Here is a 57,671-nt window from a genome sequence, read left to right as displayed (position 1 = left end):
CCGGTCCTACTTTTTTAAGTATGTATATCATCATCATTGCCTACTATTTCCTGCGCTTTCATGCACAAAGACAGGTTTTGGCAGAGGTCAGGAAAATCGTTCCGGATGCTACAGATATTATCATTGCTCCGACGATGAGATTTCATAAATGGCGGATTGCTGCGATGAATGAGGAGCAATTCTTTGTTGGCAAAGCGTTGAAAACAAAAGTTGAAATTTTAGATCGCTTTAACCGGGTCCCAGTACCAGAAACACCTGTCATTGAAGCAGCCAAAAAAGACAAAAATCTTTCGGCATTCCTTTCCTTTTCTCCTGTTTACCGCTGGGAAGTGGATGAATACAATGACTTTTATGAAGTCAGGTTTATTGATTTACGTTATCGAAGCAATGGCCACTATCCATTTGTTGCCGTTGTCCAGCTTGACTGCGACTTAAAGCGAATCAGTTCGTATACCGGATGGGTATTTAGTGAAAAGAAACTTCGGAAAAAATTAAGCATTCTGCCAGGGTAATCAAAAGGGTCAGACCCCACAACATCAATTAGATATTGTGGGGTCTGACCCTTTCTTATAAAGCAGCCTCATTAAATTGCCATTTTCTTATAACATAACAGCATCGTATTTGTCGAATACTAAAGTTACGTGGTAAGCATTGAGGATGATTTGCTTCTCACGGTTTCTTCTCATTTCTTTTACTGGAGGGCATACAGCATGAGAAATAAAGAAACAGGGTTTCCAAACCAAAACAATAACAAGCTTGAAGGCGAGCCAAGAGCCAAAGCAGAATATGCTTCAAAAAGGGCTAATGGCACAATCAATACACACCCACAAGAAAGAATGCGCGCTTCTGGTCAGCGTGAAAATGATACTCCAGAGTTATTTTAAATTTAAGGAGGGCATCTCATGGGATACCAAAAGTTTTTTCAAAATAAACCTTTTTCCACACCATGGGCTAGTGCAAAACATCAGCATTCTCAAATAAATGGTGAGACACAGCAAACCCAAGACCTCATCATTTTAAAACGCCAGACCAGAAAGCAGTCTTAGAAGAAATGACAAACCAGAGAAAACTCAATTCTCTGGTTTGTTTTTATTCATTAACATTGATATTGGTAAAGCTTCTTCCTTGCCATCGCCCTTTAGACGATAGCCCCATGCAAAAACCCCATTGATGTAATCAATTTTAAAATATTGGCCAGGATCTCCCTCAAGCTCGTAAATTGCTCCCGGGGAAAAGGATTCAGGGTTCAAAAGGTACGCTTTCGCCATAACCGCCTTCCTTTCCAGAACTGCAAATTCATTCACCATTCCTAATTGCTCCGCTTTTCTTGCCTGCTCTTTAAGCTTAGCAATTTCCTGTCTTAATTCATGCTCTGTCATGGCACTATAGCGCTTCTCCTGTTGCATATAACCCACTCCCATTGTTTCGTTATCCTCTTTATTTTAGTATAGTTATTTTTGAAGGATTAATAAAGGAAGAACTTTTAGAAGGGATAAGTCCACAATGAAAACAATTATGATTACCGGAGCTGGTTCGGGGCTTGGAAAAGAATTAGCGGTTCTATTTTCACAACAAGGTTTTCACCTTCTTTTAATAGGGAGATCTATTGAAAAATTAACTGCAGCCAAGGAGGAAATTGAGTCCATTGGCGGAAAGGCAGATATTGTCTCATTAGATATACAAAATGCTATCGACCTTAAGGAAAAAATAAAACAAATTTGTAATTCCTATTCCATATTTGCCTTAATAAACAATGCAGGTGTCGGGCATTTCGGCCCATTCATTGATATGGATGAACAGCAAATTACCGAAATGTTGAATACAAATGTGTTGGGGACGATTCTACTGACCAAAGCATTGTTACCGCATTTATTAAAAAAAGCGGAGGGACGTATCATCAATATTGTTTCTACTGCTGGCTTACGCGGAAAAGTAAACGAGGCTGTATACGTGGCCAGCAAATTTGCCGTTCGAGGATTTACAGAAAGCCTGCAGAAGGAATTTGAAAACAGTGGAATTGCGATAACTGCCGTTTATATGGGCGGTATGGATACACCTTTTTGGAGGAATAGTGATCACATTAAAGATCCTACACGTCTTAGGTCGCCAAGGGAGGTTGCTGAAATCATTCTTGAACAACTCGATCAGCAGTCGATTATCATCGAAAGCAAAAAATCATGACGGCCTTCGTCATGATTTTTCTATTTCTTCTAAGTAATTTTCGATAACATCCATGGAAAATCCTTTTCGGTACAATGCCTGCTTAACCTTCATGACATATTCATATCCACTAAATTGGCGATACTTCCGTTGGATTTTTTCACCCTGATATCGAATGGCGTCCATTTCCTCATTCACATCTTTATGCTCATCAGCTTCAGCTAGGGCGATATTAATTATGTCAAAGGAGTAACCTTTCCTTAACAGCATACCTTCAAGCTTTTGCTGCATGATCCGCTTTGAATCCTTTGAATTTCTTTCGAAAAATTTTTTGGCCAGATTTGTGGCCTTCTCAACCTGGTTGTCAAACGGATACTCTGAAAGTGACAGCTTGAGGAGCTCTTCGCTAATTCCTTTTTCCTTCAACTCCATTCGGATTAAATCCGGGCCTTTATCAGTTGTATTTACCTGTGTTCGTACATAGGAGAAGGCGTAATCATGATCATTGATATATTTTTGAGCACTTAATTTATGGAGGACTTCATGGATAATCGGCTCCTCCATTTCTTTTTGTTGTAAATAGTCTTTGATTTCTTTTTCTGATCTCATTCTTTTCGCTAAATAATGGATAGCTAGATTATAGGCTTTTCGGATGTCATCTTGAAACTGGATTTCCAAGAAGGAAAAATCATCAAGTTCCATCCCCTTTTTTAATTGAAATTTAATGAAAACATCCTGATCCACACTAAAGGCAAATTCTTCACCTTTTCCATAGTCCATAAAGATATTATAGCGATCCTGATTTTTCTGCTGCGTGGTGATTTTTGTAATGATGGCCATTTCCTTCACCTCAACACTACTTTACCATGATTTTCAATAAATATCTTAAAAATTTAGTATCATTCTTTTCTTAAAAGGTAAAAATGGAAATAAGTACATAAGTGCTTTGTTTTTTACCACTTAAGCTTGATGACGATTAACTAAAAAAGTTGAAAGGAATGAGCAAAAATGGCGGATAAGAAGAAAAAAGACAAGGATAGAGGTAAATATCCTCTAACTAGTATGCAAGAAGTTACATATCAGCGTGAATTTAGAATGGCGGACCGTGCTGGAGGCTATACTGACAGAAAGACAAAACTGTAAGAGAAGTATTTTCCATTCATGGACCCTTTCTTTTTTGCAAAAATTAATAAAGGGAGCAAAGGGCTCCTGGCAAGTTAACATGGAAAGGGGTTTTAGGGAATGGGCCGTTCACGCGGATCGAATAATCGTGATAAAAATAAAGCATCACTTCCACAAGTACCTAAGAATTTAAAATCAGACGGAATCGATGAAGAGTATTCAGCTGAGCTCGCAGATCAAGCGGATCTGGAAGCGCAAGCACGCGCCAATGCAGCCAATCAGCGCGCAAAAACGAATCGAAATAAATAATCATTAAAAAATGAAGAAGCGGAATTTTTTCTGCTTCTTTATTTTTTGCACAGACAAACTGTGGATAATGTGGATAATGTGAATAAGCTGTGCTATGGGTCTTAAACATTGATTTACAGAATATTCCGTATTGTTAGCAACTACTTGTGGATAATTTCGGTTTTTTCTGTGGATAATGTGGATATGTCTGTGGAATACTTGATTTTATGGGACTTTTGATGTGGATATATTTATGAATAAGTAAATTTTCATTAAATTGAAATAAAGCAGCAATTCTTAGTAAAGAATTGCTGCCTTTTTTAACGGAATAGTTATCGAATCCTTATTATGATTGGTGGATTTTTCAAAACTTCCTTCTATTTCAAAATAATGTATTCCTTGATTGCGTTCAGCAAGATTACGAACTTCCCCTTTTCCAGCTTCAATTAAATAGATATCATTTGATAATTGCTCTACAGGGACGATTGTTGAATGGAATACATTCTTTTGAACACCTTGGATTAACCAAAAATTTTTCTCTGAGCTATTTTCAATATCTACATCTACATTTGCTTGAGTGGTATTCTGATAATGGTGTTTGTTTTGACAGACATAAACTAAATCTTCGATCACCGCACTGGCGGTTGGAAACATTCCTGCACCAGGCCCTTGTAACGTAATTCTGCCTACGATGTCAGTATGAACATTTAAGGCATTTTCAACACCTTCTACCGGGAAGAAAGGATGCGCCTTCCCCACTAGTACAGGCCTTACTGTTCCTTTTAACAGAGATCCCTCATTGCTAATACTCGCAATATGCTTGAACCGTAATCCAAGTTTTTCAGCTGCCTCAATGAGCTCACTTGTAATAGAGGTAATCCCTTCCCGCTCAACCTCCTGCCAATCCGGTTCTGCCCCAAAGGCAATGCGGCTTAAGATCATTAATTTATAAAAAGCATCGAAGCCCTCTACGTCATTTGTTGGATCGGCTTCTGCAAAACCGTTTTGTTGCGCTAATGCTAGAGCATCTGCAAATGATTGCTTTTTCTCGCGCATTTCTGTCAGAATAAAATTTGAGGTTCCATTAATAATCCCTTGAATTTGATTTACTCGATTTATTTTTAAAAGCTGCCTTACGGTTTGAATGATCGGGATTCCACCGCCGACGGTTGCTTCAAAACCGACGGATACGTTATGTTCTTTTGCAAGCTCCAATAGGTTTTTTCCATAGTGAGCAAACATTTCTTTATTAGCTGAAATAATATGACAGCCCTTTTGAATGGCCCTTTGTAAAAAGCTAAAGGTAGGATCCTTTCCAACAATGGCTTCTACAACCACATCAAGCTGTGGCAGGCGCAATATTTCTTCAAAATCAGTCGTGATGAGAACATCCTCGGCGATATTCCTTTCTTTCTGATTGTTCTTGATCAGAACCGCAGCCACTTCTACTTTCTTTCCTAAAATGGCTCTCAGCTGCTCTTCATGTGTTTGAATCGTACGATAGACTCCCTCTCCCACTGTTCCAAAGCCTAAAATGGCCACTCTAATTGTCACCTTCAACCACTCCTTTAGTTAGATTTTTATTGTGAAGTTTGTTTTAATTTGGCCAAATCATTTGTTCGTTGTTTCACTTTTACGGCATGTAGGCCCTTCTACCTTACCGGGTGCTTTGCCTGATTGCCTTTTCGGGCACATAGAACCTTTCTAGATGACCGGGGGCTTTACTGATTGCCTTTTCGGGCACGTAGAACCTTTCTAGGTGACCGGGGGCATTGACTGTTTGCCTTTTCGGGCACGTAGAACCTTTCTAGGTGACCGGGGGCATTGACTGTTTGCCTTTTCGGGCACGTAGAGCCTTTCTAGGTGACCGGAGGCATTGACTGTTTGCCTTTTCGGGCACGTAGAACCTTTCTAGGTGACCGCTTGCTTTGACTGTTTGCCTTTTCGGGCACGTAGAACCTTTCTACGTGACCGCTTGCTTTGACTGTTTGTCTTTTCGGGCACGTAGAACCCTTCTACATGACCGGGGGCTTTGATTGATTGCCTTTTCGGGCACTTAGAGCCTTTCTAGATGACCGCTTGCTTACTTGATTACCATTTCGGTCACATAGGAACCAGAACAACTTGGCAACTGTTATACATTCACTATTTCTAACCTAATTTCCATAATGGCTAGAAAAAAGAAAAACCCTCTTCAGATAAGAAGAGGGTGCGGTCCTCCTCTTATCTTTCAGGTTAAAAATAACCTGCAGGAATTAGCACCTTTTCAAGGAATACCTTGAAGGTTGCCGGGCTTCATCGGGCCTAGTCCCTCCGCCGCTCTGGATAAGAGTATTTATTAAATTCTTGTTATCATTTTCCATGTTATGAATGAATTTTAGATGAAAAACTTTGAACTGTCAATATATTTTAAAAATTCGCCACAATGATGGTAGTTCTATTTTTAAAAAAACAGAACCATTTCTCAAAAATGGTTCTGTTAATCTTTCTATTTTCCCAATTTTTCTTTTGCGAGTTTAATTTGCAGCAGCACCTGCTCCGGTGCGGTTCCACCGAAACTGTTACGAACAGCTACAACATGTTCCGGAGCTAAAACCTCATAAATATCTTCTTCAAATAACGGGCTAAACTCCTTATATTCTTCAAAGCTCAAATCCAACAAATATTTTTGTTGTCCAATGGCATATAATACAATTTTTCCAATGACCTCATGGGCATCGCGGAATGGCAGACCTTTGCGTACTAAATAGTCGGCAATATCGGTGGCATTGGAGAAATCATGATTAATCGCTTTGCGCATGACCGCTTTATTGACCGTCATCGTTTCGACCATCGGCGCCAATAATTTCAAGGATCCCTCTAATGTTTCGACCGTATCAAACATACCTTCTTTATCTTCCTGCAGGTCTTTATTATAAGCGAGTGGCAAACCTTTCAATACCGTTAGCAGCCCAATCAAATTTCCATATGTGCGCCCTGTTTTCCCTCTCAGCAATTCCGGCACATCCGGATTTTTCTTCTGTGGCATAATGCTTGAGCCGGTGCAAAAGGAATCATCCAATTCAATAAACTGGAATTCCTGGCTTGACCAAATCACAAGCTCTTCAGAAAAACGGGAAATATGGGTCATGATAATTGAGCCGATTGAGAGAAACTCTAAAATAAAATCGCGGTCACTTACCGCATCCATGCTGTTTGGATAAATGGTTTCAAAGCCTAATAGCTCTGCAACCCGTTCACGATTGATTGGAAACGTAGTTCCCGCCAGAGCACCGGCACCGAGCGGCAGCCAATTCACTCTTTTTAAACTATCGATTAATCTTTCTTTATCGCGCTCAAACATCCAAAAGTAGGCCATTAGATGATGAGCGAATGAAACCGGCTGGGCACGCTGCAGATGTGTATAGCCAGGGATTAATGTTTCAACATGCTCCATTGCCTGACCAAGCAAAGCATTTTGTACATGCTCCACAAGGTTAATTAACTCCGTTGTTTTCGTGCGCAAATATATATGCATATCGGTGGCAACTTGGTCGTTTCGGCTGCGTCCTGTATGCAGCTTCCCGCCCACTGGTCCAATTTTTTCAATTAACAGCTTTTCAATATTCATATGAATATCTTCATCTTCAACTAAAAACTCTACTTCCCCAGCTTCGACCATTTGTTTAATGGATAGAAGGCCCTGTTTAATCGTATCGGCATCATCAACAGGAATAATCCCGCATTCCCCTAACATTTGAACATGCGCCATACTCCCGGCAATATCCTCTAAAGCCAGTTTCTGGTCAAATGAAATCGATGCGGTAAACTCCTCGACTAGTTTATTGGTTTCCTTTGTAAAACGCCCGCCCCAAAGCTTAGACATTTGCTGCTCCCCCTTAAGAACAATGGCCCCCGAAAATTTTTCAGGGGCGCTCGCATTTATTTTAAAATCGTTTCCTTTTGATTGACTTCAGAATATACCTTTGTAGGCAGTCCCCAAAGCTTGATAAAGCCGACAGCAGCGTTGTGATCAAATGCATCGCCCTTTGCATAGGTCGCTAATTCTTCGTTATACAAGCTATGTGGTGATTTGCGGCCGACAACGGTATGATTACCTTTATGAAGCTTCACGCGAATCGTTCCAGAAACGACTTTCTGGGTCTCTTCAATAAAAGCATCAAGAGCTGGCTTCAATGGAGAATACCATAGTCCTTCATAAATAATTTTAGCCATTTGCTGATCAATTTGTGTTTTAAATTGCGTCACTTCACGAGGCAGCGTTAAAAATTCTAATTCTTTATGTGCATTGATTAAAATTAAAGCAGCAGGATTTTCATAGACTTCGCGTGACTTGATTCCTACTAATCTATTTTCAATATGATCGATGCGGCCAACGCCGTGCTTGCCGCCAAGAGCATTTAATGCTTCGATCAATTGAACTAAAGGCAGCTTTTCACCGTTTAGGGCAACAGGGACACCTTGTTCAAATTCGATTTCGACATACTCGGCCGCATCCGGTGTTAACTCAATTGGATTCGTCCAGTCGTATGCTGCTTCCGGTGCCTCTGCCCATGGATCTTCTAATACACCGGCTTCACAGGCACGACCCCAGATATTGGCGTCAATTGAAAATGGATTGTCTAAATCAACCGGAATCGGAATCCCATTTTCCTCTGCATACTTAATCTCTTCGTCGCGTGTCATACCCCATTCACGAACAGGGGCAACCACTTTAAGATTTGGATTTAACGCCTGGACCGATACTTCAAAACGGACTTGATCATTCCCTTTCCCCGTACAGCCATGTGCAACTGCCGCAGCTCCTTCTTTTTCCGCCGTTTCAACCAATAATTTAGAGATTAGCGGGCGGGAAAGTGCTGAAGACAGCGGGTACTTTCCTTCATATAAACAATTTGCTTTTAAAGCTGGTAAAATATAATCCTTTGCCAGCAATTCTTTTGCGTCAACCATTATGGCTTTGATTGCTCCAACATTCAGTGCTTTTGTTTTAATAGCTTCCAGATCTTTTCCTTCCCCAACATCAAGACCTAGAGCGATCACATCATAGCCATATTTCTCCTGTATCCATTTCACTGATACCGATGTATCTAAACCGCCTGAATAGGCTAAAACGATTTTTTCCTTTGCCATGTATACTCTCCTCGCAAATATATGAATTAAAATTCAACTTATAGTATTATTATACATTAATATTCAAAAAAATAAAGACTATTTTTTAAAGAAAACTCACCGATTGGCAAGCCGTTAGGCGCAGACAGAGGTGTAGTTGCACTTATGCGTTCAGAATTTTTGTATAAAAATTCTGATTAGCCTAGTAAAACCTTTAAAATCGCCTTTTGTGCATGAAGACGGTTTTCTGCTTCATCAAAAACTACTGAATGAGGACCATCAATGATTTCACCGGTCACTTCTTCCTCGCGATGGGCTGGCAGACAGTGTAAGAAAATAAAATCACTTTTAGCAAGCTTACATAGTTCTTGATTGACTTGAAAACCTTGGAACGCTTGCAGGCGCTTAGCTGTTTCGTCTTCCTGCCCCATGCTGGTCCAAACATCTGTGATGACCACGTCTGCGTCTTTAATCGCTTCCTGTGGATCATTGGAAATCAATAGGTTACTCCCCATTTGTTCAGCAACCTTTTTCACTTGGTTCACGATGCTTTGATTTGGCATATATCCTGCAGGGCTGGCAATGCTGATATCCATTCCTACTTTAATCGCACCTTCCATTAAGGAATGGGCCATATTATTATTTCCATCGCCGATATAACAAAGCTTTAAGCCGGACAACTTCCCTTTATGTTCAAGGATGGTTAGTAAATCGGCCAATACTTGTGTCGGGTGCTGCAAATCCGTTAAGCCGTTAATAACAGGCACTGTAGCATGCTGGGCAAACTCCTCAATCGATTCATGCGAAAAGGTACGAATCATTAAACCATCCACATAGCGTGATAATACTTTCGCCGTATCTGAGATGCACTCTCCTCTGCCCAGCTGAATTTCTTTTGAGCTTAAAAAGATAGCATGACCTCCGAGCTGCAGCATGCCAACTTCAAATGAAACCCTTGTGCGGGTGGATGATTTTTCAAAAATCATCCCTAATACTTTCCCGCTCAAATATGGATGGGGCTTTCCTTGTTTTTGTAATGACTTCATTTCCATAGCTGTATCCAGCAGATATAGAATTTCATCCGTTGTGAAATCAGCCAGCTGTAAGAAATTTTTTTCCTTAAAATTATATTTCTTTGGTTCAGACCACTTAATTGCTTTTAGCATGAAAAACACCTCTCTCTTCCATTTTGTAAAATTCGCTTACCGTTCGAACATCCGAATTTATAAGAGATTGCTGATCGAGCCCGATTATGACCTCCACCGTATCAAGATGAGTGAAAACAGGAATATTGTAGCGAGTTGCCTGCTCGCGAATGTGAAACCCAAATTTAAGCTTATTTCTCCCCTGGTTCGGGATATTAATAACGGCATTCATTTGTTTTTGGCGGAAAAGGCTGTTCACATCTGACTCTTCCTTCACCACTTTATCAACAACAATCCCATTTTTTTGTAAAAATACCGCGGTACCTTCTGTCGCGGCAATCTTGAATTGCTGCACCGAAAATCTTTGAATAATAGGAAGGCTTTCCGGCTTTTCCCGATCTGAAATCGAGCAGAAAATATATTTTTCTTCATTTATTGAGCGGATCGGCAATGCTTTATTCAAAGCCTCATTAAGCGTTACTCCTATTCCTAATGCCTCGCCCGTTGATTTCATCTCCGGCCCAAGCACATGGTCAACGCCCTTAAGCTTGCTTGACGAAAACACAGGAGTCTTAACAGAATAATAGAAAGGCTCAGGCAACAGTCCATGCTGCGGATTCAAGTCTTTTAAAGGAATACCAAGCTGTGCCATAACGGCCCACTCGATCATCGGGATTCCCGTCACTTTACTCATAATTGGCACGGTCCTGGATGAACGCGGGTTCACCTCAAGAACAAAGACTTGGTTATCATAGATGACATATTGAATATTCATCATGCCAATAATCGGAGCCGACGTCGCAATCCTTGTTGCGTAATCGATTAATGTTTCTTTCATTTGTTTTGACATTGAAATGGGTGGAAAAATCGAAATGCTATCGCCTGAGTGAACCCCCGCTTTTTCGATATGTTCGAAGATTCCCGGTACAATGATCGTTTCTCCATCACTAATCACGTCAATCTCGCATTCTAACCCTGGCAAATATCGATCCACCAACAGCGGCCACATGGAAGCCTGAGAATTCCCCTCCAGCTGCTCCATATAGTGAACTAATTCCTCTTCGGAAAAGATCGTAAACATCGATTGTCCGCCGATGACATAGGATGGACGAACTAAAACCGGATATCCAAGCTTTTCGGCTGCTGTTAAAAGCTCTGCTGAATGATTAACGGTTTCCCCCTCAATATGAGGAATGTCCAATTGTTCCAGCAGCTGATAAAATTCCTTTCGATCTTCTAAGCGGTCAACGTTTTCAACTGTTGTTCCTAGAATCTTTATTCCTTCTTCTTCAAGCGTATGGGCCAGGTTAATAGCGGTTTGCCCGCCAAATTGAATCAAAACACCTTCAATATTCTCTTTTTCAATGACATGGAGAACATCCTCCGCTGCCAGCGGTTCAAAATATAAACGGTCGGCAACGGAATAATCCGTACTTACCGTTTCAGGGTTATTATTAATCACAACTGCTTCGTAGCCCATTTTCTTAATGGCTTTGGCTGCATGCACAGAGCAGTAATCGAATTCAATTCCCTGTCCGATTCGAATCGGGCCGGAACCAATAACAAGGATTTTTTTCTGATTGGAAACCTCGACTTCATCATAGCCCATCCAGGTAGAATAATAGTATGGTGTGACAGCATCGAATTCCGCTGAACAAGTATCGACCATTTTATAGCCTGGGGCCCAGTTAAGAATCTTCCATTTCAGCCTGATCTCTTTTTCTGGAATATCATAAATTTGGGAAAGCAGCTTGTCGGAAATGTTTTTTCGCTTCGCCTCTTTAAGCAGTTCCACAGGTACCTGGTTCCAGTTAAAAGATGCTAATTCCTTTTCCAGCTCGACAATCGAGCATATTTTGTTTAAAAACCATGAATCTATCTCGGTTAATTGTTTAATTTTTCCAAAAGCAATTCCCCGTCTAAATGCCTCCGCCAGGACAAAAAGCCGCTGGTCATTTGCTGTCTCCAATTTTTCAAACAAGATATCTTCGGCCATTGATTGATAGGCGTTTAAACAAAGTCCATACGTACTCATTTCCATGGAACGAATGGCTTTATTTAATGCCCCCTCGAAAGTCCGGTCAATGGCCATCACTTCGCCGGTTGCTTTCATTTGGGTCCCTAATGTGCGGTCCGCTTCCGGGAATTTATCAAATGGAAAACGTGGAAGCTTTACGACAATATAATCAATTGCTGGTTCGAAGGAAGCAAAGGTGTTCCCTGTGATCGGATTCAAAACTTCATCCAAGTGATATCCAATCGAACACTTCGCCGCCATCCTTGCAATGGGATAACCAGTTGCCTTTGACGCTAATGCGGATGACCGGCTTACCCGTGGATTTACTTCGATAATATAGTATTGATTGGATTCCGGATGGAGGGCGAATTGGATATTGCATCCGCCGATAATCCCTAATTCACGAATGACCTTAATCGAAGAATCACGAAGCATTTGATATTGGACATCTGTCAAGGTCTGCGAAGGGGCGACAACGATGGAATCACCAGTATGGACGCCAACTGGGTCCATGTTTTCCATATTGCAAACAATAATACATGTATCGTTTGCGTCCCTCATGACTTCATATTCAATTTCCTTCCAGCCTTTTATGCTTCTCTCTACCAGCACTTGATGGATCGGACTTGCGGCTAATCCTTTCTTTAACACGATTTCCAGCTCTTCATCACTGTGAGCAAAACCGCCGCCATCTCCTCCAAGAGTGTAGGCAGGACGGATGATGACCGGATAGCCAATTTCATTTACAAATTGAACGCCTTCCTCGTAGCTATGGATAATCATCGACTCAGGGATCGGCTCAGCAATTTCAATCATTAAATTACGGAATCTTTCACGATCCTCCCCGTTTTTAATCGATTCAACGGAGGTTCCTAACAACTGAACATCATATTTTTGTAAAATGCCTTGTTCATATAATTGAACAGTCAGGTTTAAGCCCGTTTGCCCTCCCAAGGTGCCGATGATTCCGTCCGGCTTCTCTTTTTTGATAATTTTCTCAATCGTGGAGACATTCAGCGGTTCGATATATACCTTATCAGCAATCGTTTCATCGGTCATGATCGTTGCTGGATTGTTATTAATTAATACGACTTCGATTCCCTCTTCTTTAAGGGCGATACAGGCCTGTGTTCCCGCATAATCGAATTCCGCCGCCTGCCCGATGACAATGGGGCCGGATCCGATAACGAGCACTTTTTTTAGATTTTTATTTAACGGCATAGCGTGTCTCTCCTAAAGAAGTAATTTCTTTCACAAATTCTGTAAGGATATGGGCTGTATCGCTTGGCCCTGGATGTGCTTCCGGATGAAATTGAACGGTTTGGATTGGGTAATGATGATGCTTTAATCCTTCAATTGATTTGTCATTCACATTTCGGTACGTGATGGCAAATACCTTTGTATCAACACTTTCATCCACAACCACATAGCCATGATTTTGCGCAGTAATTTTTACCTTTCCTGTCATTAATTCTTTTACAGGATGATTGCCGCCGCGATGACCGTATGCCAGTTTATCTGTTTTTGCACCATATGCTAGAGCAATGAGCTGATGTCCGAGGCAAATTCCAAGTGTTGGATAATGCTGGCTGATTTTTTTGATTTCCGGAAACATTTTCTTCAATTCCATTGGATCACCAGGTCCATTGCTAAGAAGAACACCATCTGGGTCTAACGATTTAATTTTTGCAAAAGGCGTATGATAGGGAACTACGGTCACGGAACAGTTTTCTGCTAAAAGGGCATTGAGAATCGATTTTTTATAGCCAAAATCCATTAACACGACATGGGGGCCATTATTTTTGAAAAATTGAATCTTTTTTGTGGATACTTTCTCCACCCAGTGTGCTGGACTATCCAGAAACGGAAGGGTATCAACTTTTTTCGTGCTTAAAAATCCCTTCACCGTACCACGGCTGCGAATGGTTTTGACCAGACGGCGTGTATCCACTCCGGCAATCCCGGGAACACCTGCGTCCTTTAGTTTTTCGGAAAACTTGCTGATCGACTGAAAATGACTTGGTGTTTCGCATAAATCACTTATAATTACACCTGATAGAGCCGGATGGATACATTCATCATCTAATGCATTGATTCCGTAGCTGCCGATGATTGGATAACAAAAAGTAATAATTTGACCTGCATAGGAAGGGTCTGTGATAATTTCTTGATAGCCGGTCATACTTGTATTAAAAACGACTTCTCCAAGAGAGTCTTTCACTTCACCAATCAGCACACCTTCAAAAACTTCCCCGGTTTCCAAAGTAAGATATCCTTTGTTCAACATACTCACTGCCTTTCTCTACAAACTTTGGAAAGTCTTTTCCAACTTTATGATAAATTCGTTGATTTCTTCCTTTGTTGCATTTAATGGCGGTAAAACTCTGACGACATTTGGACCTGCAGTTAGAATAAGGAGCTGTTGGTCGATTGCTTTTTGCACAATTTCAAGCGCATTGGTATCTACCACCATTCCTTTTAGAAGGCCCAAACCCCGAATTTCCTTAATAAAAGAGTATTTCTCTTTTAATTCTTGAAGTTTACTATCTAAATAGGTTGATACCTCTGTTACATTTGCTAAAAGTTTGCTTCCCAGAATTTGAGTAACGGTCGCAACTCCTGCAGCAGTTGCTAATGGATTACCCCCAAATGTACTCCCGTGGCTTCCCGGGTCAAAGGCTTTTGCAGCCTTTTCCTTGGCAATCATAGCACCGATCGGAAATCCTGAGCCGAGCCCTTTGGCAACCGTGATGACATCAGGTTCAATTTCATATTGTTCATAGGCGAATAGGGTACCGGTTCTTCCGATTCCTGTTTGGATTTCATCGACCATCAATAAAATATCGTGTTCTTCACAAATTTGAGCGAGCGTCTTCACCCATTCCTGTTTTGCAGGAATGACTCCACCTTCTCCTTGAACGAGTTCTAACAGAACGGCAGCGGGCTTAAGCGTATAGAGCTGTTCGAGCGCTTCCGAATCGTTATACGGCAGGTAGTGAAACCCAGTGACTAATGGTAAAAACCCTTTTTGAATTTTTTCCTGACCTGTTGCCGAAAGGGTTGCTAATGTTCTGCCGTGAAAGGATTGTTGGAAGGTGACCACTTGGAAACTTTCGGTCCCTTTAACTTTTTGCGCATATCTCCGTGCCAATTTTATAGCTGCTTCGTTTGCTTCCGCTCCGCTGTTGCAGAAGAAAACCTGATCACCGCAGCTGTTTGCGGTAAGAAGTTCGGCAAGCTCTTGCTGGTTTGGAATGTTATATAAATTAGAACAATGCCAAAGGTTTTGTAATTGTTCTTCGAGTTTTGTTTTTACGCTATCTGGAACATGCCCCAGGTTACAAGTCGCGATTCCTGAAGTAAAATCTAAAAATTGGTTTCCTTCTTCGTCCCACACATAACTTCCTTTTCCTTTCACCAATGTGACGGGGAAGCGGCTGTATGTAGACATAATCGGTGTTACTAAGGAAGCGGAAGCGTTATTTACCATTATGCTATCTCCTCTTCTAGAACAATTTTTGTTCCAATTTTTTTGCCATTCGCATAATCTATCAGACTATTTTTCTCGAAACCATTGATGATTCCTACTTCAGGGATGTTGTGGACAAGACCATCGATGGCCGCCGTTACTTTTGGAATCATTCCGCCATAGATGGTTTTGTTGTCGATCAATTCTTCAACCTTCGCCTTCGATACTTTATCCAGTTTGATTTTCTGACCGTTAGTTTCCACTAATATTCCCGGTATATCACTGATAAAGCAAAGATTTGCTTCCAAAGCTTTAGCGATGGCACTTGCCGCAACATCACCATTTATGTTGTACCTTTGACCATTCGAATCAATTCCAACCGGAGAAATAACAGGTATATATCCCTGTTGAATAATTCCTTCGATGATCTCCTTGTTAATTTCAACAATTTCTCCAACGAAGCCTAATACCTCCGCGTCTTCCGTTGGTTTAGCGGATAAAAGATTTCCGTCAACACCACTAATACCAAAAGCGCTCCCACCTGCTTCGATCAGATTGCGGACAACCTGCTTGTTTACGGAACCGCTTAAAACCATCTCGACAACATCCAAAACTTGTAAACTAGTTACTCTTAGACCGTTTACAAACGTTGTTTCCACATTTAAATTTTTTAATAAGCCAGTAATCAAAGGCCCGCCGCCATGGACGATAATGGGGGTCCACTCTTCTAATTCATGGATTTTGACGATATCTTCATAAAAGGATCTTGGCAGATTTTCTAACACACTTCCGCCACACTTAATGACTAAATAATTCAAACTGGAGCCCTCCTCTATGTGCGGTAGGATGCATTGATTTTTACATAATCATAGGTTAAATCGCATCCCCAGGCTGTTGCACTTTGGTCACCTTGATTTAGTTCAACAAAAATTTTAACCGTATCATTCTCTAAATATGTTTTTACTTCCTCTTCAACGATCGGACATGGCAAGCCATTTTCAAATACTGGATAATGGCCTATTGAAACCTTAATCGCGTTTGGTTCTACAGGGACTTTGCTGTAACCAATCGCGGTCACAATTCTTCCCCAGTTTGGATCTGTTCCATAAATGGCGGTTTTTACGAGATTAGAAGAAATGATTGCTTTGCCTACTGCTCTCGCTTCCTCTAAACTAAATGCCTTATCGACTTGAACCTCGATCAGCTTCGTTGCTCCTTCGCCATCTTTAGCAATCTGTTTGGCAAGTGACTCACTCACTACTTTTAATCCATCTACAAATAATCCCCATTCCGGATGGTCCTTTGTTAACTGTTGATTTTCAGCAAGGCCATTGGCTAAAACCAAAACCATGTCATTTGTACTTGTGTCTCCATCAACCGTTATCATATTAAAGGTTTTATTTGTTACGTCTTTTAAAGCATAAAGGAGATCTTCGTGAGCAATATTAGCGTCGGTTGTTACAAATCCGAGCATGGTAGCCATGTTTGGATGGATCATACCTGAACCTTTAGCCGCTCCGCCTATGCTTACCGTTTTCCCATCAATCTGAATTTGGACGGCAATCTGTTTTGAAAATGTATCGGTTGTTAAAATTGCTTGTTTAAAATTTTCTTCTGTTTCATTTTCTTCATCCAGAATTTGTTGTATTCCGGTTTTGATTTTTCCCATAGGCAACAGTTCCCCAATGACTCCAGTCGATGTGACAGCAACCAGGTGCTCATCTATACCTAACTGGCCTGCAAAATCCTTTTGCATTTCAAAGGCATCATGTAATCCCTGCTCGCCCGTGCAGGCATTTGCATTTCCGGAATTTACGAGTATTGCTTGAATTTTATTTTCTTTTGATATGCTTTCCTGAGTTACTAGTAATGGTGCGGCTTGAAAGATGTTCGTTGTATATACACCGGCCACTGCGGCAGGTACTTCTGAGACAATATAGCCAAGATCAAGCTTTTTCTTTTTGATCCCGCAATGGGTGCCCCCTGCTTTAAATCCTTTTGGAAGTGTTACGCTTTCTTCGTTAAGGATCACGACTTTATTTTTTGAAATAGCTTGCATATGTTGTTTCCCCCTTTTAAAAATCCCCTTGTTCGTCTAACCCTATGGATAAATTGGAAGATCTCCAAGTCCCGTTCGTTCGTCCCATCCGTTCATTAAATTCACGTTTTGAATCGCTTGCCCTGCAGCCCCTTTGACTAAATTGTCAATGACAGATATGATGGTTAACCTTCCTGTTCTCGGGTCTACATGTAAACCGAGATCGCAATAATTGCTGCCGACGACCTCTTTGGTTGAAGGGATACTGCCTAATGGCCTCACCCTTACAAATGGTTTATTTTTATAAAATTCTTCATACAAATCATGAATTTCTTTGGTGGATAGGTTATTTTTCAAATTCACGTATATGGTACACATGATTCCTCTTGTCATCGGAACCAAGTGTGTTGTAAATGTAATGGTTATTTCACTGCCTGTTTCATCATGGAGTATTTGCTCTATTTCCGGAATATGCTGATGCGCCCCAAGCTTATAAGCTTTAAGATTTTCATTAATCTCTGCATAATGTGAGGTTAATGAAAGCCCTCTGCCTGCACCGGAAACGCCGGACTTTGCATCGATAATAATAGATTTATAATCTGCTAAACTCGTTTTTATGATTGGCAAAAGCCCTAGAGTCGCTGCAGTTGGATAGCATCCCGGATTTGCAATAAAATTCGTTGCTTTAATTTTTTCCGGATAAATCTCACTAAGTCCATATACTGCCTGTTTTAAAAACTGTTCATCTGCCGGAGAGTGCTTATACCAGGTTTCATATTCATTTGCATTTCTCAGACGAAAATCTCCAGAAAGGTCGATACATTTCATACCGGTTTCTAATAATTCTGGAGCCAATTTACTGCTAACTCCTGATGGCGTGGCGAGAAATACAATTTCATTTTTTTCGCTTAATCTCTTCGCATCAAATGATTCCAAGGGTATTTCAAATGCACCTGAAAGGTGAGGATAAACAGAACTGAAATCAAATCCTGCTTGCGAGTTGGAAACAACGGAACCAACTTCCAAATAAGGGTGCTTATTGATCAGTCTTACTAATTCTATTGAGCCATAGCCCGTTCCGCCAATTATCGCAGCTTTCATAAATTCCATCTCCCAGAACCATCTTTATAATGAATTATTATACTTTTTGATTAATAAATATGCAATAAAAAATACACTAAATTTTCTGTTTTGGTTGAAATTTATATTTAAATTTCTTGCAAACGCTTACATTCCTGTTTTTAACATTATTCATTTTTTATGCATAAAAAAAAGCAGAAACCCGATTATGAACGGATTTCTGCTTTTACTTTGTTAAAGGATGAAGCTTTCAGCTCTGTTTTGTCCTCTTATAGGTATACATTTTCCATTGATAATGAATAAAACAACCCACACAGAATCCCAGGATTGCCACAAAGGCCGCAATAGCGACAAGGATCGTAAAAATATAACCGACTACATTCCAATTCAACACAAATCCTAAAAAGCCTAAACCTAAACAAGATACAGCAAGGATTTGGTTAAATTGCTGCTGCTCCCAATCTTCCGGGATATACTGCTTGGGGTCTTTCCTCAAAAATATCCCTGCCAGCTTCATAATGGGATTAAATCCAAAAACAAGACCGAGCAAGCCTGCTATGAATGGTATTAGTAAAAGCCAAATTTGGCCAGTAAACAATGTTAATAAAGAGCATATAACAATAACCGACTGATTAGTCCTGACGAGCGGCCGTGGAATTGAACGTACCTTTTCCGACACTTTAATTCCAACCTTTCTTATTGGTTTTATATACTTAAAGATATTCTAATCACTTTTTAATATTTTGTATATCCTTAGATTTGCCTATTTATAAATAGTTCAGTGAAATGGGCCGCTATTTTCAAGGCGAAGCATAAAAAGACCGCTAAAGAATGAAGCTTTAACGGTCCTTCCTATTATAGTTTTCCTTTAGATTGATAAATTCAGGCGATGCATGTGTTGCCATGATCCCATGGTAGCTAATATCCAATCCCAATTCCTCTTCATCCTCTGTTGAACGAATGGGAACCCATTTATTAATCAATTTCAAACCTATCCATGTTAATAAAAACCCCCATGAACATAAAACGACTAAACCCAACAATTGTACTCCCAACAAATACCAGCCTCCACCAGTGAAAAGACCGCCTTTTGTTGCGAAAAGCCCAACGGCAATTGTACCCCAAACGCCCGATGCCGCATGGACAGGAAAGGCTCCAACAGGATCATCAATCCGTTTTGCTTCCAACCAGTTTGTGGCAGCCATCATCAGCATGCCTGACACAGCACCGATCAGAATAGCTGCTTGATCCCCGACAAAGGCACATCCCGCCGTTATGCCAACCAGGCCGGCAAGAGAACCATTAATCACAGATGGCGCATCTGATCGACTATATCGGAAAAGGGTATAGATTAAGGTAAAGGCCCCACCAGAAGCAGCCGACAGCATCGTTACAATCGCTATATGGCCGATTCTCACATCCGTTGCTGTAAGAGTACTACCGGCATTAAATCCAAACCAGCCAAACCATAATAAAAAGGCGCCAACTGAAGCCAGTGGTAAATTGCTTGGCAAGGCAATGGCTGATGAATCCTTATTCGTAAATTTCCCTTTTCGTGGGCCAATCAGGATGGCTGCTGCTAATGCAGAAAAACCTCCCAGTGCATGTATAACAGCAGATCCTGCAAAATCCTCCATCCCCCATTTACTTAGCCATCCGCCTCCCCAGACCCAATGCCCGGCAATGGGATAAATAAAGGAGGTCATTAAAATAACAAAAAGGAGATAGGCACGAAAATTAACCCTCTCTGCCACTGCACCGGAAACAATTGAAATAACGGCAATGACAAAAGCAGCTTGAAAGAGCCAAAAAGTTTCGGGGGAAATGGATAATTTCAAATGCGCAAAATTTCCTTTTAACATGAAGCCGTCTTTACCGAATAGCCCTAATAAATCCGCACCGTACATTAGGGCAAAGCCGACTAAATAGTAACAAAGCGTCCCCACTGTTATATCTGCAAAGACCTTCATAATAATGTTGACGCTATTTTTGGAACGAACAAAGCCTGCTTCAAGAAGAGCAAAGCCGCCTTCCATCAGCAAAATCATGGCGGCGGTCAGGACTACCCAGATTGTGTCTAGACCAGAATGTAATGTATGAATGGTCATCCAATTGATCCCCCTTTCCCCTTTAGTTCATCAATTAGACTATGAGGCAAAACGATTTCTTTGATATGCGGCTCCTTTTTCAATAATTCTACGATTCTTTCTAATTCAGCATTTTTCCTCTTAATTTCTTCAATATTATTTAGCCGCTGTTTCACATTGACTAGATACTCGACCGCTTGATGATGACTGGGCGGGCGGCCAGTGAAGATTTTCTTAAATGTCGGCAGGGATTGATACCATGCCTCATGTGTTCTTCTTTTTTCCTCGTACTTAATAATCTTTTCTTTAATTAGAGCCATTTCTTTTTCGTTATGAATCTTCATTTCTTGCAAAATATGAACGAATACCTCAGGAGCAAACTGAAATTCTATCGTATGATAAAAGTCATCAATGATGTCCATGTTATATCTCCTCACATGAAATGTTACTTTTTTTGATTATAAGTGAGAAATTTAATAGAAGTCAATTAATTTATTGAATATTTCGAGATTGGAAATTTTATTTTCTATATTCTTCTGATTTAAGCAATAGGCTGTGTTAAATAAGGCTGATGATTTCCGCTCCGGGCGCTCGCTTTCCGCGGGGAGGTCCGGGAGCCTCCTCGTCTCTTCGCTCCTGCGGGGTCTCCCGTGACCTCTATATCCCGCAGGAGTCGAGCGCCCTCCACTCCAATCACCCGTTGGAAAAAATCAATATTCGCCTTTAACACAGCCAAGCAATAAAAAAGAGACTCATCTCGAGTCTCTTTTTTATTGCTTCATTTTTGGGTCAAGCACGTCTCTTAAGCCATCCCCCATTAAGTTGAAGCCTAACACAATCAGCATAATCGCAATACCAGGGAAAAATAACGTCCATGGAGCTTGAACTAAATATTCCTTGGAATCTGCAAGCATTTTTCCCCACTCAGGAGTTGGTGCCTGTGCACCCATCCCTAGGAACCCTAATGCTGCAGCCTCAATAATGGCTGTGGCAATTGCCAATGTAGCTTGAACGATGACTGGGGAAATACTATTCGGAAGGATATGGTGAAAAAGGATACGGGAATCCTTCATACCCACTGCCCTTGCTGCCATAATATATTCTTCCTGCTTAACACTTAGCACCTTGGACCTTACTAATCTACCAAAGTTTGGTATATTAATAACCGCGATCGCAATCAGCGCATTCTGCAAACTCGGCCCCAATATTGCAACAACAGCAATGGCTAATAAAATACTTGGGAAGGCAAGCATAATATCAAATATACGAGAAATAACAGTATCCACCCAGCGGCCGTAAAACCCAGAAACAATCCCCAGAAGTGTCCCAAGGACAACGGAACCTAATACGGAGAAAAACCCTACCCATAAGGATATTCTTGCACCATAAACAATTCGCGAAAAAATGTCCCGCCCAAAATCGTCCGTTCCAAACCAGTGATGGCTGGACGGAGCTTGCAGCCTTTCGACCAATTTTTGATCCTTATAGCTATATGGTGCAACCCAAGGGGCAATGATGGCAATAAGAATGAAAAATAGTACAATTGCTAAACCAATAACGGCTAATTTGTTTTTGTAAAACGCTTGTAAGGCTTCCTTCCAGGGAGGAGTCAGCTTTTCTTCTTCAACAGTAATCTTAATATCTGCTGTATTATTTACAATTTCAGCCACTCTACATCCCTCCTATTTCGTGTACTTTATTCGCGGGTCAACAAAAACATACATTAGATCCACGATTAAATTGATCAATACAAAGATTGCAGCAATAATCAAAATCCCTGACTGTATAACAGGATAATCACGGAATGCAATGGCATCGTACAAGTATCTTCCAATTCCAGGCCAGCCAAAGATCGTCTCTGTCAGGATTGCTCCTCCTAAGAGAAGTCCCAACTGCAGACCAATGACAGTCAAAACTGGGATAACGGCATTTTTTAATGAATGCTTGTAAACGACCCAAAACATTCTTAAACCTTTTGCTCTCGCTGTGCGGATGTAATCAGCCCTCATGACTTCAAGCATCGTAGCCCGTGTCATTCTTGCAATAATAGCCATCGGAATCGTTGCGAGAGCGAAGCTTGGCAGAACCAGATGCTTCAATACAACACCAAACTGATCAAATCGCCCTTGCAGCAAGGTATCTATCAAATATAAATGGGTAATGGCCGTAACTGGATCTCGGACATCCTCACGTCCTGTTGTAGGCAGCCAGCCTAAGTGGATTGAAAACGCCCATTGCTCCATTAAACCAAGCCAAAAAATTGGTAAGGAAACTCCCACAAGCGCAAGGACCATGGCAACATAATCAAACCAAGATTTTGAAAACCAGGCACTGATAATTCCTGCATTTACTCCAATTACCACCGCAATTAGCATCGCAGCAATAGCAAGCTCGAATGTAGCACCTAAATATGGCCAAATTTCTTCATTAATCGGCCCACTGGATCTTAAGGAGGTTCCTAAATCACCATGAAGGAGTTTGCCGATATAGTCAAAATACTGTATGTACCAAGGCTTGTTTAAACCTAATTGCTCTGTTAATGCGGCTACTGCTTCCTTCGTTGCCCTTTGTCCTAAAATAACCTGTGCAGGGTTTCCAGGAATGGCATGAATAATGGAAAAGACGACAATCGTCATTCCTATTAACACCGGAATTAACGAAAAGACGCGGCGGACTGTATAAGTTAACAAGCTTCTCACCTCTCTAGAAAAGCGGAAGCGCCTTGGTCAGGCGCTGCCCCTAGACATTAATTTTACAATACTGTTTGTAACAAAAGGGGAGGCAATGCTCCCCTTCTGCAGTGATATTATTTAAAATAAACGTGTGTTAATGCTTCTGAACCACTTGGGTGCGGAAGATATCCTGCAACGTCTTTACCAGCTGCCATTAGTGGTGTTGAGTGTACAAGCGGAATCCAAGGAGCATCATCATGGATAAGAACTTGTGCTTGCTTGTATAGCTCATTACGTTTTGCCGGGTCAATTTCAGATTGAGCTTTAATTAAAATATCATGCACCTTATCGTTACTGTAACGGGAATAGTTATTAGCTCCAATGCTGTCTTTATCTAATAAATTATATAAGAAGTTATCAGCATCCCCGTTGTCACCAGTCCAACCGAGCATGTAAGCATCAAACTTGCCTTTAGCTGCATTATCTAAATAAGTAGCCCAGTCTTCCGTTTTAATATTCACTTTCACACCGATTTTGCTGAAGCTTTCCTGAACGACCTCAGCCACTTTTTGAGCTTCAGGCATATAAGGACGTGCTACAGGCATTGCCCATAGGTCCATTGTGAATCCATTTGGAAAACCTGCTTGTGCCAAAAGTTTCTTCGCTTTATCTAAATCATATGGGTAATCTTGTACGGAATCGTTATACCCTTCAATTGATGGCGGCATTGGATTCTTGGCTGGAATAGCTTTACCGCCATAGAATGCAGTAATGATGGATTTCTTATCTACCGCCATGTTTAAAGCCTGGCGAACCAGTTTATTATCAAATGGCTTATGAGTTACAGTTAAACCAATATAGCCAACATTCATAGAAGGACGCTCGATAACCTGTAAATTTGGATTTGATGTTACAGAAGCTTCATCAGAGTTATTAAGACCTTCCATGATATCGATTTCGCCATTTTGTAGTGCATTAAGACGAGCAGTATTTTCAGGAATTACACGGTAAATAAGTTTGTTAAGCTTTGGTAAACCTTGTTGCCAGTAATTAGGGTTCTTTTCAAGGGTAATCGTATCGTTATGCTTCCATTCAACAAATTTAAATGGACCAGTACCCACTGGATTTTCTCTGAATTTATCGCCATATTTCTTAACAGCTGTTGGGCTGGCAATTCCAAATGGAGACATTGCCAAGTCCTTTAAGAATGGAGCAAGTGGTCTTTTTAACACAAATTGAACTGTATTTGGATCAACGGCTTTAATACTGCTAATGATATAGCCTTTGTCGCCCTTATAACCGCCAAACATTGTGAAATACGGGAATTTATCCGCATTCCCATTCTCCCAGCGATTAAAGTTAAATACAACCGCATCGGCATTGAAATCAGTGCCGTCTTGGAACTTAACGCCTTGTTGAAGATGGAAAGTGTAAGTTAAACCATCCTTAGAGACATCCCAGCTTTTCGCTAATCCTGGGTGAACAATCGTATCCTGTGGACCATATGTCAGCAAACCTTCAAAAATATTTTGAGTTACTTGGAAGGTTTCACCTTCTGTTGAAGTAATTGGGTCTAGTGAAGTAGAATCACCGCCGCGGGCAAATACTAGCGTATCCTTTTTAGCGGCGCCCCTTGATCCGGAATCTGTTTTACCACTGGCGCTGTTACTTGTTTTACTGCTGCAGCCTACAAGAAACATACTGATTGCCAATATGGAAATTAAAAGTAATTTCATAGTTTTTCTCATTTAACCTTTTACCCCCATTTACTATTTTGAAATTTTTATCATAAACGCAGCCTGTTACTCGTTAAATAAGTGACATGCTACATAATGACCATTGATATTGCGTTCCATTGGTCTTGTGGTTTTACATATGTCCATACACTCTCCACATCTGGTGTGGAAGGCACATCCAGAAGGTGGATTGGCCGGGCTTGGCAGCTCCCCTTCAATTAAGATGGTATTTCTCTTAATATCTGGATCTGGGATAGGCACCGCCGAAAGAAGTGCTTTCGTGTATGGATGCAAAGGATTTTCATAAAGCTCTTCACTATCAGCTAATTCTATTAATCTACCTAAATACATGACGCCTACTCGGTCGCTAATATGCCGGACCACTCCTAGGTCATGGGCAATAAATATGTAGGTTAGCCCAAATTCCTTTTGAATATCCTTCATCAGGTTCAGAACCTGCGCCTGAATGGACACATCGAGTGCCGATACAGGTTCATCCGCTATAATGAGCTTCGGCTTTGTCATTAGCGCTTTCGCAATCCCAATCCGCTGACGCTGGCCGCCGCTGAATTGATGCGGGTATCTCTTCGCATGATAACTGCTTAATCCTACTACCTCAAGCATCTCCTTCACGCGCTTCCTACGCTCTTCCTTTGTACCAATCCCATGAACAATAAGCGGTTCTTCCAGGATTTGTTCGATAGAATGGCGAGGATTTAACGATGCATATGGGTCTTGGAACACCATTTGGATATCCCTGCGTATTTTTCTCAGCTCTGTTTTTGACATACTGGTAATCTCTTTATCTTCAAAAACAATCTTGCCGTCACTCGCCTCAATCAAGCGCATGAGCAGCCGGCCTGTCGTCGATTTCCCGCAGCCGCTTTCGCCAACGATTCCTAATGTTTCACCTTTTTTCACATAAAAGGAAACATCATCAACCGCTTTGACTTCCCCTTTCTTTCTATCAAAAACGCCGCCTGTGATAGGAAAGTATTTTTTCAGTCCTTTAACCTCAAGAAGTAACTCCGACATGTTGGTCACTCCTTTCCTCCGATGAATGTAAGAAACATCTTACTTCGTGTTCGCCTTTTTCCATAGTAAATAATTCAGGTGATTCTATCTTGCATCTTCCAAAAGCTTCGGAACATCTCGCAGCAAATCGACAGCCTTTATGAACCGTTCCTGGTGTAGGAACGCTTCCAGGGATGCTATATAAACGATCTTTTTTCCCTCTTAAATCCGGGACAGACTTAAGCAGCCCTTTTGTATAAGGATGTTTTGGATCCTTTAGGATGGTGCGTACATCTCCCTGTTCCACGATTTGACCGCAGTACATCACGATTACCCGCTCACAAACTTCCGCCACAACACCTAAATCATGTGTGATGAAAATAATCGAGGTATTCGTCTTTTTATTTAGATCCTTCATTAACGCGAGAATTTGCGCTTGAATCGTTACATCAAGAGCAGTTGTCGGTTCATCGGCAATCAGCATCTTTGGATTACAGGCCATAGCCATGGCAATCATGACTCTCTGTCTCATCCCGCCAGATAGCTGGTGCGGGTACTCTTTCAGAATTCCCTCTGCTCTAGGAATTCCAACAAGCTTTAGTAATTCAATGCATCGGACAGTTGCCTCTCTCTTAGAAAGGCCGGTATGTAACGAAATAGCTTCCATTAATTGATTTCCAACCGTAAATAACGGATTTAGCGACGTCATCGGCTCCTGGAAAATCATTGAAATTTGATTTCCTCGGATTTTTCGCCACTCTTTTTCGGATATGTGGGTTAAATCTTTTCCTTCAAATAATATCTCACCATTTTCAATTTTTCCGGGCGGTGATGGAATTAATCCCATTGTGGCCAGGGATGTGACACTTTTTCCACTTCCTGACTCGCCAACAATCCCGAGAATTTCGCCTTCTTTTAAATCAAAACTGATTCCATCAACAGCTGCCACTAATTTTTTTCCTGATTGGAATGATACCTTTAAGTCTTTTATTTGAAGAATAGGTTCTTTGCTCACTTTTACACCTGCCTATCAGTTCTATTCTTATGTAATGTTTAAAGTATTACAATATAATAAATTTTAAGAATATTATAACATAATTTATTATAAATACTTTTTTGAATTTTTGCAAACATTAAAAACAATTTCGATTCTCGAATAAAAAAAACCTTCTGCCACTACGTTAATACGTTAACGTAGCGGAGAAAGGCTTTATTATTTATACAATGGTTAGGCGAATAATTTCCATCATTTCCAAAAATGTAAAAAGCTGATATCTTTTTTTGAAATAATAATGTTGTTAAAGTTTTTAGGCATTAAGGTTGGAATGTAACAATGATAGGATGTTTCGCATTTCGGTTATGGATATCTGACCGGGCGCAGAGGCTTTTTTTGCAGCTGCAAAAGTCACAGCTGAGCCAAATATCTCCCCTGCCAAGCGGCTGATCACTCCTCTGCCAGCCATGGACATGGTAATGATAGGTCTGTCGGCAAATTGTTCGTTCATTGTCCTGGTGGCATCCAGTAAGGTTAGAACATCCTTCGCGTTTTTTGGCATAACCGCCATTTTCGGAAGGTCTCCTCCCAATTCCTGCGCACGCCGCAATCGGGAAACAATCTCCTCTTTTGACGGTGTTTTTTCAAAGTCATGATTAGAAAGAATGACATACACATGATGAGCATGGGCAATTTCAATTAAAGAAATAATCTCTTTTTCGTCCGTAAACAACTCGACATCGATGAAATCTATGAGGCCTGTTTCTACAATTGTTTGGTTTAACTCTATGTAATACGTTGTACTGATTTCCTTTTCTCCGCCTTCTTTCGCACTGCGGAAGGTAAAGATAAGAGGTATTTCCGGAAGAATAGCACGGATTTGTTTTAGTGCCTCCTGAACTTTCTCTATCTCTTCGACAGATTCAAAAAAATCCACTCGCCATTCTACAACATCTATATCTAGTGTTTTTAAATAGCCGGCTTCTTCTATTAATTGGGCTAAAGTAGTGCCTACCATTGGGACGCAAATTTTCGGAGCACCTTCTCCGATTGTTACCCCTTTAACAGTGATTAATTTTTTTGGGGGATTCCAATTTAATTGATTGATAACCTCATTTGCCACTTCCTGAGGTTCTTTATTGTCCGTTTCCACTTTCATGTGATGTTCAGAATAGGCATCTTGTCTTTTATAAAATAATTCCTCGATTTCCATCATTGATTTCCCTTGTAAAACTGGACGGGTATCAATAATGATGTTTAATCTATCCTTCCAATTTTCCCATGATAAATCCAGAAAAATAACAGTGCATGAAGATAAACATTGCGTTCTTATTTCCTCCTGCAAAAATGCTCCGCCGCCAAGTGAAAGAATCTGTCCCTGTTTCTTGCATAGATTTGTGATTAAAGTCCTTTCACGTTCTCTAAAAGTTTTTTCCCCAAATGTATTAAATATTTGTGAAACCGGCATGCCAAAATCTTTTTCGATTTCTTCATCAATATCAATAAAATTCCAGTTGAGTTTTTCTGCCAGCAGCTGGCCAATTGTAGTTTTTCCAACACCCATGAATCCGATCAATACAATGCTTTTTTCAATTTGATTTTGCAAACTCATTCATTCCCCTCGAAAGAACCAATAAGTATCATTATAATCCTTTTTGGAAAATTAGGACAACAGGTTCAACACTGTTGCAATGTTGGCAACAATTCTCTGGAGATTTTACAAGCACGTGGAATTTTCTCGCATAAGAGTAAAAATGTTTTTTAAGAGGTTTGTGACTTCGATTACTTTCTCAAAGACATTTAGTCCTATTTTTTGACCAAAGGGATCCTCAGGTCTTTTCTTCAAGGACACTTTGGATCCTTTTTATACCTAAAGTGTCCTTGAACGGCTTCTTCAAGGACACTTGGATTCCTTTTTATACCTAAAGTGTCCTCGAGCGGCTTCCTCAAGGACACTTGGATTCCTTTTTATACCTAAAGTGTCCTCGAGCGGCTTCCTCCAGGACACTTGGGGTCTTTTTTACATCCAAAGTATCCTCGAACGGCTTCCTCAAGGACACTTGGGGTCTTTTTTACATCTAAAGTGTCTTCGAACGGCTTCCTCAAGGACACTTTGCATCTTTTTTACATCTAAAGTGTCCTCGAGCGGCTTCTTCAAGAACAGTTCTCCTCTTTTTTAATGAAATTGTGTCCTTAAACATAAGATTCCTATTGTCATGCATCTAATTTATTTCCCTTAACGCTACTTCCTGATAGGCCTTAAATAGGGAATCACAAAAGGCATCCCATTCGACGGCCGCTTCCAATGAAACTTCAGTTACCTCACCTAACACGGGCCTTTGCAGCAAATCCTCAAGCCTTTCCGAAAAATGTTTGATGGTTTCAAGTGAACCACCTTCTAAAACACTTCCGACAAAATCGCTGGGAGAATACCAATTTGACACTCTTTGAATATCGCGGTAAATTTGTGTTAACTGCAAGTTGCGCGGGCCCTCCCATTGTTCGTTCACGACAACATCGCGGAAAATACGTGGAAGTGAAGAAAACTCTTCCATGACACCGTGACCTGCAAAAATTGATATAGCCTCACGCAGCACTTCAGCCCCCTCATTCGTTACACAAATCTTTTGTAATAAAATGAGCTCCCGCAAATTAAATAGTTGTTTTCGAACCTCAATTGGCTGATCTGACTTTATTCCGGGATTAAGCGGTTTTTCAAGACGCAGAAAAAGATCATATATTTTAAAAGCACCCGCCGTTGTCCGCTCAGCGGCATTTTCAATTTTTTTCAATTTGCTCGCTGCAAGTGGATAATCCTTTACCTTTTTACCAAATACAGTGCGAAAATCACTGTAAAGGTTAGCTTCCCTAGATGCACGCAGCATAAAACCAGCACAGGCGATTCCGATTTCAAGGCGGGATAATGTTAAAACAATTCCCACTGCTACTGCAATTCCCTTATCTTTTGGTCCGATCGGATAGGCCAATGCTCCATTATATTGAATTTCCCCTGTCGGCACTTCTGATGTCCCAAGCTTCCATTTGAGACGATTAATTTGATAGCTATTGCGCTTTTCCTTCTCTTTATCACCCGGAAGCCAAGAAGGCACAATGAATGTTGATATCTTATCTGAACTTGTGATTTTTGCTGTAACAACGGAGTAGTCCGCATGAGCGACGGAACAGAAAAATTTATTTCCATATAATCGATAATTCTTACCATCCGGGACAGCTTCCAGAAGATTTGCAGGTAAATCAGAACCGCCTTGGATTTCTGACATAAATTGAGCCCCAATTGCAAATTCACCGTTTACTCCCTCTTTTGAATGGAGTAAAATCTCTTCCAGTTCCGGATGGTCAACATCAGGAAATTCATCAAGAAGAGCAATTAATCCATTCGTACAGGTCATGGGACATGCCACACCCGCTTCGCCCAATTGGTGAATTAACATTCTTTTCACAAAGCTTTCCCAAGGTGCCATTTTACTTGAAAAAAGACCTTGACTGAAAACCCCTTTTTCCAGCGTAAAGGCTTCCTGTGGACGAACAACCCGGTCAATTCGGTGATTAAACGCATCATAGTGGAGCATGTAGGGACGGACCTCCGGCCTGGCAATCCGTTCAGCCAAGCGATTCCATTCTTGAGACACGGTCGGAGAAAACGATAGAATTTCCTTATGAACAGCATCAAACTGTGCACCGGTAAAGTGCTTAACAGCTCTTTGTAAAAAATGATCGTCCCTATACCAGTCAAGATTTTCACGCTTTTCGAGGAATTCATCAAAGGAATACGTATTGTTCCCTCTTGTTTCCGTCCCTTGGGAAGTATGATTCATTCATGATCACTCCTTTTTTTGTATTTGGCTTTGTTAAAGGCGAATGTTGATTTTTTACAACTGTTGATTGGAGTGGAGAGCGCTCGACTCCTGCGGGATGAAGAGGTCACGGGAGACCCCGCAGGCGCCTAAAGCGCCGAGGAGGCTCCCGGACCTCCCCGCGGAAAGCGAGCGCCCGGAGCGGAAATCAACAACTATGTTTAACTGAACTTTTTATTATTTAAATTGCTTCAGCTTAAAAAGAAGGAAACTGACCAAAAAAGTAACGGATGAAAAAAGCAGTGCAATACTTGAGAACGCTAATACATATGCATTATACTCGCCCAATTTTACAATCATTTTATAGCTGTCAATTCCAAAAAATCCTGCTGTGATGTTGAACAAAACAAGTAAAAAGTAAATCATGATCAGTCCTCGTGCGGAATTTTCAATATCTGCTTTACTTAAAGCAATATGAGAAGAAATGCTGATGGCAAATACTAAAAAAATCCAAAAGAGAGGATTGATAAGATTATGAAAGGTGAAAAGGCTTTTAGTAATGGCTATTACTGCTCCCCCTATCGATTGTAAAACGGTTGCATCCAGTTTCTCAAAGGAAATATGGTGCTGTATTTCATTCATAAAAGTTTCGTAGGATTGAGGGACAAAAAGATACATGCCAGCTATTAACGAGCCAATTCCACTAAAAATCGGGCCAAGTCCAATAAAAAAGTTTCCCACCTGCTGATAAAAGCTGTTTGGATTATATTGATGGGCCACATACCCAAGAATACCGTCAGGACTGTTCAATTGTAATAACTTTACTTTTGATACCCGATGTCCCCATATGAAACACATGAGAAGATGTCCGAGCTCGTGAATCGGAGTTCCAATCCATGCCGTCAATACAATTCCCCGCGGACCCAATGCCCGGACCAAGAAAGAATTGGAGAACCTTTCTAGAAAGCCCAAAAGGAAACCAATAGCGATTAAAAACCCTAACAAATAAATCAATTCTCCAAAACTTATAAGTAAAATATTTAAAAAAGATAGTATGATATTCATCTCAAATCTTTTATCCCTTCTATTCCTTTTCATCTTTAACTATAGTTATATCCGTTTTCAATCAAAAAAGCTCACGAACTATCTTGACCTTATTCCACCATCCGGGGGAATTTTTACTTTACAGGGAACCTTTTTCCATTTCAAAATTATTATCGTCCATTAGAAGACCGGCTTACTCAGCTGCGTGTAAAATATCAAGATAACGAGGATGCACAAGAAGCTGTCTCAAAAGTTTATGGGACGCCTCTTTTTTCGTTTAAATCTTTGTCCATTCTGGGGTATGATACAATAGGGATAATGATTGTTATCAAAGGAGGGGTCTACTATGAATCTTAAAGAAAAGGCCGCGAACCTTCCCGCTTCTCCTGGTGTCTATCTTATGAAAAATTCATATAAAAGTATTATTTATGTAGGAAAATCAAAAGAACTAAAAAAGAGAGTTCAGTCATACTTTCGGCCCTCCAAAACCCATTCTCCAAAGATTGAAAAAATGGTCAAAAATATCGCGGATTTTGACTATTTCCTTACTGATACGGAATTTGAAGCCTTTATGCTAGAGTGCCAATTAATAAAGGAATTAAAGCCAATTTTCAATCGGATGATGAAAAATCCACAATCATATGTTTATATAGCCGTACCGACAGATGGAAAACACAATATAGAAATAACCAGTAACCCGGATAACATGGGTAACAATCTTTATTTAGGTCCTTTCATTAATAAGTATACTGTGGAAAGAGCGCTGCAAGGGATAAAGGATTGCTTTAAAATAAATTGCAGCAATCTGTCTAAAAAACAGTCTCCATGCTTAAACTACTCCATCGGCCTATGTAATGGGAGATGTTTTAGTGCAAAGGCAATGGAAGAATACCATTCGATCCTTAACAAACTGATTTCTCTACTGGGTGGCACCGATACTCAACTTCTTGAAGAAATGGAACAAAGGATGTATTTGGCCTCAGAACGGCTGGATTTTGATGGGGCAGCAAAATATCGGGACTATCTAAACGCAATCCATTCTCTCATTAAAAAAGAAAAAGTCATTGAATTTACTGAGGAAAACAAAAATATTGTCGTTCTTGAACACTTGGAGGACAACAGCCTTAAATTCTTTTTTATAAAAAGGAACAGCATTCTTTTTCGAAAAAAGCTACAACAGGATGAAATAGATCTTGATCAAATATCTGTCATATTGTTAGATCATTTCCGGAATGACTCGTTCAAAATATCCAAAAGTGTGAATCGGGATGAAATTGATGAAGCGCAAATCGTCTATAGCTATTTAAAAAGCAGCTCCTGCGATTATCTAATTGTACCTGACCAGTGGCTACACGCCGATCATCCTGCCGATTTAAAGAAAGCACTTGAGGAATTATTTAATGTGGAGACCATAAAAACCCGCTAATTCAAAAATTAACTAGCGTAAAAATAAGCAGTCCGATGATGAATCGGACTGCTTATTTTTTTATATTTATTTATTCTAATTGGACAAGTCCCCCATTCATTTGGAAACTATCTGAATATTATATTTTTGAAGAATAAAATTTAATAGAAAAGGAGTTGATTAAATGGGTTGGTATGGTAAAAAAGAGAAGGAAGCATGCAATAGTAACAGGAACAAAAATTATAACAATAACGATAATGATAACCAAAATGAAAATGAAAATGATTTAAAAAATAGTAATAATGCTAAAGTTCTCAACAGCGGAAACTCTTATGTCGATATTAAGGTTGATATTTCGTCCAAAAATGATTCTAAATCTAGTGCTGAACAAGATCAAGAACAATGCCGAAATCGGAAAAAAAAATGTAAATACTACTGTTAGTATAAAGATTACTACTTAACTTGGAAAATACTATCTCAGTTAAGTAGTAATCTGATTTTTAGAAAGGAGGTAATAAAATGGCATTTATGGGGCGAACAAACAATGATAACGAACATACAAAGTATAGAAGCAAATTCGATAATGATAATCAAAATGATCTGGTGAATGGCACACTAGCTAAAGTAAGTAATAGTGGTAATTCTGATGTTGATGTTAATACAAATATTAATGTCCATATTGATGTAATGCCGATTGCATTTGCGATTTTATATTCATCTTTAGCCAATAAACAACTTTCAAAAAAACAATTTCAATATGCCATGAAGAAATTAGATGAGTATAAATCGAACTAAGAAATCCATCTCCCAAAACTCTTCATTTAATTTCCATTAAATAAGCCCTTCTCCATCGAGAAGAGCTTTTCTAATTCCATAGGGATTTTTTAAACCTTACTATCTTTCATTTTCTGCACTTTTATTTCCATCGTTTCACTTATAAGAGTAGAACCCAGGATGAGACAGCCGCCAATTATTTGGATAATACCCATGCTTTCTCCAAGAAATAGCGCAGCAATAATCACGGCTGATACGGGATCAATATAACTTAAAACAGCTATGGCCTGCCCTTTTAGGTCCTTAATAGAGGTAAAATACAAAAAGTAAGCAATGCCCGTATGGATGATACCAATGATGAAAATAAAAATAAGGGAATGAGAGTTTACGCCGGAAAAATCCATTCCATCTTTGATCATTACGTATGGTAAAAGAACGATTACCGCCACCATTAATTGAACTAAAGTGGTTTCAAAACCTGATAGATTTTTGATAAATTTATTGATTAATACGACACTGGCATAAAACGCTGCAGCTGAGAGACCATATAGGATTCCAACCGCATGATGATAGCCGCCTGCACCGTTGCTGCCTCCAAAATTCACAATAAGAAATAATCCTGCCATTGCCGTAACAATACAGCCTACCTTTAGCGGTGTCAGTTTTTCTTTAAGAATAAAAGGAGCTAGGACCATGACGAAGATTGGAGCAAAATAATAGCTTAATGTTGCATTGGAAATGGTCGTATACCGATAAGCTTGGAAAAGGAGAATCCAGTTAAATCCGATCGCGGCACCGGAAAGGATTAACAGGAGGAAATTTTCTTTTAAAGCTTGAATGTCAAACTTTTGTCTCGCCAATACACTTGCGACAATTAAAAAAAGGCTGCCAATTACTCCCCTTAGAAGCGCAATTTCACTTGAAGATAGATTGATATTCTTGACGAAAACACCAATACTTCCCCAAATAAGCATGGCCGTAATAATTTTAAATTTACCTTGCACTTTTGCTCCCCCTTTCCTGATGATTTTTGGCTGAATGAATTTTTGTGTCTTATTGCCTACTAAACATTTTCAATTCTCGCATTCTTTCATCAAGCATACGAAACAATTCTTTTAAATCTCCTTTTGGAACGCTGCCAAATCGATCCCCAATGCTTGCTTCATAAAAACAGGTGCCCTTAGTAGTATCTTTCAAATTGCCAGTTAAACCAATATCACTTTTCTCATAAAGTTCTACCAGAATGGTTTCAATCTCCTCTTTTGGAGCATCAAAATGAACATGAAACATATTGGAAACCGGCTTTAGTGGAAGTGTTTTAATTGCATGACATTGATTAAAATGGCCTGCAAGTTCTTTTGCTTCCCGGTAATACTGCTCCATTTTCGCGATCCTTTGATCAAAATAAAAATCTGCACTAATTATATACGGATAAAGGCTGATTAAATCCCCACCATGACGCCTTTTCCAAACTTTCGATTCCTCAATAAAATCCTTTTCTCCTGCCAGAATCGCCCCTGCAATTCCGCCAATTCCTTTATAAAATGACACATACACACTATCAAACAGACGACAAATTTCAGCAGCTGACTTTTCATAGTAGGGAAGAATTTCAAATAACCTTGCACCATCCAAGTGTAATTTGATTCCTTTCTCATGACAATAAGCCGAAATCGATTCCAGAGCTTCATAATCTGGTAATTGACCGCCAATCTCACGCTGGGGCAGTTCAAGCAATAAACAAGCAATATCCTCTTTAAGCCCAACAACATCTTCTAATTGAATTAAACTGTCTTGATCAGCAAGCAAAATCGGTTCAATATGATGCAGCTCTTTTAATCCGTCCTCTTCATGGATTTCCAAATGGCATAACGGATGGTAAGCGACTTTCTTTATTCCTTTTTGATCACACCAAATTCTTAAAGCAATTTGCTGGGCCATCGTACCACTAGGAAAAAATACAGCTGTCTCCTTCCCTAAGTAATCAGCCATCTTCTCTTGGAACTCCTCGATTATTTTTCCTTTCCCATAGATATCGCTTTCCTGCAAACCATCAAAATCATTGAAAGCTGCTAGTAATGTTTGAATGTCTCTTGGGTCATGCCCGACCACTTGATACGTGGTTTGCTTAAATGCTTCTAATAATGGATTTTTTTCGTTCATGTGAATTCTCTCCCTCTAATAAGACAACCTATAGATTAAAAATCGTTCATTTGAATTATGTTCATATAAATCCGGCAATATAACTTCCTGTTTGAATTCAAAAGGGGTTTGATTTTCCAGAAAATAAATATAATCCTCTGAAGGGTAATATAAAACCAGTTCTATCTCCCGATGGGACTTCTCCACAGAAAGTAAGATATTCTTTATGATTCTCATAAAAATTTGGATGGTAAATGGATTAAAAAAGTAAAAGCAATTATCTAACGATCTAATTTCATACTCTTCCGCCAAGCAGCAATAAAAGTGTATTTTATTCTTGGCATCAATGTGTTTCTTAAGATAATTTTTTTGATTTTGGACAGCCTCTTGATAGAGAGCCTGGTTCATTTCAATGCCGGTCACATTGGCATTCCATAAATAATGAATATAAAAAATTAAACGTCCTTTACCACAGCCAAAATCAACGATATGATCACTGCTTTTCAATTCATATTGGTGAAATAAGGTTTCAAGGGCACTATAAGGTGTCGGCTCGTAGCGATGATAGTGCAATGAGGTTATAAATCCCTTTTGTTCTCCTCCCGTTTTGATATTCAGCACTCCATCTAAAAACTTTTCTTTCATTGCTTGACCTCTATTCAGGTGAAGTAGGATTCTATCTATTATGATAAATGATTTTTCTGAAATAATGCCAATAGATTTACTAAAAATTAAAAAATCATCAATTGAAATTAAAATTATCGGATTACTAATATTTTTTTAAAATAAAAAGATTGACAATAGTTTAATAATTTATTAACATCATAAATAAGTTAAAAACAGCTGAATAACTTATCCAGAGAGACTGAGGGACAGGCCCGATGACGTCCAGCAACCTTCATTAATGAAAGGTGCTAATTCCTGCAGAGTGACTTCATTCTGAAAGATAAGGTTGAGATAGAAAAGCCTCTTTCTGATTGAAGAAAGAGGCTTTTTCGTATATAGGTGCAAACAAAGGGGATTGATATAATGCTTGTTTTAGACGATGTACATAAAATTTATGGAAAAGGCAAAGAGAAAAAGGTAAGTGCCTTAAAAGGAATTAACCTTCGCGTTGAGAAAGGTGAAATTTTTGGTGTGGTAGGATTCAGCGGGGCAGGAAAAAGTACACTGATTCGTTGTGTAAATCTGCTGGAACGGCCATCTTCCGGGAAAGTGCTCATCAATGGAGTAAACCTTTTATCCTTGGCGCCAAAGGATTTACGCAAGCAGCGTAAAAAGATTGGCATGATCTTTCAACAATATAACTTATTAAATTCGAAAACGATTTTTCACAATGTGGCGATGCCGCTTATTTTAGAAGGCACACCTAAAAATGAAATTAAAGAGAAAGTCACAAAATTACTAGCATTTGTTGGCTTGGAGGATCGGATGAATCATTACCCAGATCAGCTGTCCGGTGGTCAGAAGCAAAGAGTTGGAATTGCCCGCGCGCTGACAACTGACCCTGATATTCTCCTATGCGATGAAGCTACATCGGCACTTGATCCAAACACGACCGAAGCCGTTTTAGAGTTATTACGAAAGGTACGAGATGAATTTGGCGTAACCATTTTAATGATTACCCATGAGATGAATGTCATCCGTGATATTTGCGATAAAGTTGCGGTTATTGAAGACGGGACCATCGCGGAGCAAGGATCGGTCATCGACGTGTTCACTGAGCCAAAAACAATGATCGCCCGAAGCTTTGTGAGGACCTTCTTAAACGATAATATTCCAAAGTCCGTACAAAAATTAATTAATGAAAGCAGCCAGTCAAGCTCCCATGGCATTTACCGAATTATTTTTAAAGGCAATTCAACCAATGTCCCATTAATCTCAAATACGGCAAAGCACTTTTCAATCGATTTAAATGTTCTTCACGGGATGGTAACAGAGCTTCAAGGTCAGCCATTCGGAAATTTACTTGTTGAATTCAAAGGTGATAAAGAAGAAATTCTTCGCGCCGTTCAGTATATTCGAGACAATGAAGCTGTTATTAAGGAGGTGTCTGAAGATGCCATTTGATTGGTCCTGGTTCTGGCCAGAGTTTTTAAGTTCAATTGATCAAACACTTTATATGGTCGTTGTAGCTCTGATTATTTCGGTCATTATTGGAATTCCAATAGGTGTGATTCTGGTAATTACAAGAGAGAACGGCATTTTGCAGAATAATATTCTATTCAATATTCTTAATGTCATTATTAATATCTTTCGATCCATTCCATTTATTATCTTAGTAGTGGCAATTATTCCATTTACTAGATTAATCGTGGGAACTGCAATTGGCACCACCGCGGCAATCGTACCGCTCGTGCTCTATACGGCCTTTTATATTGGCCGATTAGTAGAGAACTCCCTTCTCGAAGTCGATAAAGGCACTATTGAATTAGCGCAGGCATTGGGAGCAACTCCCTGGCAAATCATTTGGAGATTTCTTTTGCCGGAAGCACTTGGTTCGATCGTTTTAGCCTTAACCATCGCTACCATTGGATTAATTGGCGCATCTGCCATGGCTGGTGCTGTTGGTGGCGGCGGGATTGGTGATTTAGCGATTACTTATGGGTATAACCAGTTTAAAACCGAGGTTATGATCATAACCGTTGTAACCCTCATTGTAATGGTTCAGCTGGTTCAATCACTCGGCAACCTGCTCTCCAAAAAAATCAGAAGAAAATAATTGATGATTGAAGGTTATCCTTTTTCATAATAAAAAAACATATTAGGGGGAATTTCAAAATGAAGAAATATTTAGTTATTTTGTTAGGTTTATTTCTTTTGTTAGCTGGATGCAGTTCAAAAACCAGCTCAGACAGTAAAACGATTAAAGTAGGAACATCGAGTTCAGAAACACCTACATGGGAATTAGTTAAAAAGCTGGCAAAAGATAAAGGGATTGACATCCAAATTGTAAAATTTGATGATTATGTCCAGCCAAACCTTGCTTTGGACAGCGGCGAAATCGATTTGAATGCATTCCAAACAGTCGTCTATTTTGATAACTTCAGAAAACAGCGTAATCTAAAATTATCTGCTGTCGGTACCACTTCTATCTGGCCAATGGGGATCTACTCTAAAAAAGTTAAAAACATCAGCGAAATTAAAGATGGAAACCAAATCATTATTCCGAAAGACCCTACGAATCTAGGAAGAGCACTCTTATTAATGCAAAAATCTGGATTGATAACGTTAAAACCTGGTTTTGATGGATCAGGCGGTTTAGAAAATATCGCAAGTAATCCACATAATCTAAAAATCACTCCTGTAGATGCAGGACAAACACCACGTGGCTTAGACGATGCTGCTGCTTCGATTATCAACTGTGATATGGCGATCAACGCTGGCTTAAACCCAACATCTGACCCAATTTTTAGAGAAGATGCTTCAAATAAAGCATATGTAAACATTATTGCTAGCCAAACAAAACACAAAGATGACAAAGCAATTAAAGAAATCGTTGATATCTACCATTCCAAAGAAGTAACAGACTTTATCAAACAACACTTCAAAGGGGCAGCTGTTCCTGTCGTAAAACCAATTTCTTATCTTGATGGGTACAAACAAAATTAGTAAAAAAGGGGTCAGTCCCCCGGCGCTTTAAAGCGCCGGGGGACTGACCCCTTTTATAAAACTGCTATTTTTCAGCATGTCTTTCTTCGATTCTTGCTTCTATTTTTTCCAATGCTTTTAGATCTCCTTTAATTTCCTGCTTATTATCTATAACCAATTCTTTAAAACTTAATTTACGTTTTCTCATCGAATTCTCCACCTTTCTTTGATTCTATTATATACATGGTGGAAACGATAGAATCGCTAGATTTATTACAATTTTTTGAACTTTTAAGCAAAATATAAAGCCTAGTTTTTTAGACTAGACTTTTTGTTTGTTCTGTATAGTTAACTTGCGATATTTTTATGTGGTTTAGTATCGGAATTGTCTAATGGAACACGATTTCCCATTTTAAAGATATAGAAACATGCCACTACGATTGCAAGGAAAATCAACCCAACAAATAAGGATAAACGGGTTCCAGGGTTAAAGTACATTCCCACTAAAACAGTTACTAAAAATACCATTGTTGCATAGTTACTGATTGGCGCAAGAGGCATTTTAAACGGATGGCTTGCCATTTGATCTGCATGCTCTTTTCTAAATTTCATCTGACTAATAATTAGTACAAACCAAGGCACCATACCTGGTAGAACGCTGGCACTATAAACATAAAGGAATAATTGCGGCGGAGCGAAATAGTTTAACACAACTCCAAACACTAATCCGATGAGGGTTGCCCAAATACATACGGTTGGAACTCCGTTTCCTGAAACTTTTGCAAAGCTCTTCGGAGCTTGCCCATTCATTGCAAGTGTATAAAGCATCCGTCCTGCACTGAAAATACCGCTGTTAGAACCGGACATTGCTGCTGTAATAACAACAAAATTGATGATACCTGCTGCAGCTGTAATACCAATCTTAGCAAAGGTCGAAACAAACGGGCTTCCGATTGTTCCTAGTTGATTCCAAGGATAAACGGTAACAATGATAAAAATAGCACCAATATAGAAAATTAATATACGCCAAATGATATTATTAATCGCTTTTCTCAAAGTCTGGGTTGGATTTTTCGCTTCACCTGCGGTAATCCCTATAAGTTCAACCCCTTGATAAGCTCCAACAACAAGAGATAATGCAAAGAAAAATCCTTTAAAGCCGCCTGTGAAAAAGCCGCCATGTTTCCAAATATTCGATAATCCAAGAGCATGTCCATGATTTCCTAAACCAAAAAAGATCAAGCCGATACCCGCAATAATCATAAGACCAATTGTTACGACTTTAATAAGTGCAAACCAGAATTCAAATTCTCCGTAAAATTTAACGGACACTAGGTTTGCAGCACCTAGGATGACCAATGCAATCGCACCCGGAATCCATTGAGGCAGATGAGGGAACCAATAATTCATGTACATTCCTATTGCCGTGATTTCGGCAATTCCTACTGCAACCCATTGGAACCAATAACTCCAAGCCGTCAAGTAACCAGCCAATGGATGAATATACTTATGGGCAAAGGTCGCAAACGATCCGGTGGTTGGATTTAAATAGAGCATTTCTCCCATTGAACGCATGATAAAAAAGATAAAAACACCAGCAATTGCATAAGCCAGCATTACGGATGGGCCTGTCCATTTAATCGTACTTGCTGAACCCATAAATAGCCCAACACCAATGGTACCGCCCAAGGCAATCATCTCAATATGCCTTGCCTCTAGTCCTCTTTGTAATTCCTTATTTGACACGTAAATCCCCTCCTGATGCAATAATTGATGTTTACTAAGAACGAATTCATGTTTATTACTAGCCACAATTCGCCGATGATAAATTCCTTTTTTCTTGGTAGATGTTTCAACTTTCAGCAAAAAAACATTTTGGACAATCAAAAAAATAAAACATAGCAGCTAATATGTATGGACCACCTCCTTAAAAGTAATACTTCACAAGGAAACGCCTACACTTTAATTTGAATGAAAACCTGCAGATATATCTTTTTTGATGATTGAATCCTTACACTATTTTCACTATAAAAATATAAATTTGTAAATAATTCATATAAATTAAATATTTCACAATAACTATTTTATACAAAAAAATTGGCAGTGTGAAGGCTTTATATTATAAAAAATAGTAAACTTTCAATTTTTTATATTATTTTAGAAAATTTGCAATAAAAAGGGGTCAGTCCCCCGCTACGTTAAAGTTTTAACGTAGCGGGGGACTGACCCCTTTCATCATTTTTGGTTTTTCCAATAGTCATAAATGGCTTCTTTTATTATTGTATTTATATCGCTCTTTTTTTGCTTGGCGATCCATTCAGCTTGGTCGATGGGCAAAGTTAATTTTAAATTGACTTTTTCATTGGGCATTTCATATTTTCTTATTTCTTCTATTGTGATGCCTTCATCGAGCTTTGGAAAGGATTCATCGCTTTCTTTTACGACCTGAAAATCTGGATATTCTTCAACATCATCAATATCACAATATAAATGAAGACGTGGCACCCCACCTGAAAAGCCTTGAGGCTGCATAATCGTATTGAATATCCTTCCATCCTCTAATTCTATTTCTAAAATAAGATTTTCCTCATGTCCATATTTTCTTAAAACAACCTCACTAACAACCATACCCAATTCCATTGAATATCCTGAACTAGACTCAAAGATATAAATCACACTCTTAAATATATGAATATCGGTGCCATCAATCTTCACCGATTTAATCTCAACCATATTAACTCCTTTCCCGGGGTCAGACCCCCGCTGCTTTAACGCATTACTTCACTGGGGGTCTGGCCCCGCTACCTCCCCACTACCGCTAAGGTTGATAATGGTTTTATTTCTGTATTTTCAGTGATCTGGTTTAATTCGTCGATTTGAGCTAATAGTAAGTCTTTCATTTTTTGCGGCATGTCAGGGATTTTGACTATTTCTTTTGGATATAGGTCCCTTGTCATGGCGACTTCCCATTGGCCATCCTGTAAATCGGAGGAATATATTTCGGTATCCTTTGTAATGGTCCAGCTCGCTTCTGAGATGGCTCGTTTAATATCAATAGGTGTAAAAAGAGTTCTAACATTGGATGCACTGATGGGTTTATAGCTTTCACACAACGCTTGAATCATGACGGCTTTATAGTGTGCAAGTTGTTCCGGCATTGCCACATTCGAACTCCATTCTGCTATGCAAAGCTTCTTTCCCCAAGCTCTTACCCGCTTCAGGATGGCTGTCAATTCCTTGTAAGAGGATAAATACCATAAACAATGCGACAAAACGATATAATCAAAGACATCATTTTGAAAAGCAGTCCCATCTTCCAATATATTAAAATTAAAATCCATTCTTATATTACTACCTATCTCTGAGTCTAATAGCTTTTGGCGAGCTTCCCCTAATGTAATTGGCGCTCCATAGCTTTCCGGGGCAATATCAACCGCATGAACAAAGCCCTCCTTACCTACTGTAAGGCTAAGTGCCGCCGTGGTATCGCCTTGGCCGCATCCAACTTCAAGGATTTTTGCTCCTTTTTCTATATTCCAAGAATCAATCAATCTTAGGCGATGTGCTGTCTGGATTCTTTGGATTTGTGCCGGAGCTTCGTCCAATTTCATGGACTGAATTATTTTATCAATCATCATTCAACCTCATATCATATCCATATTTTTCTCAATCTTATTATAAAATTAGCACTTATTCAATAACAGCAAAAAAGAGATTCCTTTTAAGAAATCTCCTTTAAAATAAAAGAAATCATCTTTTCAAATACGTCATTCCAGTTTTTCGTTTGAGCTACCTGTTTTCGAAAAAGGTTCTTACTTTCTTGATTCTTATACAGTTCTAATTTTTCACATGCCATAATAAATTCATTTGGTTCATTATGATCCAAATGAGTATAGACAAAATCTTCTGCATGTTTTTTGGTAGACGGCAAATTCACCCCAACAACCGGTTTTCCTGATGCCAGGAATTCAAATAATTTTAATGGGAATACCGCCTTATTATATTGAGAGGGCTTGTAAGGCATGATACCAATATCGATTAAGTTCATATATTTAGGGACTTCTGTTGGCTGCACACTGTCTATCCATAATACATTGCTTTCAGCTAATAATTTTTTGAAAACAGAATCTTGATTCGTTCCATCTGGTCCTACAAATAGAAAAAGCCACTCTCTTTTTTGCCTCGCCACCTTTTGGATCAGTTCAAAATCAAGCTTCGGTTTAATTCCTCCGATAAATCCTAGAACGGTCCCGTTAAATCCTTCTGGAAGAAGGCCCTCTGCCCGGTTTTGCTCATAAGCAAACAAATCGAATTCAACACCATTTTCAAATGTAAAAATCTTTTGGCTTGTACCAGTTTTTTCTACGATTCGCTCGTGTAAAAATTCTGAAGTGCAAAAGATGATATCAGCACTTTGAATAATCCGATTTTCTGCTTTTGCAATAATGCTCTGTCTAAGGGTAGATAGGACAGAATTTTTCCCATGGATGGGCGAGGCCCATAAGTCACTGCAATCATAAACGACTCTGTTCCATGTAAAGAGATCCGCAAGTAACGGAAATCCTGGAAAGGTGTACCATAAATGAATCGCATGCATTTCTTGGGCCAGTTTTAAATATAACAGCAAAGAGAGCAATTTTTCTTTATAAAATCCGTCCACATAACGGCCAAAGCGGAAGACTTTATGTGGAAGCAAATCCTGAATCGACCATTGTTTAATCCCGTTCGGCAGCGTAATAAAAGGAATTTCATATTTAGTAGGTGACGGACATAGCCAAATTACCTCTTCCGTATCTGGATGATGCTGAAGAAATTCCGCAAAACGATGCCTCCTATAACGCAGCTGATCGGTTCCCCACTCAGATGTGGCTACAATGATGTGTACATTTTTCATCTGGCTCCACCCTTTTTAAATTCTCTTCGCTACGGCATAGTAAGCATAATGGGAAAAACACCATAAAGCTTTTAGCAAATTCAGCTTCTCTATTTTACGGTACACAAACCAATTCATTTTCGCCGCTTTCCATTTGTTCTTTGAAATAGAAGGATTTCCAATACGATACTCAGCCAAATTTTCATTCAGCCCGTATGCCACAAACCCCTTCTTCAATATGGAGAGCCAGGTGGCTAAATCCTGCCTTGTGCGGATGTTTGGCATTTGAATCGATCCTACTTTGTTCAGATCAATCATGACTGTTAGACATCCAACAATCGTATTCTTTAACATATCCCCATATGTAACCTGTTCCGGTGCTGAAACTTGTTTATGTAAATAGACACCTTCATGGGTGATGAATTCATAGCCCGTAAACGAGAATGCATAGTCATTCGTCTGCATGAAGGAAAGCTGCTTTTCTAATTTTTCAGGCTTCCAGCAATCATCACTGTCAAGAAAAGCGACAAAGCTCCCTTTTGCCTGAGTAAGAGCAAAATTTCTTGCCACCGCGGCACCGCTATTTTCCTTTAAAAAATGGACTTTGATTCTTGGCTCAACATTTGCGTACCGATTTAAGATGTTCGGGGTTTCATCTGTTGAGCAATCATCCACAATAATCAATTCCCAGTTTTGATAGGATTGCATTCTAACAGATTCGATAGTTTGGTCTATAAACCTACTAGCATTATAAGAAGGCGTAATAATGGATATCAGTGGCTGCTGTGGACTCATATTGATCCCCCCATTAATAAGGCCGTTCCCGCACCAGTTCAGGAATGACTAACCATAAAAAGCTGATTGTAACACCCAACAACACACCTAAAACAGCTCTCTCTTTTAAGTTGAAGGCTTGATTCTCTGAATTTAAAGCTTGATTGTCCGGTGATTTTAAAACCATGGCCGGTTTGATATCATTTTGTTCGGTCTTTAGGTCAAATAAGAATCGCTGCTGGTCAACCATTGCATCTGGACCTACTTTTTCATTTTTTAATGCATCGATTGATTCTTGAACGATTTTCTGTTTTTGTTGTAATTTTTCCTGATCCATCGCTAAAAAGGCGTTTGAAATCTCATTCAATACCTCTACTGCACTTTCCCCATCATACGTTAGATCGATCATATTATCGGACACAGCTGTTACATGGAGGTTCGTCATAATCTCCACCTGCTTTTGCTCCCATAAGTTGGCTAAATTTTCTTTATAAAAAGGAGCATTCGTTAATAAAACGATGACACGCTTAGGATCATTCATATCTGGATTATTATAGCTTCCAAGAGTAAGAGTCGCTTCAGCCGCATAGCTTGATGACTCTTTTCCGACCGGTAGCAGCCAGCCGATTGCACCTAGAAGAATGGGAATCGCTATTAATATCCAAAAGTATTTCTTACTTTTATCTTTCAGAGTTTGAATCATGAGTGTCATTTAAACCAAGCTCCTTTTCTTCTTGAAGATGGCCTTTATAGACAGAAACCGTTGAGATGACTAATCCAAGTAATACCCAATGGAAAAAGAGGTTGCTGATAGAACTTGGGCTGATACTCGAAATTAAAAATCCGATTAACCCCATCATACATGCTTCAAGCAGCCCTTTTTGCTCCCGGCTGTTTCCTGCCTTGTAATATTTAAATAGACTGATAAAAAGATAGACATACATGGTAACGTACCCAAGCAAAATAATCATCCCATAATTGCCCATAATTTCAGCCAGCCAATTATGCACTTCCACTACATGGTTTGTTGGAAAGATGGATTCGTTTTTTAAGTAAAATGGAATATTACCGGCACCAACACCAAATCCAAACGTTTCAAGTGTAAAATGAAGGGTATTTTTCAGTAAATTGATCCTTGCTACATTCGACGAAAGAATTATATTACTTTGGGAAGAACCTGAAGCAATCAGCAATCCATCCAACAAATGAAGTACTTTATGAAAAAAAACAAATCCACCAGCCAGGATCACGACAGAACTGATGACCGCCCCTGTTTTCCTTAAATACTTCGGAAGAAGGATAAAAAGATAAGCGATTAATCCAATAATGATACCGAGCAAACTTGCCCGTGATTCTGTCAAATAAATGATATAGACACAGAGAATGGCAAGCAGTAAACTGGCCGTTTTTAAAAATACATTTTTTCCATTTTTTGTATAAGATAAATAAAAAAAGAAGGATATCGTTAAAAATGTGGCAAAATCATTTTGATTAAAGAACACAGCTGTCGGATACGACAATTTTGCTGCAGAACCTCTGTACAGTGTTGAAGTTGGAAGCTGTATATGGCCAAAATGATTCATTAATCCGATACCTAATAAAATGATGGTCATAACCATCCAAATCCCGTAAAACAGCATTAATCTGGACATTCTTCTAAATGTAAATACAGCCAGAAACACAAATGAAATTCCCAATCCCAATAGAAATAAGGCTTTAATTCCTTCTATAATCGATTTTGCCCATAGAAGCGAGACGGCTCCATAAGCCATCCAAAAGATCAGAAATAGCAGAATCCCCTTTACATTCACCCCATGCCAATAATGCGGGAGATTTCTTTCTTTCATAATTTGTAAGATAAAGAGAATCATGGCAGCTATTAGAATTATTCGGTACAAAAACAAACTAAAGAATCCAATATGAAGGTTTAAAACAGATTGATTCAGGAAAGTTGTCATCACCATTAAGTACATGACCTTCGGGAACAGCTTTGTACGATTCATATTGATTTTTAAGAGTACGAATAAAACAATTACTGCCCAAATCCCCAGAAAAACAACCGCTTCTTTTTTCATTTCAACAAGTGAATAGGCTAGTGCTAGTCCTATGATGAGGAGTGCTGATACACCTGTTGTCTTTTTAACCAGAAGATTACTCTGCATCCAACTTCCTACTCCCTTTTCACTCTATCCATTAATTAGCTGCGATTGTTTTGCCCTGTTTGAAAACTGGATCGTCTCTTGTAACCCTTCAAAAAGTTCCACAGCGGGTTCCCAATTCAACAGTTCTTTTGTAGCTTCTTTTTCAAGAATACTGTTACGAATATCACCTTGACGGCTTTGTTTATAGATCGGATTCAGATTAGTACCGGCCGCTTTGTTCATCATTTCGAATAATTCATTAATGGAAATACATGAGCCGGATGAAACATGGACACTTATATTACCAGTTGCATTGAGCGCTTTTACATTAGCCGCTGCAACATCCTTTACAAATATAAAATCCCTTGTTTGCTCCCCATCCCCAAAAATGACGGGTGAGACATTTTCAGACAGGCGGTCGGCAAAAATGGCCACAACTCCCCCTTCACCTTTTGAATCCTGTCTTGGTCCATAAACATTGCTATAGCGCAGAATACTATATGGCAATTGATAGAGTTTGCTAGACAGCTTCAAATAATTTTCCACGGACAACTTTGCAAGTCCATAAGGTGATTCCGGCCTTGTTGGGTGATTAAGCGAAATGGGTAAGGCAACAGGATCTCCATACACAGCTGCTGAAGAGGCAAAAACAACTCTTTTTACCTTTGCTTTAATGGCCGCTTTGATAATATGAAGAGATCCCCTTATATTTACTTTTTCATCAAAGAGTAGGTCCTTTACGGACTCCGCCACACTTACTTGAGCAGCTTGATGAATAATATAATCAGGACGAAGGGAAGTGATTAACTTCATTACGCTAGGATGAGTGATATCGTGATTATATACTTCAATAGGAAGCTGCTCGATGTTTTCGGTGCGCCCTGTTGAAAAATTATCGATAATCGCAACTTGATAATCATTACGGAGTAATTCCTCCACAATATGAGAACCAATAAACCCCGCCCCGCCTGTTACAATCACTTTTCTCATCAGAAAGATCCTCCTAATTAGCTTTTGAGATGGTTGAATCATTAAGAACGGCTTTTCGTCCCACGGAAAAATAGGTAAATCCTTTACTCTCCATCGTAGTTAAATCAAAGAGGTTCCGCCCATCCACAATCAGCGGCTGATTCATTAATTGCTTTACTTTCTCTAAATCTAATTTTTTTACTTCCTGCCAGTCTGTTAAAATAATGCACGCATCGCTATTTTTTACCGTTTCATATACATCTTCTGAATACGTGCATTGATACCCAAGCAGCTTTTTTGTTTCTTTTATGGCAATCGGGTCGAACGCCTGGACATTTGCCCCCTGAACAGATAGGTAAGGAATAATATCCAATGCCGGAGATGATCTGATGTCGTTGGTATCAGGCTTAAAAGCTAACCCTAAGACACTAATGGTTTTGCCTTTTAAAGAGCCTAAGGCATTGACAAGTTTTTTAACCAATTGAACCCGTTGACCTTCATTCGTTTCGATGACAGCTTTTATTAATTTAAAGTCGTATCCGCAATCTTCTGCTATATGTAGTAGTGCTGCCGTATCTTTTGGAAAACATGAACCGCCAAATCCGACACCTGCCTGTAAAAATTTATTGCCAATTCGGCTGTCTAAACCAATTCCTTCAGACACTTTCGTCACGTCAGCCCCAACGCGTTCACAAATATTAGCGATGTCATTAATAAAGGATATTTTAGTGGCTAAAAAAGCATTGGCCGCATATTTGATTATTTCCGCTGTCTCCAGAGAGGCTTTTACGATATTCGATGTAAAAGGCTTGTGTAGTTCAGAAATAATTTGAAACGCACTTTCGCTCGTTGCCCCAATTACAACGCGCTCCATATTCATTGTTTCCTGAATCGCAGCCCCTTCGCGTAAGAATTCAGGATTTGAAACAATATCAAAAGGATGTTTTCCATTTGAATATTCACAGATAATGGATTCCATTTGTCTTCCTGTCCCGACGGGTACGGTACTTTTCGTAACAATCACTTTGTAACCATTTAAATTTTCCCCAATCGCTTTGGCCACTTGTTTCACATAGGTCAAATCTGATTTACCGGAAGATGTCATCGGGGTACCAACAGCAATAAAAATCACTTCAGCGTCACTAATGGCTTGGTTGATATTGTAGGTAAATTGAAGTGTCCCTCTTCGGACATTTTTATCGACAAGTGCTTTTAATCCAGGCTCATATATGGGCATAACGCCTTGCAAAAGATCATTTATTTTCAATTGATCAATATCGCAGCAAGTGACCTGATTCCCAGCGTCAGCAAAACATGTACCAGAAACGAGTCCTACATACCCCGTACCAATGACCGTTATTTTCTTCATTTTCATCCTTCCCCCTACATTTCCTTTTTTATAAAAGAATAATTCTTTCATAAGTCTCTTTAAGCAAGCTGGCATTATGATGGGCATGATAATTTTTCTGAATATGTTCGAAGAGATCATTTTGAATCCGGGGTGTATATAAACCTCGATAAATAATACTCTGAATTTTATGGACCAGGCTCGAAACCGACTTTTTCTCTATTAAAAGATCCATGTGCTCCCCAAATAATTCCGGAATACCGCCTACCGCTGTGGTAATGACAGGAATTTTTAAAGCAATGGCTTCAATGACAACGGTTGGCATTCCTTCCGTATAGGAAGGTAGAGCAAATACATCACTTGCAAACAAGTAATCTCTCACCCTTATGTTATCAACTTCCCCGGTTAAGAAAAGCCTGCTATTAAATTCCGAACTTCGGCTTAATTTTTCTTTCGCTGGTCCATCTCCAACGAACACCACTGCCATTTCATTCGGTAGATAGTCCAGAGCCCGAGCAAGTTCAAAAACACCTTTCTCCTCCGTTAATCTGCCAACAAAGACAATAAGTTTTTTATCTTTCGGGAGGTTAAGGTTTTTTCTCATCTGTAATTTCGATTGGTCCGGCTGCTGAAATTGGGAGAGGTCGATCCCAATGGGGAGCACCACACTTTCTCTCCCTGCCAATTCCTTCGTTTTCTCTTGTAATTTACCCGCTACGGCTAAAACATGGTTTGCGGCTTTTACTGTTTGTAAGAATGCTTGTTTTGCACTTGTACTATAAAAGGGATAGACATTTACATCACTCCCATGAAGCGTTAAAATCCAGGGAAGCTTTTTTTGCTCCGCTACAATTCGTGCTGCTCCACCTGATGGCATCGCAAAATGAGCATGAATGAGATCAGGCGTCAGCTTATATTCTGACATGGTCCTCATGACGGCAGCCGCAATTCGTTTGTCCGGCAGCGCCCATCTTAACTGACCCGGAAGCGCTAAATAATCCGGTCGATAAACTGTAACTCCCTTTCTTTGATACATTGAAGGAATATTCTTGTTGACACGATAAGATTTACGTAAATATTGGATCAATGCTGGACTTCTCGGTATTGGGCAAATCACTGTAACTTCTATTCCCAATCGGATTAACGATTGAACCTGAGTTTCATGGAAAACTCCACGTCCGGGTTGGTCATCGCTGGGATATACACTTGTGATCCATAAAGCCTTCATCATCATCGCCCTCTAGTTGGTTTTTTTAGGAACTTGGAGAAATAATTTGGATATACTTTAAGCAAAAGCAGCAAGTAAAAAGCAGCACTCAAGCTCACGGAAATCAATAAAGGCCAAATCGTCTTCATCTGAAAAAATGAGACAAGAATTTCTTTCGTAAAATACGCTACAACGGTAATGAGGATGGATAAAAGAAATGGGATCAAAATGGTCTTCAGATAATGCCTCCATCGTAAATAAATTAATAATGTTAACAGCCACCTGCCGACTAAAAAGTTCACGAGGCTTACCAATACATAGGTCCAGGCTACGACCTTTAAGTTGTGCGACGCGACAGCCAAAAATAAGGCAGCGCCATAAAGGACCAGTACGCCGGCATCCCAATAAAATGCGATATTCGCTTTTCCCTTTGCCAGAATAATCGAGCCATTTGGATTCATTAAAACCCTAAGAATTCCGACGATAGACATAATTTGCAAAATCGGAACGGCCTCCATCCATTTTTGTCCGAAGATGGACGGAATAAAGACATTCGACACAGCTGTCAAGCCCATTAGGAGCGGGAAGGAAACAAGACTTAAAAGCTTTGTCATGTGTAAAAATCCTTCATTTAATGCTGTTTGACTCTGCTGATTTTTCGCAAAAACAGGAAAAGCCACTCTAGTAATAATGGGATTGATCTTCAAAACAGGGATCGTAACAATTTGATAGGCAAGATTATAAATTCCAAGTGCTTCTGCTCCCATGAACCGGCCGATTAAGATGACGTCCATATTGGAACCGATTCGGTTCACGATTCTCGAAAACAGCTGAAAAGCTCCAAACGAGAGGAAGTCCCTGCATCCAGAAAGATCAAACACAAAAGAAGGACGCCATTTCCTTTGATAACAGATAAAGTAAAGAATCCCCTTTAACCCATACAGCACCACTTGTGAAATGACATAGGCATATATCGGACTAATAGAAACAATCAAAATCACCAAGCTTAAAAATGAGATAAAAGTTGAAACTGCTTCTATGGCACCTAGCAGGTTAAACCTTAATTCTTTCTGCAGCAGGTATTGACTTTGCTGTCCTATTGGAGCGATTAAAAACATCATGGCTAATAGGTGGATTAAGTCTGTCAGTTCCTTGCGATGAAAGTACATGGCAATCAATGGACTTGAAAGGAATAAGATTAAAAACACGACAAGCCCTGCTACCATATTTAGCCAAAATAGTGTAGACAACGTTTTAAAGGAAACTTCTTCTTTTTGAATAACGGCTGATCCAAATCCCAAATCCAACACGATTTGGGCGAAGACAACAATGGTTGTAATCATTCCGACTAACCCAAATTGTGATATGCTCATTTGTTTTCCGAGCAATGCAAACTGAACAATTTGAATGACTGTAATCAGCAGCGTAGAAATCCCTGTCCATTTCATACCTTTATGCAATTGGCTCCTGATCGCTGACATTTGTTTCCCCGCCTTTGTTAACGTGCTCCATAACCTGTTACAATCACTTTAAAAGTTTTCAAAATAATTTTTAATTCAAGAGAAAATGATAAATTATTAATGTATTTCAAGTCATATTGAAGTTTTTCTCGCGGCGAAATGTCATATCCCCCACTTACCTGTGCCAGACCTGTAATCCCTGGTTTAACAAGCAGACGATGGGCAAACCCATTTATTTCACGATTAAACTTTTCTGTAAAAATGGGTCTTTCCGGTCGGGGGCCGACAATGGACATTTCCCCTTTTAATACCGAAATGAATTGTGGAAGCTCATCAATCCGTGTCTTTCGAATAAATGCACCAATTCTCGTAATTCGAGGGTCATTTACATCCGCCCACTTTGCCCCTTCTTTTTCTGCATCCATTCTCATGGATCGAAGCTTTATCATTTTGAAGCTCCTCCCGTTTCTCCCCATTCTTTCTTGGAAGTAAAATGGCGAGCCCGGCGTTTCTAAAACAATGAGGATGGTAAATACAACAACAATCGGAAATGCAATAAAAATCCCCAAGACTGCAAAAAGAATATCGAATATTCTTTTTAGAAAAAGGTAGTGCTCCACTTTCTTTGATAATTTGTAATTTGTGGTTTGGGTAGTTGAATAATAATAGTAGATATTTAGGCTTCTTTCAGAACTCACACTTAACCCACCTTACAAAGTTTATTTAATAAGATAAGCTCCCCCGTTACTAAAAATTATAGAGGGGTACTTTGGAGGTATCGTTTAGGAGAGATTAAGTGTTGGTAAACAATTATGAACGTTTATTAAATTTCTAAAGATTTTGTAAAGAAATTTAATAAATATAGGAAAAAAATACCGATATTATTGGGGATTTTTAGGGAACCATAACAAAGGATCAGATGAAGGAGGACTTTCCAATGGCAAAAGATCAACCAACTAATAATGAAGCAGTGGAAGCAAATCAAAAAATGAGCGAAGAATTTCAAGATTATGGAGCAAGAGCTTCTGCTCCTGCAGAATCTGAAGCTGATATGGCCAATGAAAAAATACAGGAAGCGTTTTATGGGAATGGAGACACTGACAGTTCATTGCCTGTTCATGTGGATGTGAACAACCCTCCCATTAGCAAATAAAAATGATAAGAAGTTATTCCAAAAGGGTCTGATCCCTCAGTCCGATGATGGGTCAGACCCTTTTGTTTGGGGCTCAAGCATATTTTTCTACCTTTCTTTCATCGATTACACTAGAGTAATGTTTTAATAAATTCCCAAAAATCTTATCCCAGTTTTGGAATAAAGCAAAATTTCTTCCTTCCCAACCCATTTGAATGCGCAGACTATCATGTCTTAACAACTTTTGAATAGAAAGGGCAAACTCCTCTATGTGGCCCGGGGTGCAAAGAAAGCCCGTTACTCCTGATTTAACTAAATTTTTAACTCCGCCTGCATTTGCCCCAATGACGGGTGTACCGCTTGCCAATGCTTCAAGAACAACATTCCCGAACGTTTCTGTTTGAGAAGGGAACACAAATAAATCCGATGCAGCATAGATTTCGGCTAAATGTTCTCCATTTAAATATCCTGTAAATCTCATATTTACAGGGGCCTTTTTTTGAAGCTCTTCTCGTAAAGGACCGTCCCCAATCACCAACCACTCAATATTCTCATTTAGCTGTGCAGGCAATGATGTTGAGACTGCCAATAACGTATTTAAGTCTTTCTCTGGAGCCAGCCTTCCCACATAGGTAAGCAGGTATTTTTTTGAAAGTCCATATTTTTCCCTAACCGCTTTTTTATCGTAAAAGGGATGAAATACTTTGCAATCAACGCCTCTCGGCCAAATTTCTAAATTAGTAAAACCTTGTTTTCTAAGCTGGTAAAATGTTTCTTTGGAGGGAACAAACAATTTGATAAAAGAATGATGAAACCAATTCATATATTTCCAGAGGATTTTAGAAAGAAATGGAAGGTCATAATAGTTTAAATATTGATCGAAATCGGTATGATAGGAGCCAACAAGTGGGATGTTTAACTTTTTTGCAAAATATACCCCGGAGAGGCCGAGGTTAAAGGGAGTAGCAACATGAATTAAATCAGGAGAGAAATCGATCAATTCTGCTTTAATGTTCAAAAGGTTGGGAAACGCAATCCTGCACTCAGGATATAAAAAAAAGGATATGCTTTTAAAGCGATGGATATCTCTGGCAGATAGTTGCTCCCTCGTAGATTCTGGAGCGAAAATTTTAAAGGTGATGTTCTTTGCCTCTAAATACTCTGTCAATCTTTTCAGCGTTCGGGCAACTCCATTAATGTCTGGATAAAAAGTATCCGTGAAAATGGCTATTTTCATATACTTCCCCCCAACATTGCTATAAAACACATAATAAATAATAACAAAGAGTACCAGCAATACTTCCAAGAATGCCGCCTGCAAATACATCTGAAGGATAGTGTAAACCCAAGTAAATTCTAGACACTCCTACACTAATCGCTAAAGGAATGAGGATAAGCGAAAGTTGTGGAATAAATAATACATATGGACTAATGACCGCAAAAATTGCCGTTGTATGACCTGACGGGAAAGAATGGTCTTGTAATGGATTAGCAGGAAACTTTGTTTCTTCTATTATTAAATACGGCCTTTTACGAGGAAAAAGCTTCTTCACAAAATGAACTGGAATATGACTTGCTGATAAAGCCATCGCACTGGAAATGACAACCAATCGAGTCTCCCTTGGTGATAAAATCAACAGGAGAAAAGTCGTAATAATGGTAAATCTTGCACCGCCAAAATGGGTAACAGCCCGAAAAAACAGATTTAAAAGCTTCTTATCAAAATGACGGTTTACTTGTTGGAAAAGTTTACATTCGAATCCATAAAATACATGTAACATTTTCATCATGGACCATTCTCCTTTAAACATTATTCATCTTTACATCAGCTTCAAGATTAGGAGGTTTGTTTCTGTTGATGATTTGCTTAATTTGATCACTTGTTCCTCTAAGAACAACATTTTCAATATTGCATGCAATACCAGCAACGGAATTCTTCATCCAATCCCTCCAAATGTTTAATTACCTTTATTGTATTAGATTCTTAAGGATTTTTTCTAAACCTGCTGTAAAAGGAATGTAAATAATTTGTAAATAAAAAGAGGGTGTCCAAAAGGGACAGCCTCTAGATCTATTCTAAAGTTCAAACATATTTTTGTTTAATGCGATGACTCGTTCCTGCTTTGGCCTCTTTAGAAGAAAGCCTGCCCGCGTTTGATGCATCCATTGATAGCAAATTGGAATCATACATAAGCTGATAAATGTTGAACTAATCAGTCCGCCCACAACGACAATTCCGAGCGTTTGCGAAATTACCGAATCGGTCCGGGTTGAAAGCGCAAGAGGAATCAGGGTTAACACGGTTGTGAGTGCTGTCGTCAGGATTGGACGAACACGAGAAAGTGTTCCCTGAAGAATGGCCTCCTCTAATTCCATACCGCTTCTTTTGTTCCTTTCGATTTTATCAACAAGGACAATCCCGTTCGTCACGACAATTCCTGTAAGCATTAATAATCCTACAAATGCCGCAAGATCCCACTCTTTCCCAAAGATAAACATTCCAATTACTGATCCGATAAACGCTAATGGAATGCAAATTAAAACAGAAAGTGGTGCTTTCCAGCCCCGAAATACCGCACTAATAATTAAAAGAACAAGCAAAATGGAAAAGAATAAGGCAATCGCCATTTCATAAATCATTTCAAATACTTGCTGCGGCGCACCTGCGAATGAGTATTTTACTCCTTCTGGCAAAGGTATTTTTGCAAGAGAACTTTTTACCTCATTTGTCACTTTTTCGATATCCTTCGATGTGATGTTTGCAGTAATAACTGCATATGGATGTCCATCCTTTTCTTGAATGACTGAGGTACTGGATGGGGTAAGGACAGCTAGACGGTCAAATGAAATCTTTTGTCCATCCTTATTGATAAAGGTTTCTCCACCCATTAAAGAAAAAATATCTTTCGTGCTGCCTTTTTGCACATCGGTATGAATGACAATTGGATAGGCAGTTTGGTTAATGGAGATCGTGCCCTTTGTTCCTTCTACCGTATACTCTTCAATCCGATTCAAAACATCGGCAAGCTTAATTCCGTTATTTTCAATCAACTTACGATCAAGCGTGATCTCATACTGGGTTGTATGATCTTCCTCATCTGCACTGCCTTGAACACCCAGTCCCGGAATCAGTTTCAATTGATTGCGAATTGCTTGGGCCATCGATTCCAGCGTCTGGTCGTCGGCTCCAGTAAGATTGATTTTCAATTGGGAATCATCCCCTGCAATACTTGCATTTGAAACTGTGTAAACTGCTTTACCTGATAAGGAGTTTAATTGTTTTTGCATTTTAGGGACAAACTCATTTACATCTGTGCCATTCTTAAGAGTGATTGTAACATTTGCAATGTTTGGTTTCTGAATCCAACCGCCCCCTGCATCAAACACATCATCCGATTGCGGAGTATAGGAAGAACCGAGACCGGATGAAAAAGAGACCACCTGCGGATTGGTTTTCAATAACTCTTCCAATCTTCGTACTTCGCCATCGACTTCCGTTAAAGCAGTATTTTGCGGCATTTCGATTTGAACACCGACTTGACCAGTAGTATTGGTCGCTGGTAAAAAGTTCACAGGCAGAAAAGCTGCCCCAACCGAAGAAAGTAAAAGTAACAAAAGACTAGCGATAATCACCATTTTCTTCTTCCCGAACACCCAGTTGATCATTTTTCTCGAATGGGGTTCTAACGTATCCAGTACGGCAACCGGTTTTCCTTTCCAAAAAAGGTTATAAAGTACCGGAACAATTAAAATTGAAACTAATAAAGAAATTAAAAGGGCAATCACGACAGACCATGCAAATCCTGAAAATGCAGAACTCACCATACCCCCAATCATCGCGATCGGAATGTAAACCGCGACAGTCGTTGCCGTAGAAGAAACAATCGCAGGAATCATCTCGGATACAGCACTTGATAGCAAATGAATACCATTGATTCCTTTTGACTCATATACCCTTCGGTTAATATTATCGAGGATGACGATTGAATCATCGACCACTCTGCCCATTGCCACAATCAGGCCGGAAACAGTAAGGAGATTAAGGCTGATCCCCATTGTTTT

At 39.5% G+C, this 57,671-nt stretch carries 56 protein-coding genes, 1 pseudogene and 2 riboswitches (2 of these 59 only partly in view); of the genes and pseudogenes, 13 read left to right on the top strand and 44 right to left on the bottom strand.

Going from position 1 to position 57,671, the window contains the following annotated elements; genetic code table 11:
* From ACZ5XR_RS03435 to ACZ5XR_RS03425, 3 genes are all read left to right on the top strand, one after another.
* A protein-coding gene (locus tag ACZ5XR_RS03435) for a metal-dependent hydrolase (RefSeq protein ID WP_464500309.1) crosses the window boundary here: on the top strand, nucleotides 1–512 show its 3' portion. 469 nt of this gene lie to the left of the window's left edge; only the last 512 of its 981 coding nucleotides appear in the window; the start codon falls outside the window, past its left edge; the stop codon is at nucleotides 510–512.
* A gap of 198 nt (nucleotides 513–710) precedes the next feature.
* A complete protein-coding gene (locus ACZ5XR_RS03430) occupies nucleotides 711–884 on the top strand; it encodes a small, acid-soluble spore protein K (protein ID WP_464500308.1) in 174 nt (57 codons plus the stop codon).
* Between the two features lie 18 nt (nucleotides 885–902).
* The gene (locus ACZ5XR_RS03425) at nucleotides 903–1,046 is read left to right on the top strand and encodes a YpzG family protein (RefSeq protein WP_464500307.1); all 144 of its coding nucleotides are present in this window, start codon (nucleotides 903–905) and stop codon (nucleotides 1,044–1,046) included.
* 24 nt (nucleotides 1,047–1,070) lie between these two features.
* On the opposite strand, the gene ACZ5XR_RS03420 is transcribed toward ACZ5XR_RS03425, so the two are convergent.
* Nucleotides 1,071–1,406, bottom strand: a complete 336-nt coding sequence (locus tag ACZ5XR_RS03420) for a YfhH family protein (RefSeq protein ID WP_464500306.1) — start codon at nucleotides 1,404–1,406, stop codon at nucleotides 1,071–1,073.
* A gap of 97 nt (nucleotides 1,407–1,503) precedes the next feature.
* Between ACZ5XR_RS03420 and ACZ5XR_RS03415 the strand changes: the two genes are divergently transcribed.
* On the top strand, nucleotides 1,504–2,181 hold the full coding sequence (locus tag ACZ5XR_RS03415) for an SDR family NAD(P)-dependent oxidoreductase (protein ID WP_464500305.1): 678 nt from the start codon (nucleotides 1,504–1,506) through the stop codon (nucleotides 2,179–2,181).
* A 9-nt stretch (nucleotides 2,182–2,190) separates the two neighbouring features.
* Here ACZ5XR_RS03415 and recX read toward each other — a convergent pair whose 3' ends face one another.
* Nucleotides 2,191–3,000 carry a recombination regulator RecX gene (gene recX / locus ACZ5XR_RS03410; RefSeq protein WP_464500304.1) on the bottom strand — a complete coding sequence of 270 codons (810 nt, stop codon included), beginning with the start codon at nucleotides 2,998–3,000 and terminating at the stop codon, nucleotides 2,191–2,193.
* A 168-nt stretch (nucleotides 3,001–3,168) separates the two neighbouring features.
* On the opposite strand from recX, the gene ACZ5XR_RS03405 reads away from it, so the two are divergent.
* Nucleotides 3,169–3,303, top strand: coding sequence for a YfhE family protein (locus ACZ5XR_RS03405; protein ID WP_464500303.1), 135 nt, complete (start codon nucleotides 3,169–3,171; stop codon nucleotides 3,301–3,303).
* 99 nt (nucleotides 3,304–3,402) lie between these two features.
* Nucleotides 3,403–3,591 (top strand): YfhD family protein, encoded by a 189-nt coding sequence (locus ACZ5XR_RS03400; RefSeq protein ID WP_464500302.1) that lies wholly within the window; start codon nucleotides 3,403–3,405, stop codon nucleotides 3,589–3,591.
* Nucleotides 3,592–3,867: 276 nt separating this feature from the next.
* Here the strand turns inward: ACZ5XR_RS03400 and ACZ5XR_RS03395 are convergent, their stop codons facing one another.
* From ACZ5XR_RS03395 to ACZ5XR_RS03290, 22 genes and pseudogenes are all read right to left on the bottom strand, one after another.
* On the bottom strand, nucleotides 3,868–5,124 hold the full coding sequence (locus ACZ5XR_RS03395) for a homoserine dehydrogenase (protein WP_464500301.1): 1,257 nt from the start codon (nucleotides 5,122–5,124) through the stop codon (nucleotides 3,868–3,870).
* A 666-nt stretch (nucleotides 5,125–5,790) separates the two neighbouring features.
* Nucleotides 5,791–5,902, bottom strand: a riboswitch (SAM riboswitch).
* Between the two features lie 156 nt (nucleotides 5,903–6,058).
* Entirely contained in the window at nucleotides 6,059–7,435 is a 1,377-nt protein-coding gene (gene argH, locus ACZ5XR_RS03390) for an argininosuccinate lyase (RefSeq protein ID WP_464500300.1), read from the bottom strand.
* Nucleotides 7,436–7,491: 56 nt separating this feature from the next.
* The gene (locus ACZ5XR_RS03385) at nucleotides 7,492–8,703 is read right to left on the bottom strand and encodes an argininosuccinate synthase (protein ID WP_464500299.1); all 1,212 of its coding nucleotides are present in this window, start codon (nucleotides 8,701–8,703) and stop codon (nucleotides 7,492–7,494) included.
* Nucleotides 8,704–8,879: 176 nt separating this feature from the next.
* Nucleotides 8,880–9,848, bottom strand: a complete 969-nt coding sequence (gene argF, locus ACZ5XR_RS03380; RefSeq protein WP_464500298.1) for an ornithine carbamoyltransferase — start codon at nucleotides 9,846–9,848, stop codon at nucleotides 8,880–8,882.
* On the bottom strand, nucleotides 9,832–13,065 hold the full coding sequence (carB, locus tag ACZ5XR_RS03375) for a carbamoyl-phosphate synthase (glutamine-hydrolyzing) large subunit (protein WP_464500297.1): 3,234 nt from the start codon (nucleotides 13,063–13,065) through the stop codon (nucleotides 9,832–9,834). Before carB ends, argF begins: the two co-directional genes overlap by 17 nt.
* Nucleotides 13,052–14,128 carry a carbamoyl phosphate synthase small subunit gene (locus tag ACZ5XR_RS03370; protein WP_464502210.1) on the bottom strand — a complete coding sequence of 359 codons (1,077 nt, stop codon included), beginning with the start codon at nucleotides 14,126–14,128 and terminating at the stop codon, nucleotides 13,052–13,054. The genes carB and ACZ5XR_RS03370 overlap by 14 nt, the downstream gene beginning before the upstream one ends.
* An 18-nt stretch (nucleotides 14,129–14,146) precedes the next feature.
* Nucleotides 14,147–15,334, bottom strand: coding sequence for an acetylornithine transaminase (locus ACZ5XR_RS03365; RefSeq protein ID WP_464500296.1), 1,188 nt, complete (start codon nucleotides 15,332–15,334; stop codon nucleotides 14,147–14,149).
* Nucleotides 15,334–16,131, bottom strand: a complete 798-nt coding sequence (gene argB, locus ACZ5XR_RS03360) for an acetylglutamate kinase (protein ID WP_464500295.1) — start codon at nucleotides 16,129–16,131, stop codon at nucleotides 15,334–15,336. Before argB ends, ACZ5XR_RS03365 begins: the two co-directional genes overlap by 1 nt.
* A gap of 14 nt (nucleotides 16,132–16,145) precedes the next feature.
* Nucleotides 16,146–17,372, bottom strand: a complete 1,227-nt coding sequence (gene argJ / locus ACZ5XR_RS03355) for a bifunctional ornithine acetyltransferase/N-acetylglutamate synthase (protein ID WP_464500294.1) — start codon at nucleotides 17,370–17,372, stop codon at nucleotides 16,146–16,148.
* A gap of 42 nt (nucleotides 17,373–17,414) precedes the next feature.
* Complete coding sequence (argC, locus tag ACZ5XR_RS03350) at nucleotides 17,415–18,452, bottom strand: N-acetyl-gamma-glutamyl-phosphate reductase (RefSeq protein WP_464500293.1); 1,038 nt, start codon at nucleotides 18,450–18,452, stop codon at nucleotides 17,415–17,417.
* Between the two features lie 229 nt (nucleotides 18,453–18,681).
* On the bottom strand, nucleotides 18,682–19,110 hold the full coding sequence (locus ACZ5XR_RS03345; RefSeq protein ID WP_464500292.1) for a DUF4395 domain-containing protein: 429 nt from the start codon (nucleotides 19,108–19,110) through the stop codon (nucleotides 18,682–18,684).
* 160 nt (nucleotides 19,111–19,270) lie between these two features.
* A complete protein-coding gene (locus tag ACZ5XR_RS03340; RefSeq protein WP_464500291.1) occupies nucleotides 19,271–20,539 on the bottom strand; it encodes an ammonium transporter in 1,269 nt (422 codons plus the stop codon).
* On the bottom strand, nucleotides 20,536–20,940 hold the full coding sequence (locus tag ACZ5XR_RS03335; RefSeq protein ID WP_464500290.1) for a hypothetical protein: 405 nt from the start codon (nucleotides 20,938–20,940) through the stop codon (nucleotides 20,536–20,538). Before ACZ5XR_RS03335 ends, ACZ5XR_RS03340 begins: the two co-directional genes overlap by 4 nt.
* Nucleotides 20,941–21,288: 348 nt before the next feature.
* Complete coding sequence (gene nikC / locus ACZ5XR_RS03330; RefSeq protein ID WP_464502209.1) at nucleotides 21,289–22,179, bottom strand: nickel transporter permease; 891 nt, start codon at nucleotides 22,177–22,179, stop codon at nucleotides 21,289–21,291.
* Between the two features lie 21 nt (nucleotides 22,180–22,200).
* Nucleotides 22,201–23,208: an ABC transporter permease gene (locus tag ACZ5XR_RS03325; protein WP_464500289.1), complete on the bottom strand. Its 1,008-nt coding sequence runs from the start codon at nucleotides 23,206–23,208 to the stop codon at nucleotides 22,201–22,203.
* 116 nt (nucleotides 23,209–23,324) lie between these two features.
* Nucleotides 23,325–24,938: an ABC transporter substrate-binding protein gene (locus tag ACZ5XR_RS03320; protein WP_464500288.1), complete on the bottom strand. Its 1,614-nt coding sequence runs from the start codon at nucleotides 24,936–24,938 to the stop codon at nucleotides 23,325–23,327.
* Nucleotides 24,939–24,992: 54 nt separating this feature from the next.
* Nucleotides 24,993–25,961, bottom strand: a complete 969-nt coding sequence (locus ACZ5XR_RS03315) for an ABC transporter ATP-binding protein (RefSeq protein ID WP_464500287.1) — start codon at nucleotides 25,959–25,961, stop codon at nucleotides 24,993–24,995.
* On the bottom strand, nucleotides 25,942–26,955 hold the full coding sequence (locus ACZ5XR_RS03310; RefSeq protein WP_464500286.1) for an ABC transporter ATP-binding protein: 1,014 nt from the start codon (nucleotides 26,953–26,955) through the stop codon (nucleotides 25,942–25,944). The genes ACZ5XR_RS03315 and ACZ5XR_RS03310 overlap by 20 nt, the downstream gene beginning before the upstream one ends.
* Before the next feature lie 292 nt (nucleotides 26,956–27,247).
* Nucleotides 27,248–28,042, bottom strand: a complete 795-nt coding sequence (aroD, locus tag ACZ5XR_RS03305; RefSeq protein WP_464502208.1) for a type I 3-dehydroquinate dehydratase — start codon at nucleotides 28,040–28,042, stop codon at nucleotides 27,248–27,250.
* Nucleotides 28,043–28,498: pseudogene (locus ACZ5XR_RS03300) on the bottom strand (shikimate kinase); the annotation flags it as partial. It lies immediately after the preceding gene.
* Between the two features lie 658 nt (nucleotides 28,499–29,156).
* The gene (locus ACZ5XR_RS03295) at nucleotides 29,157–30,770 is read right to left on the bottom strand and encodes an acyl-CoA dehydrogenase family protein (RefSeq protein ID WP_464500285.1); all 1,614 of its coding nucleotides are present in this window, start codon (nucleotides 30,768–30,770) and stop codon (nucleotides 29,157–29,159) included.
* A 216-nt stretch (nucleotides 30,771–30,986) separates the two neighbouring features.
* Nucleotides 30,987–31,754, bottom strand: a complete 768-nt coding sequence (locus ACZ5XR_RS03290; protein WP_464500284.1) for a hypothetical protein — start codon at nucleotides 31,752–31,754, stop codon at nucleotides 30,987–30,989.
* Between the two features lie 385 nt (nucleotides 31,755–32,139).
* Here ACZ5XR_RS03290 and ACZ5XR_RS03285 point away from each other — a divergent pair, with 385 nt between their 5' ends.
* The 3 genes from ACZ5XR_RS03285 (at nucleotide 32,140) to ACZ5XR_RS03275 (ending at nucleotide 33,993) form a co-directional block, all read left to right on the top strand.
* Nucleotides 32,140–33,219, top strand: a complete 1,080-nt coding sequence (locus ACZ5XR_RS03285; protein WP_464500283.1) for a UvrB/UvrC motif-containing protein — start codon at nucleotides 32,140–32,142, stop codon at nucleotides 33,217–33,219.
* 163 nt (nucleotides 33,220–33,382) lie between these two features.
* On the top strand, nucleotides 33,383–33,640 hold the full coding sequence (locus ACZ5XR_RS03280; protein ID WP_464500282.1) for a hypothetical protein: 258 nt from the start codon (nucleotides 33,383–33,385) through the stop codon (nucleotides 33,638–33,640).
* 77 nt (nucleotides 33,641–33,717) lie between these two features.
* On the top strand, nucleotides 33,718–33,993 hold the full coding sequence (locus ACZ5XR_RS03275) for a hypothetical protein (RefSeq protein WP_464500281.1): 276 nt from the start codon (nucleotides 33,718–33,720) through the stop codon (nucleotides 33,991–33,993).
* Nucleotides 33,994–34,082: 89 nt separating this feature from the next.
* On the opposite strand, the gene ACZ5XR_RS03270 is transcribed toward ACZ5XR_RS03275, so the two are convergent.
* From ACZ5XR_RS03270 to ACZ5XR_RS03260, 3 genes are read right to left on the bottom strand one after another with little or no spacing between them, the layout of a single operon-like run.
* On the bottom strand, nucleotides 34,083–34,976 hold the full coding sequence (locus ACZ5XR_RS03270) for a DMT family transporter (RefSeq protein WP_464500280.1): 894 nt from the start codon (nucleotides 34,974–34,976) through the stop codon (nucleotides 34,083–34,085).
* Nucleotides 34,977–35,025: 49 nt separating this feature from the next.
* The gene (locus ACZ5XR_RS03265) at nucleotides 35,026–36,135 is read right to left on the bottom strand and encodes a threonine aldolase family protein (protein WP_464500279.1); all 1,110 of its coding nucleotides are present in this window, start codon (nucleotides 36,133–36,135) and stop codon (nucleotides 35,026–35,028) included.
* Nucleotides 36,136–36,150: 15 nt separating this feature from the next.
* Complete coding sequence (locus ACZ5XR_RS03260) at nucleotides 36,151–36,759, bottom strand: methyltransferase (protein ID WP_464500278.1); 609 nt, start codon at nucleotides 36,757–36,759, stop codon at nucleotides 36,151–36,153.
* A 204-nt stretch (nucleotides 36,760–36,963) separates the two neighbouring features.
* Nucleotides 36,964–37,067: riboswitch (SAM riboswitch) on the top strand.
* 76 nt (nucleotides 37,068–37,143) lie between these two features.
* On the opposite strand from ACZ5XR_RS03260, the gene ACZ5XR_RS03255 reads away from it, so the two are divergent.
* From ACZ5XR_RS03255 to ACZ5XR_RS03245, 3 genes are read left to right on the top strand one after another with little or no spacing between them, the layout of a single operon-like run.
* Nucleotides 37,144–38,184, top strand: coding sequence for a methionine ABC transporter ATP-binding protein (locus ACZ5XR_RS03255; protein WP_464500277.1), 1,041 nt, complete (start codon nucleotides 37,144–37,146; stop codon nucleotides 38,182–38,184).
* A complete protein-coding gene (locus tag ACZ5XR_RS03250) occupies nucleotides 38,174–38,836 on the top strand; it encodes a methionine ABC transporter permease (RefSeq protein ID WP_464500276.1) in 663 nt (220 codons plus the stop codon). Before ACZ5XR_RS03255 ends, ACZ5XR_RS03250 begins: the two co-directional genes overlap by 11 nt.
* A gap of 59 nt (nucleotides 38,837–38,895) precedes the next feature.
* A complete protein-coding gene (locus tag ACZ5XR_RS03245) occupies nucleotides 38,896–39,726 on the top strand; it encodes a MetQ/NlpA family ABC transporter substrate-binding protein (protein WP_464500275.1) in 831 nt (276 codons plus the stop codon).
* 64 nt (nucleotides 39,727–39,790) lie between these two features.
* On the opposite strand, the gene ACZ5XR_RS03240 is transcribed toward ACZ5XR_RS03245, so the two are convergent.
* The 13 genes from ACZ5XR_RS03240 to ACZ5XR_RS03180 form a co-directional block, all read right to left on the bottom strand.
* Nucleotides 39,791–39,913 carry an FbpB family small basic protein gene (locus ACZ5XR_RS03240; RefSeq protein ID WP_464500274.1) on the bottom strand — a complete coding sequence of 41 codons (123 nt, stop codon included), beginning with the start codon at nucleotides 39,911–39,913 and terminating at the stop codon, nucleotides 39,791–39,793.
* Nucleotides 39,914–40,053: 140 nt separating this feature from the next.
* Entirely contained in the window at nucleotides 40,054–41,451 is a 1,398-nt protein-coding gene (locus tag ACZ5XR_RS03235) for an amino acid permease (RefSeq protein ID WP_464500273.1), read from the bottom strand.
* A 489-nt stretch (nucleotides 41,452–41,940) separates the two neighbouring features.
* Nucleotides 41,941–42,438, bottom strand: a complete 498-nt coding sequence (locus tag ACZ5XR_RS03230; RefSeq protein ID WP_464500272.1) for a hypothetical protein — start codon at nucleotides 42,436–42,438, stop codon at nucleotides 41,941–41,943.
* Between the two features lie 68 nt (nucleotides 42,439–42,506).
* Entirely contained in the window at nucleotides 42,507–43,343 is an 837-nt protein-coding gene (locus ACZ5XR_RS03225; protein ID WP_464500271.1) for a class I SAM-dependent methyltransferase, read from the bottom strand.
* An 83-nt stretch (nucleotides 43,344–43,426) separates the two neighbouring features.
* Nucleotides 43,427–44,599: a teichuronic acid biosynthesis protein TuaH gene (tuaH, locus tag ACZ5XR_RS03220; protein WP_464500270.1), complete on the bottom strand. Its 1,173-nt coding sequence runs from the start codon at nucleotides 44,597–44,599 to the stop codon at nucleotides 43,427–43,429.
* Nucleotides 44,600–44,614: 15 nt separating this feature from the next.
* A complete protein-coding gene (tuaG, locus tag ACZ5XR_RS03215; RefSeq protein WP_464500269.1) occupies nucleotides 44,615–45,373 on the bottom strand; it encodes a teichuronic acid biosynthesis protein TuaG in 759 nt (252 codons plus the stop codon).
* Between the two features lie 13 nt (nucleotides 45,374–45,386).
* Nucleotides 45,387–46,064, bottom strand: coding sequence for a hypothetical protein (locus tag ACZ5XR_RS03210; RefSeq protein ID WP_464500268.1), 678 nt, complete (start codon nucleotides 46,062–46,064; stop codon nucleotides 45,387–45,389).
* Nucleotides 46,033–47,514: a teichuronic acid biosynthesis protein TuaE gene (tuaE, locus tag ACZ5XR_RS03205; protein WP_464500267.1), complete on the bottom strand. Its 1,482-nt coding sequence runs from the start codon at nucleotides 47,512–47,514 to the stop codon at nucleotides 46,033–46,035. The genes ACZ5XR_RS03210 and tuaE overlap by 32 nt, the downstream gene beginning before the upstream one ends.
* A gap of 24 nt (nucleotides 47,515–47,538) precedes the next feature.
* Nucleotides 47,539–48,483, bottom strand: a complete 945-nt coding sequence (locus tag ACZ5XR_RS03200) for an NAD-dependent epimerase/dehydratase family protein (protein WP_464500266.1) — start codon at nucleotides 48,481–48,483, stop codon at nucleotides 47,539–47,541.
* 13 nt (nucleotides 48,484–48,496) lie between these two features.
* Entirely contained in the window at nucleotides 48,497–49,831 is a 1,335-nt protein-coding gene (tuaD, locus tag ACZ5XR_RS03195) for a UDP-glucose 6-dehydrogenase TuaD (protein ID WP_464500265.1), read from the bottom strand.
* 28 nt (nucleotides 49,832–49,859) lie between these two features.
* Nucleotides 49,860–51,038, bottom strand: a complete 1,179-nt coding sequence (gene tuaC / locus ACZ5XR_RS03190; protein ID WP_464502207.1) for a teichuronic acid biosynthesis protein TuaC — start codon at nucleotides 51,036–51,038, stop codon at nucleotides 49,860–49,862.
* A gap of 2 nt (nucleotides 51,039–51,040) precedes the next feature.
* Nucleotides 51,041–52,498, bottom strand: a complete 1,458-nt coding sequence (gene tuaB / locus ACZ5XR_RS03185) for a teichuronic acid biosynthesis protein TuaB (protein ID WP_464500264.1) — start codon at nucleotides 52,496–52,498, stop codon at nucleotides 51,041–51,043.
* 17 nt (nucleotides 52,499–52,515) lie between these two features.
* Nucleotides 52,516–53,175: a sugar transferase gene (locus tag ACZ5XR_RS03180; protein ID WP_464500263.1), complete on the bottom strand. Its 660-nt coding sequence runs from the start codon at nucleotides 53,173–53,175 to the stop codon at nucleotides 52,516–52,518.
* Between the two features lie 239 nt (nucleotides 53,176–53,414).
* Between ACZ5XR_RS03180 and ACZ5XR_RS03175 the strand changes: the two genes are divergently transcribed.
* The gene (locus ACZ5XR_RS03175; RefSeq protein WP_464500262.1) at nucleotides 53,415–53,630 is read left to right on the top strand and encodes a hypothetical protein; all 216 of its coding nucleotides are present in this window, start codon (nucleotides 53,415–53,417) and stop codon (nucleotides 53,628–53,630) included.
* A gap of 73 nt (nucleotides 53,631–53,703) precedes the next feature.
* On the opposite strand, the gene ACZ5XR_RS03170 is transcribed toward ACZ5XR_RS03175, so the two are convergent.
* The 4 genes from ACZ5XR_RS03170 to ACZ5XR_RS03155 all read right to left on the bottom strand — a co-directional run.
* Nucleotides 53,704–54,846, bottom strand: a complete 1,143-nt coding sequence (locus ACZ5XR_RS03170; protein WP_464500261.1) for a glycosyltransferase family 4 protein — start codon at nucleotides 54,844–54,846, stop codon at nucleotides 53,704–53,706.
* Nucleotides 54,847–54,865: 19 nt separating this feature from the next.
* Nucleotides 54,866–55,390, bottom strand: a complete 525-nt coding sequence (locus ACZ5XR_RS03165) for a phosphatase PAP2 family protein (protein ID WP_464502206.1) — start codon at nucleotides 55,388–55,390, stop codon at nucleotides 54,866–54,868.
* Nucleotides 55,391–55,412: 22 nt separating this feature from the next.
* Nucleotides 55,413–55,550: a hypothetical protein gene (locus tag ACZ5XR_RS03160; protein ID WP_464500260.1), complete on the bottom strand. Its 138-nt coding sequence runs from the start codon at nucleotides 55,548–55,550 to the stop codon at nucleotides 55,413–55,415.
* Between the two features lie 135 nt (nucleotides 55,551–55,685).
* A protein-coding gene (locus tag ACZ5XR_RS03155; protein ID WP_464500259.1) for an efflux RND transporter permease subunit crosses the window boundary here: on the bottom strand, nucleotides 55,686–57,671 show its 3' portion. Its footprint extends 1,131 nt past the window's final position; only the last 1,986 of its 3,117 coding nucleotides appear in the window; its start codon lies beyond the right edge, outside the window; the stop codon is at nucleotides 55,686–55,688.

This window comes from Neobacillus sp. Fa239, assembly GCF_055395235.1.
Note: the sequence above shows the minus strand (reverse complement) of the source record. Positions and strands in the feature narration are given on the sequence as shown.

Coding starts and splice junctions, on each gene's coding strand:
- ACZ5XR_RS03430 (WP_464500308.1), top strand. CDS start 711: ATGAGAAATAAAGAAACAGGGTTTCCAAACCAAAACAATAACAAGCTT.
- ACZ5XR_RS03425 (WP_464500307.1), top strand. CDS start 903: ATGGGATACCAAAAGTTTTTTCAAAATAAACCTTTTTCCACACCATGG.
- ACZ5XR_RS03420 (WP_464500306.1), bottom strand. CDS start 1,406: ATGCAACAGGAGAAGCGCTATAGTGCCATGACAGAGCATGAATTAAGA.
- ACZ5XR_RS03415 (WP_464500305.1), top strand. CDS start 1,504: ATGAAAACAATTATGATTACCGGAGCTGGTTCGGGGCTTGGAAAAGAA.
- recX (WP_464500304.1), bottom strand. CDS start 3,000: ATGGCCATCATTACAAAAATCACCACGCAGCAGAAAAATCAGGATCGC.
- ACZ5XR_RS03405 (WP_464500303.1), top strand. CDS start 3,169: ATGGCGGATAAGAAGAAAAAAGACAAGGATAGAGGTAAATATCCTCTA.
- ACZ5XR_RS03400 (WP_464500302.1), top strand. CDS start 3,403: ATGGGCCGTTCACGCGGATCGAATAATCGTGATAAAAATAAAGCATCA.
- argH (WP_464500300.1), bottom strand. CDS start 7,435: ATGTCTAAGCTTTGGGGCGGGCGTTTTACAAAGGAAACCAATAAACTA.
- ACZ5XR_RS03385 (WP_464500299.1), bottom strand. CDS start 8,703: ATGGCAAAGGAAAAAATCGTTTTAGCCTATTCAGGCGGTTTAGATACA.
- argF (WP_464500298.1), bottom strand. CDS start 9,848: ATGCTAAAAGCAATTAAGTGGTCTGAACCAAAGAAATATAATTTTAAG.
- carB (WP_464500297.1), bottom strand. CDS start 13,065: ATGCCGTTAAATAAAAATCTAAAAAAAGTGCTCGTTATCGGATCCGGC.
- ACZ5XR_RS03365 (WP_464500296.1), bottom strand. CDS start 15,334: ATGGTAAATAACGCTTCCGCTTCCTTAGTAACACCGATTATGTCTACA.
- argJ (WP_464500294.1), bottom strand. CDS start 17,372: ATGCAAGCTATTTCAAAAAATAAAGTCGTGATCCTTAACGAAGAAAGC.
- argC (WP_464500293.1), bottom strand. CDS start 18,452: ATGAAAGCTGCGATAATTGGCGGAACGGGCTATGGCTCAATAGAATTA.
- ACZ5XR_RS03340 (WP_464500291.1), bottom strand. CDS start 20,539: ATGACCATTCATACATTACATTCTGGTCTAGACACAATCTGGGTAGTC.
- ACZ5XR_RS03335 (WP_464500290.1), bottom strand. CDS start 20,940: ATGGACATCATTGATGACTTTTATCATACGATAGAATTTCAGTTTGCT.
- ACZ5XR_RS03320 (WP_464500288.1), bottom strand. CDS start 24,938: ATGAGAAAAACTATGAAATTACTTTTAATTTCCATATTGGCAATCAGT.
- ACZ5XR_RS03315 (WP_464500287.1), bottom strand. CDS start 25,961: ATGTCGGAGTTACTTCTTGAGGTTAAAGGACTGAAAAAATACTTTCCT.
- ACZ5XR_RS03295 (WP_464500285.1), bottom strand. CDS start 30,770: ATGAATCATACTTCCCAAGGGACGGAAACAAGAGGGAACAATACGTAT.
- ACZ5XR_RS03285 (WP_464500283.1), top strand. CDS start 32,140: ATGAATCTTAAAGAAAAGGCCGCGAACCTTCCCGCTTCTCCTGGTGTC.
- ACZ5XR_RS03280 (WP_464500282.1), top strand. CDS start 33,383: ATGGGTTGGTATGGTAAAAAAGAGAAGGAAGCATGCAATAGTAACAGG.
- ACZ5XR_RS03275 (WP_464500281.1), top strand. CDS start 33,718: ATGGCATTTATGGGGCGAACAAACAATGATAACGAACATACAAAGTAT.
- ACZ5XR_RS03265 (WP_464500279.1), bottom strand. CDS start 36,135: ATGAACGAAAAAAATCCATTATTAGAAGCATTTAAGCAAACCACGTAT.
- ACZ5XR_RS03260 (WP_464500278.1), bottom strand. CDS start 36,759: ATGAAAGAAAAGTTTTTAGATGGAGTGCTGAATATCAAAACGGGAGGA.
- ACZ5XR_RS03255 (WP_464500277.1), top strand. CDS start 37,144: ATGCTTGTTTTAGACGATGTACATAAAATTTATGGAAAAGGCAAAGAG.
- ACZ5XR_RS03250 (WP_464500276.1), top strand. CDS start 38,174: ATGCCATTTGATTGGTCCTGGTTCTGGCCAGAGTTTTTAAGTTCAATT.
- ACZ5XR_RS03245 (WP_464500275.1), top strand. CDS start 38,896: ATGAAGAAATATTTAGTTATTTTGTTAGGTTTATTTCTTTTGTTAGCT.
- ACZ5XR_RS03240 (WP_464500274.1), bottom strand. CDS start 39,913: ATGAGAAAACGTAAATTAAGTTTTAAAGAATTGGTTATAGATAATAAG.
- ACZ5XR_RS03230 (WP_464500272.1), bottom strand. CDS start 42,438: ATGGTTGAGATTAAATCGGTGAAGATTGATGGCACCGATATTCATATA.
- ACZ5XR_RS03225 (WP_464500271.1), bottom strand. CDS start 43,343: ATGATGATTGATAAAATAATTCAGTCCATGAAATTGGACGAAGCTCCG.
- tuaH (WP_464500270.1), bottom strand. CDS start 44,599: ATGAAAAATGTACACATCATTGTAGCCACATCTGAGTGGGGAACCGAT.
- tuaG (WP_464500269.1), bottom strand. CDS start 45,373: ATGAGTCCACAGCAGCCACTGATATCCATTATTACGCCTTCTTATAAT.
- ACZ5XR_RS03210 (WP_464500268.1), bottom strand. CDS start 46,064: ATGACACTCATGATTCAAACTCTGAAAGATAAAAGTAAGAAATACTTT.
- tuaE (WP_464500267.1), bottom strand. CDS start 47,514: ATGCAGAGTAATCTTCTGGTTAAAAAGACAACAGGTGTATCAGCACTC.
- ACZ5XR_RS03200 (WP_464500266.1), bottom strand. CDS start 48,483: ATGAGAAAAGTGATTGTAACAGGCGGGGCGGGGTTTATTGGTTCTCAT.
- tuaD (WP_464500265.1), bottom strand. CDS start 49,831: ATGAAGAAAATAACGGTCATTGGTACGGGGTATGTAGGACTCGTTTCT.
- tuaC (WP_464502207.1), bottom strand. CDS start 51,038: ATGAAGGCTTTATGGATCACAAGTGTATATCCCAGCGATGACCAACCC.
- tuaB (WP_464500264.1), bottom strand. CDS start 52,498: ATGTCAGCGATCAGGAGCCAATTGCATAAAGGTATGAAATGGACAGGG.
- ACZ5XR_RS03175 (WP_464500262.1), top strand. CDS start 53,415: ATGGCAAAAGATCAACCAACTAATAATGAAGCAGTGGAAGCAAATCAA.
- ACZ5XR_RS03170 (WP_464500261.1), bottom strand. CDS start 54,846: ATGAAAATAGCCATTTTCACGGATACTTTTTATCCAGACATTAATGGA.
- ACZ5XR_RS03165 (WP_464502206.1), bottom strand. CDS start 55,390: ATGTTACATGTATTTTATGGATTCGAATGTAAACTTTTCCAACAAGTA.
- ACZ5XR_RS03160 (WP_464500260.1), bottom strand. CDS start 55,550: ATGAAGAATTCCGTTGCTGGTATTGCATGCAATATTGAAAATGTTGTT.